Source organism: Methylocaldum sp. MU1018 (genome assembly GCF_053646775.1).
Genome location: NZ_CM132195.1, coordinates 3,481,254 through 3,538,793, shown reverse-complemented (window position 1 = coordinate 3,538,793; position 57,540 = coordinate 3,481,254). Strand labels below are relative to the sequence as shown.

Here is a 57,540-nt window from a genome sequence, read left to right as displayed (position 1 = left end):
GATGGGCGTCGAGTTTACCCATTTTTTCAATCTAGCCAGAATGGATGGGAGCGAGTTTCATCTGGATCACGATTTCGGAATAGGGTCGAAATATCCCGGTGCGGAGGGATTCGAACTTTTATACCGGCTGCTGCGCGCCGGAAACAAAGCTTTTTACGACCCCGCCATAAAGATTCATCATGCCGATAAGGACAACTATAAAGTCGGCGCAGACAGGATGCTTTTATATTCCGCGGGCGTCGGCGCCTATATTCGAAAATTCACCAACGAATACGATTTATCGATGCTGTATTACATTGTCAGAAAGATGTTTGTCGCGCCTTTGCTGAAAATGACCGTGGCCGCCGTACTGCTGAACCCGAAGAGATTGGTTTATTCGTATAACAATCTGGTCGGCATCTGGCGCGGCTTTTGCGCGTATGGGAGATAAGTCCGTGGGCCATACGATGGATGCCGGCGTCGTGTCGACGCACATACCTCCGGCCAAGGGTTACGGCGGAGTTTCGGTAACGGCCGGGATTTTGACCGAAGCATGGTCGGAATTGGGCCACAGGATTTCGCTGGTGGCCTCCAGCGAATCGATCGATCGCCGTTTGCAGCCGTCGGATGTCCGGCTGGGCGATACGATCGAGGTCGCTCTTTATCGTTCGTACGGGTTCAGGCGCTGGGGCTTCGGGCTCGGCGCCATTCCCAGGCTGTTCGGCTTGTGCCTCAAGGCGCCGGTGGTCTATATCCACGGCATCGCCACCTGGCCGTCCACCCTGGCGGCCATTTTTTGCGTGCTGCTCGGGCGCCGCTTCATGGTGGCGGCGCACGGCGGCCTGATGCCCGAGCATGTCGCCCTGATCCGCCGGCGAAAGCCGCACAAATGGCTGTTCTATCGATGGCTGACCTTCCCGACGCTGCGGCGTGCGGTCGCCGTTCATTGCACCAGCGACACCGAGGCGGAAGGGGCGAGAAACGTGCTCGGCGGGGATGCCCGCATCCTGCTGGTTCCGAACGGCATCGACAGCCGCGCCGTGGCGGTCGCGGACTATCCGGAAGGAGACGGCGTCCGGATTTGCTTCCTCGGCCACATCCAAGAGGAGAAGGGCATCAACGCCTTCATCCGCGCCTGGCTCGAGACTCGGCGGGCGTCCGACCGACTGGTGGTTGCCGGGCGCAGCGTGGACGGAGCCTATTTCCGGGAGTTCCAGTCGCTGGTCGAGCAAGCCGGCGGAGCGATCAGCTACCGGGGCTATCTGGGACGGGCCGAGGTCGCGGCGCTTCTGGCGGAGAGTCACTATCTCGCGCTTCCGTCCGGTCTCGAGGAAACCGGCGGCATGCGCGAAAACTTCGGCAACGTGGTGGCCGAGGCGATGGCCGCGGGACGCCCGGTCCTGGTCGCCAGAGGTTTGGCCTGGGATCACGTCGAACCGATGGCTGCGGGCTTCGTCTTCGAGCGCCGCGAGGAATCGGTGCGCGAAGTCCTGCGCCGGACGCAGTCGCTGAGCCGGACCGATTGGCAGCGGATGTCGGAAAACGCTCGCCGGTACGTCGAAACGCATCTCGATCCGGTCAAACTGGGCGAACAGGTCTGGGAGGTACTGGTGGGGGCGAGATCCGGTGTCTCGCCCGAGCGGGCGCTTTTTTGCAGGCCGGATTAAACGAAGCGTATCCGGCAGAAAACCAGATTCATCCTAAAAACCGCCGTCGAATCGCCGAAATGACCGCCAGGCCGCGCCGGCCGCCGCAGAGGGGCCAAACGCCTCGCCCGGCCTTCAAAACGCCCGCTCCCTTTGGGCGAGGGGCGGGTGAGGGTCTTGGGGGAAGGGCCGGGGATGAGGGCTTAGGGTTTTTCAGGTCGTTTCCGACGGCCGGATTTAGATTCATTCGTACCCACCGGAGTTCTTCCATGACCCAAATCGGCCTGATCGTTCCCACCCTGAATGCGGGCAGCCTCTGGCAATCCTGGCTCGACGCGTTCGAGCAACAAACCCGAAAGCCCGATTGCCGCCTGGTCATCGACTCTTCGTCCAGCGACGACACGGCTGCCCTGGCGCGCTTCCGCGGTTTCGACGTGCAGGTCATCGCCAAGACCGATTTCAACCACGGCGGAACCCGCCAGTTCGGGGTCGGCCTTATGCCCGAAGCCGAGATCATCGTATTTCTGACCCAGGATGCTTTGCTCGCCGGTCCCGACGCCATCGAGCGTCTCCTGCAAGCGTTTGCCGACGAGCGGGTCGGGGCGGCTTACGGCCGCCAGCTTCCCCACCGGGACGCCAAACCGATCGGAGCGCATGCGCGTCTTTTCAATTACCCGCCCGAGAGCCGGGTGCGAAGTCTGGACGATCGCCGCGAACTGGGCATCAAGACCGTCTTCATCTCCAATTCGTTTGCCGCCTACCGGCGCAGCGCTCTGTTGGAGGTGGGCGGTTTCCCCGTCGACACCGTCATGAACGAAGACACCTTCGTCGCCGGCAAGATGCTGCTGTCGGGCTGGAAAATCGCCTACCGCGCGGATGCCGAGGTTCACCACTCGCACGATTATCCGTACGCGGACGAATTCAAGCGCTATTTCGACATCGGCGTGTTTCACGCCCGCACCCCCTGGCTCCAGCAGATTTTCGGAAAAGCGGCCGGCGAAGGTCGGCGCTACGTCCTGTCGGAACTTCGCTATCTCGCGAAAAACGCGCCGTGGCTGATGCCGTCGGCCCTGCTCCGCACCGGTCTCAAGTGGCTGGGCTTCAAAATCGGAAGCTCGCTGCACCGGAGGCTGCCCCTGTTTCTCAACAGGCGGCTCAGCCTGCACAGGGCTTACTGGCGTCGGGCTTTGCCCTGAGGCCATCTTCCGCTGGAGGCGTCCGGCATGAGCAAGGCGCAAGGAAAAGTTCGGCTGGCGTTGTTTTTCGGATGGCTCTCGTCCGGCGCGGTCGCGGCCGGGGATTCTGGGTCGGTGGGTCCTTTGATCGATGCGGCGAAGCAAGGTAACTCGGTCGTCCGCCGCGAGGCGGTGGAGAAATTGGGCGAAACCGGCGATCCGAAGGCGTTCGATTCCCTCGTCGGCGCCTTGCGCGACGATGATCCCGAGGTTCGGCGGAAAGCCGCGGAAGCGTTGGGCGAGCTCAAGGACGCGCGGGCCGTCGAGCCGCTGATCGGCGGATTGAAGGACGGCGATTCGGCAGTGCAATGGGCGGCCGCCGCGGCATTGGGGGAAATGGACCGCGCCGCCGTGGCCCGGCTCGTCGACGCGCTCGAGGATGCCGAACCCGGCGTCCGCTGGGGCGCGGCGAAAGCGCTGGGGGACATCGAGGACCCCGCGGCGGCGGCGCCGCTGATCGGTGCCTTGCAGGACATCGACGCCCAGGTCCGCCGGCAGGCCGCGGAATCGCTCGGAAATCTGCGGGACCCTCGGGCGCTGGCGGCGCTGGCCGAGACCCTGAAGGACGACGACCCCGCAGTGCAATGGGACGCTGCGGTGGCGTTGGGACGCCTGAATGATCCCCGGGCCGCCGGCCCCTTGATCGCGGCGCTCAGGGACAGCGAAGTGGGATTTCGCGCCAAGCTCACGGAAGCGCTGGCGGCGCTCGGCCCGCCCGCCGCGGGACCTCTGGCGGAGGCGCTGCGGTACGACGATCCGGAGATTCGGGCCGGAGCGACGGAAGCTCTGGCGGGCATCGGCGGTGCGGCCGCCGAATCCTTGATCGCAGGGTTTAGGGACGACGATGCCGAGTTCCGGAAAGCGGCGACGGGCGCGCTGCTGGCGATGGAACCGGCGGCGCTCGGCCGCTTGACCGCCGCGTTGCAGGATGCGGATTGGCGGATTCGCTCCGCCGCCGCATCGGCGCTGAGAAAGGCCAAGGATTCGCGCGCGGCGGATGCCGTCGCCGCCAAAACCCGGGATGCCGCCCGAACGGCCGAAACCTATGGCGAACTGATCGAAAAGGGAGAGCCCGGAACCGAGGACCGGCTCATCGATGCCTTGAGTCTGCTGGGAAATCCGCAGATGGCCGTGGATTTCATCAACAGCGGAAACTCGGCGCTGGAAGCGGCCGCGCGCCGATGGCTGGAAGACCGCGGCCGCGCGGCGGCAACTTTTCCGGTCAAAGGGCAAGGGCCTCATTGGGGCGGATCTCGCGCCCTGCCGTAACCCTTTTTATCAACCCGCGGATCGCCGATCCCGACGAACCCCCTTCCATTCGGGAGAGGGGGTTCGAGAGGACGCTCGGAGGAAAGATCGGCCGTTCCCGGCGCTTGCCGCCAATATCGTTCGAGCGCCTAATCGTGCGCTGCCAGCGGGTGGTGCGCCACTTCCTCCTGTGCGATGACTTCGGCCGGCGTGGGCGATCCTTCGACCGCGCGCTTGATCGCCAGTTTGGTCGCCTCGTAATTCCAATCTTGGATCTTGCCGTCGTCGTCCGCTTCCCAGTGGATGAACACGCCCACGCAGATGAAAATATTTTCGGCCTCGTGCGCCGGGATGACGCCTTCCTTGACGCTGTCCGCCACGGCCTTGGCTACGCCGCGCTGAGCCGGCCCGAACATCTGGGTGGCCTGCTTCTCGTTCTTGATCTCGACTTTGTTGAACAACACCGTGGGCGGCTTAGTCATGAGATTGGGTGCGACCAGCGCCAGCAGAGCGTTGTCGCCCCGCTTTTGATTCGTCAACGCGATGCAGAATGCGGTTTCTGCGTTACTGCCCCGCGGCCCCATGATCAAATCGATATGAGCGACCTCCTTGCCTTCTCCCACCAAGGCTTCACCTATCAGCACCCGATCGATCTTTTGCGTTTGCATTTGCATGGTATTTCCCTCCTTTGGATGCGCTTATTGAGTGAGACGAACCATTCGTTCCGATTGCAAAGCCGGCTCTGCGTCCGGAATATCAACCTTAGAGCAGGAGTCGAGCGAAATCGTTGCAGGCTCTTGTTCGAATGGCTTGCTCCGTCCGCACCGATCCCGGTCAAGGTTTCCCGGCCGGCTTTTTCAAAAAGTTAAATAGGCCGAAACCGCCGGGCGTGTCATTTAATCAATGGCTTGGAGCCGAGACGACCTGGGATTGATGGTTGCCGATAACAAAAAATTAAAACCGGATCGGTACCGATAATATCGCGCACTGGATATGGCGATCGGCCCGGGCGACGAGGGGCAAGGCTGTAAAACTTGTTAATATAACAGGCATGAGACGATCGAATGCCGCTTGTGTTATGTCAATATGATTATGATCGTCGCGTCGGATTCGGTGAGTAAAACTACATTATTACAGGAATGCAACATTCTCTGACGTCGTACTCCGTTTCATTGCTCTCATTGGCTGAAATGAGCCTGTTTTAGCGGGAATATTGGCAAGATCGTTTCAATTCGATGACATGATTCATAAAGTATATAAATCATGTCATCGCATAAGTGAATAAAGGGTTTTATACTTTTTCAGAAAGTTAAAGTTTTAGCTCCTAAAATCGGCAGCCGGGGCGCTTAAAACCGAGTCATGAGCCATGAAAATCGTGCTCTCTCAAATAAAAATATAGCTAAGGAAGTTCTGAAAAAGCCCTCTCCCTCTGGGAGAGGGGTGGGTGAGGGGCTGTTAGATCAATCGGTTGCCCCGGCAGTACCCCAAATTGGAGGTTTGATCAGAGTTCCCTGAACGACCGGATATGGTTTGTCTCGGATTTGCTTATCCGGGATGGCACGAGGTCTGCAATACCAATATCGGCCGTAAGGATACGGCCCGAGCCAAATGGAGTTTGGCAGACGTGATCCTGCTTCGCACCGTCTTGACAAGGCGATGCGGCAGTAAGGGAAGAGTTCATCATGCAAGACAAGGAGTTCGATTATGAAATCTTATGCATTGGCTGCTGTATTGTCTTCCGTTATGGTTGCCGGTTCTGCGTTGGCAGATAACGACTTCCGCGCTCTGGGAAAGGTTTCTAGCCTTGCCCCGATGACCGAAGGACAACTCGCCTCCGTCGAAGGCGGCTTTGCGGATAATATTCTCAATCTTAACGCAGCCATACCCACGATAACCGCAGTCAATGCGGCCGTATTATTAGGTAATGCCAGAAGCCACATTGACCAGGACACGAATCAGTCCATCGTTAATCAGGCTCGCAATATTCGTGTGCGCCAGTAATTAGGCAAGGCCGAAGAATAAGGCGGAGCCCACCGTTCGGCTCCGCTTTTTCTGTCGAAGAAACAAAAATCCCGAAAATCGGCTCATTCGAATGGGTCGATCGTAGTAAAATCCATCGCTTGGAAGTCCGATCGAAATCCCAATCGCCCATATCATATCGGCCCTGATTTTAAATTGAATACCCGTCAAGATGCCTCGACGGCATGAAAAATAAAGCCAGTTATAACCGGCCTGTACATATTCACGTTTTACCGGGTTGTAGTGAATGTGATCGACATGCCGAGCGAAATCTCGTTCGCCGAGGGAATGTCTTTCGGAAACTCATTTACCCTTTTCCGCTACTCTGGAAAAGGCTGATTTCACTTGCCGCCAGCGAAGGCCGAAATCCTTTTCACCAGTCGGCGGAGTCCGAATCGTATGACGGTGGTCCGGCAAAATCGCTAACGCGTCGATGGCGGACGGATGCGCGTTTTGACCACGCGAAAAGTTTCCCCCGGATGACCGATGTGTTCCGTCTCCGACGGCAGTCTGTGCTCGGAAAACGGCCGTTTCGCGGAGATGGAAAGTTGTGTCATTATCAGTATTCGCTTATTCCCTGAAGTGGGCGATCAAGCCCATTCTTGTTCTTCATCGGCTGTGTTTACCGGAGCGCTTCAATGGCAGGTTATGAAGGTGACGTCGTCACCCCTTACGATCAGGATCTCGGACCCGTGCTTTTCGAGCACTATGGGGCCGACACCGCGCGGCGCGTAGCGGAAAGATCGGTCCGCGACGTGCTCGAAATCGCCGCAGGCACGGGAATCGTTACCCGGCACCTGCGTAATGAGCTGGCCAGGGACGTGCGACTGACCGCGATCGACATCAGCGATTCCATGATGGACGCCGCCCGCAAAAAGTTTCTTCCTCACGAGCAGGTCGCGTTCCAGGTCGCCGACGCCACGGCGCTGCCGTTCGGCGACGAGGCGTTCGATACGGTGGTCTGCCAGTTCGGAGTCATGTTCTTCGATAAAGAGGCGGGATTTCGCGAGGCGCACCGGACACTGAGACGCGGAGGGCGGTACTTGTTCCGCGTCTGGGACTCGGAACACTACAATCCATTCGCCAGCTTGAGCTTTGAGGTGCTGAAGCAATTCTTTCCGTCGGACACGCCCCGGTTCCTCTTCGATCCCGTCGCCTGCCATCAAATCGACCCGATCAAAGAAAAGCTGATTCGTGCCGGCTTTGATCGAATCGTCATCTCGGTCCAGCGAAAGGAATGCGATATTCTGGACGTGGCGGCCTTCGCGCGGGCGCTTGTATTCACTCCGGTCATCACAGAAATAAGAGAGCGCGGCGGCGCGGATCCCGAGGAAATAGCCGCGGCGCTGACGGAGGCGCTGATGAGGGCGTATGGCTCGAATCCCACTCGCTATCCGATGCAAGCCATACTGTTCGAAGCGGAAAAGCCCTGAGTGAGTTCATGAGTAAGTAGCCCGGATGCAACGTAGTGAAATCCGGGGAGATCGGAGCACCGATCATCCCGGATTCCGCAAAGCTTCATTCGGGCTACGCTGGCTTCGCGCAAGTATCGTAGGATGCGGTTCCTTCGTCACCGCATCCTACGAGATCTGCATTAAATAAAACATTAGGTTAGCCTTTGATTCTCTCCTTGTCGCGCTCAGGCAATACATCTTGAACTTCATCTAGTCGCTTCCAGTCGGGAATGGGCGACTCTTTACCGTAGATCGGAGTAAATTCAGAATCCTCAATTTTTTTGAATCTATGAATATACCTTGGGCAGTTGATGAACATTTCCATGATTTTGACCCGGATTATAAGCTGTGCCCCTTCAAATTCGGACAACATCTCATCATCCTCATATACTTCTGCAACACCATGCACTCTCAATCGCTTTAGGTTTTCGAAATCGATAAATAAAATTCCGACCTGATTATTTAAGGTTATATTTCCTATAGATAAAAACATCCCATTTCCATCATAATCAGGGAATACAATAGTGTTATCGTCTACAACACGGACAAACCCTGCAGGCCCGCCTTTATACGAGCAGCTAGGCCTACCGTTACTATCAGCGGTCGCCAGAAAAAACATATCTCGACTTTCAATGAATTCCTTTTCTTCTACAGTTATCTTTCTGTGAAAGATTAGTTCAACTTGGCGGTCTGCCAATTCACGTGTCCCAAATTTTTTTTGCCATTTTTTAGAGCCTGAGTTGTACACATCTGAAAAGTCGTTCATTTTTATCTTCCTTGTCAGGAATATCAAATATGCCTTGCTATATTTTATGGTCTATGGCGTATTTTGTGAAATATCGATAAAGTTTTTATATCAGCCCGGATCGGCTCGAGATAACGGGATTGCGCCCGTTACCTTTGCCACACCACCGGACATGCGATCTTCCGCATCCGGCGGTTGGACTCGGCGACTTTAGAGGGTCGCGAAGTATCGTAGGATGCGGTGAGGTACGAACCGCATCAATCGCGAACGATGCGGTTCCTTCGTCACCGCATCCTACGAGATCTGAAAACCCATATCGCACCGTAGGCTGGAAAGAGCGAAGCGAATCCCGGCCAATCACCTACCGCCCCCGCATCAACCTTTCATAATCCCCTTTGCTCAAAATATACAACGGGCTCGCCGATATTCCGACAATCGCCTTGCCGTCCTTGTCGACCGCAAGTTTCTCCACGTGGCCCACCACATCCACCGCGAGCCAAGTCTTGGCGGGATCGAGCTTTAGCGGCCACTCGCTTACTTCCTCGTCCGTTCGCCAGATCATGAAGGTGTCGCCGAAATAGGCGGCCTGGATGTTGGTATCCCGGGTGTCCACGGCCTTGTAGGGCAGGCCGTCGACCAGGGCGCCGGCGGTGTAGAGGGCGGCTTCGGCGGGTTTGTGGCCCATGGAGTAGTCCCAGACCCGGCCGTAGCCCCAGTCGTATTCGTGGCCGAGGCAGAACGCCAGCCCCAAGTAATCGCTGCGGCTATTGGTCCAGGCGATCATCTTCGCGGCCTGTTCCGCCTGCCAGCGGCGGCCGGTGAAGCCGTGGGCGGTTTTGGCGCCGGCTTCGCCCAGCCAGAAGGGCAGGGTGTTCTTTCGTCCGAGGCTTTCGTAAGCCGAGAGGACGCCGCGCTCGTCCTCGGTGGCGCCGTTGCCTAGAGGGCCTCCGAAGCGGGGCGGGCGTTGCGGATAGGCGTGGACATCCCAGGCGTCCTGATATTGGTCGAGACCGAGCTTGAGCACTTCGGCGAACCACTTCCCGGAACTCAAGCCGCCGGCGTAGTTTCCGCCATCCGTCGTATCGCCGGGGCGCACCAGGCTGCCGCCCACGTAATGGCCGTCCTTCCGCGCCCGGTGCACCGCTTCGTATTCCCAACGAGCCCGCTCGACCCAATGGGCGGGATCGCGCAGCTTTTGCCATTCCCCTTCGCGGCGGATGTCGATTTCGTTGGTCGCCTTGAAGAAGCGAGTATAGGCGGAGGCCTTTTCGACGAAGGCGCGGCCGTCTTCCGGTTTGTCGTTGAGCCAGTGGCTGTCGCCCGATGTGTCGGCGAAGAAGACGAGACCGCGCGACTTGGCGCGTTCCCATTTCGATTGATGCTCCGACGGGAATCCGGGATAGGAGCCGTAGCTCTTGTAGATGCCCATGCGCTCCAGCCAGGCGAAATAGCCGCCCTCCTGCCGGAAGCCCTTGTCGCCGTCGAAGAAGGCGTAATAGTCGTTGTTCCAGAGCTTTTTCTTGTTCAGCCGTTCCTTCTGCGCGGCGTTTTCGCGAACCACGGTGAAGCCGTCGGCGGGATAGGCCATGATGAGCTTGCCCTCGGGGGTGTGCAGGGAAGGGTAGACGGCGTAATAACCCGCTTCCGGCGTTTTTCCGAAATCGAGCTCGGCCTCACCGGGGAAGAGGCCGGCAACCTCTTTCACGGCGACCTCGTTGCCCCGGTAATCCGTCACGCGCAGTCGCAGCTTGGCGCGGAAGCGGGGTAGGGGAGCGGGCAGTTCGGTTTCTTCCAGAATCGGATGCCAGCGGATGTCGGCCCGCAGCGTGAGCGGGTCGCCCGGACGGGGCAGATTGGCCGGCGCGTCGGCGTAGACGAGGGGCCTGAGCTTCGCGGCTATCGTATTGAGCGCCAAGTCGGCGTTCGGATCGGCGGGCTGCGTCTTGATCGAATCGAGCGGACGGCCCGACTCGTCGGTAAAACGGGCGGCGAAGAAGAAGCTCTCGCCTTTATCGTGCTGCATCGCCAGCTTGACCAGCAGGCTGTGCCAGCCGGGTTCGAGCGTCAGGTTTGCCATTTGCGAAGGCTCGGCGCGTTCAGGCAGGGCGGTGACCGCGAGACCTTCCGTGGTGAGACCTTGAAGCGCATTCTTGGCCGGTTCGCCCGGAACCGGGAAATCGGCCGGCGGGTTCGGATCGTCGGCGAAGGCGAGGGGCTGCCCGTCCAGCCAGCCGGCGGTTCTGATCCCGGACTGCCGCAGCTTCAGCACCGCCTTTGTGGGCTGAGCTACGTGAAGATAGAGCTGAGCGTAGCCGGTCCCGCGCGACCAGCCGTAGGCGTGATCGGTGGCGGGCTCGATGACGGTGACGCCGTTGGCGGCGGCCGGGGCTTTTTGCCAGGTCTTGATCTTGCCGCCCATCATGGCGGTGCCGAGGTAAGGCTGGCCGGGATTCGGACGCAGCACGGTTTCGCTGTCGAGTCCGTAGATCGAAACCCCTGCCAGTCCGTCCTGCAATCCGCCCACCAGCCAGGCTTCGGGCACGCCGTTACGGAGCGCGGTAGGCGCGTCTGATGTTACCGCCGGGATTGGGAGCATCGTTCCGGCACGTCCCGGATCGACGAGAAATTTCGCGACGGCCGCTCCGCTTTTCGGCGAGACCAGCGCGCCGAGCACGGTGTAGTTGTTGTCGGTCAAGACCGCGGCGGGCAGCGCGGGGAGATTTAGCCGTTTCGCCAGGGCCTCGGCTTCCGGGCCGATCGAATAGTTCACCCGCAGCTTCTGAATCCGCCGGCGTGCGGCCTCGGCGGCCAATCCCCGGAACAGCGTCTCGCCCTTATCACCCTTGCCGTCCAGCACGTAGAGTTGGCCGCTTGGGTTGGCGCCTGTCTTCGTCTGTGCCAGAAAGCGGTTTCGGGCCTCCGCCGCCGATGCACTCATCCAGTCGCCGAGCGGCGTTTCCCGCTTGAGGAGAAAGGCGTCGAACACCTTCGCGCCGTCGGCTTTGCCCGCGTTGTCGATTTGCAGCACCTTGTCGCCCGGCAAGATGGCGACGGTGGACTCGCCTTTCACCCATTGGTATTCCCAGGGCGATGTATTGGTCACGACGAATTCGCCGCGCGCGGCCAGCGCGTTCGGATCGGCGCCGGCTCTCACCGTGAAGGTCTGAGCGACCTGCGAGACCTCCCCGCCGCTCTTGTACCTTGCGAAAAAGCGATAGAGGCCGGGCGGAACGGCGGGGTCGAGATCGAACCGGAAACTCGCGCCCCAGGCCCCGAAGCCTTGGTGAAGAACCTGCACCTCGTCCTTCTCGGTCACGACCGAATCCGCGCCGTCGCGTCCGGTGGCGGTCCCGGCATGCACCCGGAGCGCGGGCGTCGTGCCGGCAGAGGTCCAAAGCGGCGTTTTGCCCAATTCGAGCAGCACCACGGGGAGTTCGTCGGTGCCTTGTTCCGGCAGTGGCGTCGGCGCGTGCGGGGGCGCCAGCAGAAAGGCGTCGAAAATCTTGGCGTCGTGACCGGCTCCGCTGTCGCGAATCTCGACCACGGCATCGCCGGCTTCGAGCGTCAGCGGGGTTTCCGCGCCGATCCAGGCGTATTCCCAGCCCTTGGGCTTCAGCTTGACGACCGCGCGTTGTTCGAGCTTCGAGGCATCGGGTCCCGCCCAAATCTCGAAGGTCTGCACGCAAACCTCGGGCTCTCCGCCTTGCCGCCAGCGCGCCCGGAAGACGTAGGGGCCGGCTTTCGGCCGGGGTTCCAGTCGGAACCGGAAAGCGACATTCCAGGAGCCGAATCCGGGGTGCAGCGAACTGATGTCATCCGGGCCGGTCTGAATCGAGGCGTCTCCCTCGTGCGTGCCGACGTCTCCCTTGTAAATCCGCACCGTCGCGCCTCCGGTTGCGGCCGACGGCGGCCGGCTGCCGAGTTCGAGCAGAAGGGCGGGAGCCTCGGGGTTGCCTTGAACCGGCAGTTCCGAGGGGGCGCCGCCGTGGGCCAGAGTCAGCCAGGTTGCCGCGATGATCGCGAGCCCGGTTTTCGAGAAATACGTTGCCATTTGAAGTACCTTACGGGATGCGCCGCGCCGAAAATTGTCCGGGAAGCGATCGCGCCATTCAACACGACCGGACGATAAATCCCTATCATAGGGGCGGTCAAAAGAACGTTACAGCATCATCGGGTTCTATTTACAGCGCGTGTAGAACGAAATATCGGTATTACCCGTCATTCCGGCAGGGATTGCTCGCCCCTTCCCTGGGGCTCGTCCTTCGGACCGTGCTCCGCACGTCCAAATTTGCTCCAGGCAAATTTGTGCCGGACAAATCGGCAGGATTGCCGATTTGCACGCGAAGCGCCCGTAGGGTGCCGCATAGGATGGCCCGGCATGACAAATCGGCAGGATTGCCGATTTGCACGCGAAGTGCCCGTAGGGTGCCGCATAGGATGGCCCGGCATGACAAATCGGCAGGATTGCCGATTTGCACGCGAAGTGCCCGTAGGGTGCCGCATAGGATGGCCCGGCATGACAAATCGGCAGGATTGCCGATTTGCACGCGAAGTGCCCGTAGGGTGCCGCATAGGATGGCCCGGCATGACAAATCGGCAGGATTGCCGATTTGCACGCGAAGTGCCCGTAGGGTGCCGCATAGGATGGCCCGGCATGACAAATCGGCAGGATTGCCGATTTGCACGCGAAGCGCCCGTAGGGTGCCGCATAGGATGGCCCGGCATGACAAATCGGCAGGATTGCCGATTTGCACGCGAAGCGCCCGTAGGGTGCCGCATAGGATGGCCCGGCATGACAAATCGGCAGGATTGCCGATTTGCACGCGAAGCGCCCGTAGGGTGCCGCACAGGGACTGTGCGGCATGAATCCAGAAGCCAAGGATGGCAAGGCGTCTACGTCCCTGTAACCTGGACCCCGGCATTCCAATCGCAAACGGTGTCTTCGGGAGCACCGAAACCACCCTTCCCTGCCGGGGTGACGATGTGGTTTGACGTTCGTTACGAACGGTTTGAACACGACGATGCGGCCATGATTGGTTTGAAGCGGATGAAATTCGAAAGGTTGTTCTCGCTGAAGTACCTGATCCCCATCGGGTTCGTGGTGGTACTGGTTCCCCTGCTGTTTGCCGTGATGTATGCGGCTTTCGCCATGCGCGACATCGCCAGGCTGGAGCAGCGGACTTTTTATCAAATCGTCGAGCAGGTGAAAATCGCCCGCTCGACGCTACAGATGGTTTCCGATATCGAGCGAAAAGCCAAGCTGTTCGTCATCCTGGCGCATCCGTCCTTGCGCCAGCCCTATGAGCGGGAGTCTTACGAGAGCGTCCGGAACGCCCTGCGGCAAACCCTGGGCGAGTTGCTGAAGATGGGCGTGGACGAGAAGGTGGCGCTTTCGATCAACCAGTTGTCGGAACAGGAGCGCTCGGTTTACGAGCGTATCATCAGCGCCGAGACCGACGACCGCGTCGCCTTGCCCGACGAAGGCGCGTTTCAGGGATTGCACGCCGCGGCCAATACCTTGTGGCGCGACATTTCCGAACAGGTCGACCGGGAGGCGAAAGAGCTTTATGCGCAGTCGAAAACGGTGCAGCAGGACCTCGTGATCAAGGCGGGATTTCTGTTGCCTATTTCGGTTGCGGTCATCCTGTTTCTGTTGACCTTGCTCACCCGCTCGGTGCGGCAACTGGACGAGGCGATCCGGAGACTGACGGCGCGGGATTTCGGCAAGCCCATCAGCATGACGGGACCGCAGGATCTGCGCTATCTGGGCGATCAACTGGAACTGCTGCGGATGCGTCTGCGCTCGCTCGAAGAGTCGAAACGGCAGTTGATGGATAATGTCTCGATCGAGATCGAGACGCCGCTGGCGCGCATCGTCGAAAGCGCGGCGTTGATCGAAAGCCGGGCGGCCGACGAACCCGATTCGGAGCAGCGCCGCATCGCCGGGACGCTGACGGCCAATATTCAAAGATTGCAGGAATTGCTGGCGGAACTGGCCCGCTACAACCGGCTCCACGAGGAGCCCGAACGGCACGCCGCCGAAAGCGTCAACATGCAGGAGCTGCTAAAGTCTGTGCTCGACGAGCATCGACCTCGCTTGCAAGCGAAGTCCTTGACGGTCAAGGACTTGGTCCAGCCGGTCGAAGCGTCCGGCGACCGCGGCCAGTTGCGAACCATCATCGATAACCTGATTTCCAATGCCGTGAGCTATTCGCCCGTGGGCGGCGAGATTCGAATCATGCTCCGCGCCGTGGGCGACGGCATGGAGCTGGAGGTCGAAGACGACGGTCCCGGCATCGACGAAGAGGAAAGCAAGCATGTATTCGAACCGTTTTACCGGGGCAAGGCCGCATTTGCCCTGGGCACCGAAGGCACTGGAATGGGCTTGGCCATCGCCAGCGAGTGCGTCGCCAATCAGCGCGGAAAGATCGAAGTACTCGAGCCTCGGCAGGACAAACAAGGCGCCCGCATCCGGGTTCGGCTGCCGCTGGTCGAGGCGGCCTGAATGAAAATGCTCGTCCGCAGCACGATTTTAACGGGGCTCTCGGTGCTGGCCGGCTGCGCGGAATTTTCCCCGGACCGGTACAGCGCTTCGTACTACACGCCGTCCTACGATGCCTATTCACGGTCGGACCTCGACGAGCTGCTCGGCTTCGGCGCCGCGTTCGCCAACAAAACCGGCGTGGCGCGCGCCGAGGAATGCCGGCGGATGCTCAGACAGTTCCAGAAGAATCCCGATGTGGGCGTGCGCTTGCACCTGCTTATCGCCCGAACGCTGTCCGACGCCTGCGGCGACGCCACGAAAATATTGGCTTCGGTGGGCGGCATATCGCCCGAAAGTCTCCCGGACGGCCGCGTTCAGAACCTGGTCGCCATTCAAATGGAAACGCTGAAACGGGCGGGAAGCCTTGCGAGAAGATCGGCCGCCGCGGACCGAAGACCGGATCGGAAGCAGGCGGCTTGCGCTCCCGATTCGAAACCGGTTTCCAAAACCGATTCTCCCAAGGACGAGGCGAGGATTCTCCGGGAAAAGCTGGAGGCGATCAGGGCCATCGAAAAAAGCATGGATGCGCCGGAGGCGGACGCCCAACCCGACGGCGGGGGAGAAAAATAGGCGGCCGTTCGACCCAAGTGCGGTAGGCCGGAAAAGCTCTTCGACTTCGCTCGCGAAGCTCGTCCCGGCCTGCGAGCCGTCGTTCGAGCGGCGTAGGCCGACAATCCGATTAACCTAAAAACCGCCGTCGAATCGACGAAACGGCCGCCAGGCCACGCCGGCCGCCGCAGGCCCTCGCCCCAACCCCGCTCCCGGAGGGCGAGGGGCCAAACGCCCTTCGCCCGGCCTTCAAAACGCCCGCTCCCTTTGGGAGCGGGCCGAGGATGAGAGTTTAGGGCTTTTCAGGTCGTTTCCGACGGCCGGATTCAGGATTAACGGAGCCCTTTCTCGCCGACGATCGCATCGATCTTCGTCAGCAGTCTTCCGAGCGGGGTTTGGCTGAGCAGAAAGCCGAGGCAGACGCCGATACCATTGGCGACCATATCGATCGGGTCGAACGTGCGCGCGCCGCCGAGCCCCTGAAGAAATTCGAGCCCGACGCCGAGGGAGACGAGAAACGCCGGCCAGCGCCAACCGGGCAGGAACGCCTGGCGGAACCAATACATCAGCGAGGCATAGGCCAGCGCATGTTGCGCCTTGTCCCAGGCGAGCCACGGCGTGGGCGGCTGAGGCGGGTCCGGCGTCAGGCTCAGCCAGACGACGGTTGCGACCATCAGCCATCCGATGCCTTGCCAAAGCCGGGATAGGCGGAGCGGGCGGGGTGTCCCGCGGCCGGCCGGGAGGCCGGTCCTGCGATGCCGAGCGGTTTTCCGAAATCCGGTTCCCATGCGAGTCGAGCATTCCTGTGGCAAACGGCGGATTGTAGCAATTCTGCGGAGTCGGCACCCGATCGGCCTGTCTATATTTTCGGACGATCGTTTTCCGCGATCGGGGCCGAGGCAGCTTCTCGAAAGCGAGCCGCTCGCCGGCATCGAGCCGGATTTGCGATAGGAGAACTCGTAATGTCTTTCTTGATCAAGCTTGTTTCAACCATCGCGCTCGCGATCTTCGTTTCCCTTCCGGCAAGCGCGAGTTCCACGATCGCCGTTCTGGATTTCGAGTTGAACGATGTCACCTCGAATCCGGGCCTTGCCGAAGAAGCCGAAAGAACGGCTTCTCTGAAACGGATGCTGGAAGAAAGTCTGAGCGCCAAGGGCTATCGGATCGCAGCCATAGCCCCGGCCGCTCAAGCCGACGCCGCCAAGGGATTCGGATACCTTTGGAGCCATCCGGACGAAGCGGCGGCGCTCGGCAGGAACGGCGGAAGCGAATTCGTCGTCGTCGGGCGGCTGCACAAGCCGAGCTTCCTGTTCGTCTATCTCATGGCGCATTTGGTCGATGCGAAGACCGGCAACGTCGTCGGCGATTTCATCGTCGAGGTCAAGGGCCAGCAGCGGAATTTCACCGGCAGAGGCATCGAGGCGCTGGCTCGGCAAATCGACGCGAGACTCAAGAAAATTCGCGGGTCGTAATGCTCTTTCGGCTTGCGAGCGCGCGACGGCCGGTTCGTCTGCGCGATTGCGCGGCCACCCGGGAATGGATCAGAAATATCGCGCAATCCTCAACTGAACGTAATCGTCCCGCCGAAAGCCGTACAGCACGAAATCTTTCTGCGGCGCGTCCATGAAAAAGCGGGCTTTGAGTTCCACTTTCCAGGCTTCTCCGACCCGCCGGCTCGCTTCCAGATTGACGAATTTCGCGCCGGTGCCGAGATCCTGTACCGAGCCGGCCAGGAGCTGAGTGTCCTGCTCGTCGTTGAAACCGAGCCGCAGGCCGAAAAACACGTCGTTGTCGAACGGCGTCGGCGGCGCCACGGTCGGGTTGCGGTCGCGCCCGTCGTAGGAGTATTCGGTCAAAAGGCCCAGATCGACGCCGGAATCGAAGGCGTTGGAAAACGTGTATTCGACGCCCGCCGTGACCGCCGCGAAGCGGCGGCCTTGTCCGCCGCGGGTCAGGGCCTCCAGTTTCCAGAGCCAGGCGTCGTGAGTGAACTGCAAGTCGACGCTGGTCTGGTTGATGATGTCGTATCGGGGAATCAGCCTGGGCGCGTACGGATCGTCGAGCGAAAGATCGAACGTAGGCTCTCGCCCCGTTCCCCAAAATTGCGCGATGCCGATATCCCATTCGCCGAGCGTATGGCTCCAGCGCACGGCGAAGTCCGGATGCCAGACTCCGAGCGACGACTCGTAGTGCGGATGTCGATCGTCTATGGGCAATTCGAACCGCAGCCGGTTCCGGAAATTTTCGAAGGTCCGCTCGCGAAAGCGCGGCATGGCATACACGCTGAAGGTTCCGTAATCGCTGACCAGATTCACGTTGGCCATGGGCTGGCCGAGTTTTTCTTCCTGATCGATGTCTTCCACCAGATCGGTCTGGTTGATGATGTCGACCAGGTGGCGGGATTCGGTAACGCCCCAGAAGACCTTGCCGACTCCGAGCGACATATCCCATCCGTCGCCCACGTGCAGCCACTTCATCTCGCGGATGTCCCAATGGTTGCGGCTGCCGTCTTCCGGATCGACGCGCACGAAAGGTATCAGGCTGAGCCGGTCCCGATCGCCGTTCAAGGCGTGGCGAAGCTCGGGCTGCAACATGAACGACGGATAGTAGGTGTCTTTCTGCTGGCCCGAAAAAGCCGGGCTGTAAAAGAATACCCGGCTGTCGAAGGCGGCCATCCCGGACAGTTCGGCGCCGGCGGCGTTCATGGATGCGACCGCGGCCGCCGAGCAGGCCAGGGCGCGGAATGGCCGCTTTCGCGCGGGCGATTTCGAAGAAAGCATGTTGAACGGTATGTCGAAGGAAAACGATTCGATGCCGGGAGTCGCAGCGCGGCGCCGGTTTCCTGTCGTGGAAAAACCGGCGCCGCACTGGCCTGGGGACGGAAATCAGGGATTTTGCAGCAAGGCGTTCTGGGAGAAGCTGCTTTCCTTCAAGCCGGTGCGGAACCGATAATCGCTCCAGATCATCTCCGTGCTCTTGCCGGTTTGATGGTTCTCCATGAGCATGTCATGGGGTCTCCAGTGCTTGCCCAGATACTGATGGTAATCCTTGAGGGTCAAGGTTTTGAGCAAGGCGTCCTTGCGGTCATAAAACTCGATTTTCTGGAAGCGGTATTCGCTCTGGTCGATCCAGGCCATCTGTTTGGAGTATCCCGAGTTTTCGTAAACCGGATAGCGTTCCACCACGAAGCACTGCAACTCGCCGCAAGCCTCGTCGCGCAGATAGCGGTAGGTGTACTTCGCGACCTCGGGCGAGGTCATGTCCTCGTAGGCGAATTCGCTGCCCACGAAGGGCCCCGACTTGTTCGAGGTGGTGATCCGTTTGACCCGCTTGACCGCCGGCAGATAGAGCCATTGGTCGTCCGCGCCCTTGATGTGGGTATAGGTCAGGAGGGCGGTGTTCTTGATGTCCAGCGGTTTGGAGAAGATCACGAACGACTTGTCGCCGTCGTCGGCCGCGGTGTTTTCCAGCGCCCGGATTTCGAGTTCCCGCTCGGAGCTTTCCCCTTGCCGGTTTCGGAGGATCATTCGGACGCTCGCCGTATTGTCCTGGAATCCCTTGTCCCGGTTATCGGCTTCCTGCGCGATGGCCAAGCCCTTTTCCTCGGGCGTTTCCGCGTAGGCTGCGCAGGCGCACAGAATGCCGATCAGGGCGATGAGATTTTTTTTCATGCTGCTGACTCCACGATGTCGGACGAATTTTGGGATAAGGCATCAAGCGACTTGCTGCTGCCGGTTCAGGATGGATTTCAGGCGATTGATATCGGCCTCCACCTGTTTGACGAATATTTTCTTGACCAGGCCGATCGGCACGATCCCGAAGAATTTGCCGGGATCCGCCTCGAAAGTCCAATCGACCCGGGTGCCTTCGGGCGACGGCTCGAACGTGTAATGGCCGCGAAATTTCATGGGCCCGGTCAGGGTTTCGTAGCCGAAAGACTTATCGAGTTCATAGGCGGTGATCGCGGACTGGAACGGCATGTTTCTGCCGAGAAACCGGAAAACGATTTCATAGGTCGTTCCGGCTTTCAGGGTTTCGCCTTCGGGGAGGATGACGTCCTGGCAGGACGCCTGCCACTCTTTGTCGTTCTTGGGGTTGCTGATATAGGCAAAAACCTTGTCGACGGGCGCGTTCACGGAATATTGCTGGGTTACGGTGATCATGTCGGTCTCCTGAAAAGTTATAGTCGAACGGTCATCAAATGTGGGGAACTGCAATGACTTGGCCCAAGGCCGCGGCCAGGCCCCGGACGTGGGGTTCGTACATCACGGAGTTGTGATTTCCGGCGACGTCCAGGATCTCGGGCGGCCGCTGCAACAACCGGCTCCAGCCGAGATCGGGGCCGTAATCGGCTTCCTCGTCGCGGGCGCGGAACAAGACGACCCGGCCGCCGTAAGCGCTCGCCTGGTAAAGCTGCAGCGCGGCGCCGTTGGCCAGATACACCTCGAAATACCGGCGCAGCGCGTCGCGGTCGGCATCCGCCGGGATGACCCCGGACTCCCGGGCGCGATCGAGCACGTAGTCGAACATCTCGTCGGCATCCAGTTGCCTAAGCTGCTCCGGAGGAATGTGCAGGGTCTTGTTGTACGGGACGGCGAGATCGCGGGCGAACCAGGACAGTAGCATCACGTCGTCGCCGTCGACGGGAGCGTTTTCCGGGATCGGCGCGCGGCTGTCGAACAGGGCGACCAGGGCGACCCGTTCGCCGGCCGCGGTCAGTTGTTGCGCCGCTTCGAAGGCGACCACGCCGCCGAAGCACCACCCGCCCAGATGATACGGTCCGTGCGGTTGCCGCTCCCGGATCAGGCGCACGTAATGGCCGGCCATGTCCTCGATCGACACCGCCGTGTCGTCCGTCTGCGCGAGGCCCGCCGCCTGGATGGCGTGGATCGGGCGATCCAGCGCGGCATGGCGCGACAGGGCCAGATAACAAAAGACCGTGCCGCCGATGGGGTGCAGCAGGAACAGGGGAGGTTGGGCTCCGTCGCGGCGCAGCGTGACCATCGGAGACTGTTCTCCCGCCGGGATGCCCTCCCGTATGAGATTCGCCAGGGCTTCCACCGTGGGTTCCTGGAAGAAGGCGGCGAGCGGGAGTTCCACGTCGAATCGGCGCTTGATCTCGGCGATCAACTGCACCGCCAGCAGGGAGTGACCGCCCAGGTCGAAGAAATTGTCGGCGATGCCGACCGGCTGCACGCCCAGCAGGGTCTCCCAGATCCGGACCAGTTCCATTTCCGCCGCGCTGCGCGGGGCTCGGTAATCCTCCGACGTCGCCACAGTCTCGGGACGCTGCTTCTGCAGCGCCAGGCGGTCGATCTTCCCGTTGGGCGTCATGGGAAAGCTTTCGACCGGGACGAAGAACGCGGGCGTCATGTAGGCCGGTACCCGATCCTGCAAGAACTGGCGCAATTCCCGGGCGCTCGGGGCGGCTCCGCTGCGCGGTTGACAGAACGCGGTGAGGAATTTTTCCGAGCCGTTCTCGTGCACGACCACGATCGCATCGTTGATCTCGGGATGTCGGCGCAGATTGGCCTCGATGTCGCCCAGATCGATGCGGAATCCCCGCAACTTGATCTGGTTGCCGAAGCGGCCGAGATAGTCCAGTTCGCCGTTCGGCCGGTACTTGACCCGGTCGCCGGTGCGGTACAAGGGGCGGCCGCCGGGTTCCAGTTCCGGGATGCGCACGAATTGCTCCGCGGTCAGGTCGGGCCGCCCGAAGTAGCCGAGAGACACTCCGTCGCCCGCGATATAGAGTTCTCCGGCGATGCCCGCCGGCACCGGCTGCCGTTCGCCGTCCAGCACATACAGCCGGGTATTGGCGATGGGTCGGCCGAGGCTCGGCTCGTCCTCGCCGGGGGCGACCCGGTGTAGCGTCGACCAGACCGTGGTCTCGGTCGGGCCGTACAGGTTCCAGAGCGCATTCCCGCGAGCCAGCAGCGCGTTCGCCAGTCCGCGCGGCAAGGCCTCGCCGCCCGTCAGCATGGTGAGCCCCGCATCCGGTTCGAATCCTGCCGACACCAGCATCTTCCAGGTGGCCGGCGTCGCCTGCATGATCGTCGCCCGGTAACGGCGCAGCGCGTCTTGCAACCGCGCCGGATCGGCCGCGGTCTCGCGGTCCGCCAGAACCGTGCGCGCCCCGGTCACGAGCGGCAGGAAGATTTCCAGGACGGCGATGTCGAACGACAGGGTGGTCACCGACAGCAACACGTCGTCGGGGCCGATGCCGGGTTCCCGCGCCATCGATTTGAGGAAGTTCACCACCGCCCGGTGGGGAATCTGTACGCCCTTGGGTTTTCCGGTCGAGCCGGAGGTATAGATGACGTAGGCCACATCTTCGCCGGCTATCGGCATCTCCGGGTTGCGGTCGTTTCCGCCTTCGCCGTCCGGCCAGTCCTTATCCAGATCGACGCAGGGCGCCCGATCGGTCGGCGCCTGTCCGGGGACGCTGCTTTTGGTCAGAATCAGCTTGGGCCGGGCGTCTTCCAGCACCGCTTCGATCCGCTTGCGGGGATAGGCCGGGTCCAGCGGCAGGTAGCAGGCGCCGGATTTCAAGACGCCGAGCAGGACGGCCGGCAGGTCCAGGTCCCGTTCCATGTAGATGCCCACGCGATCGCCCGGCCCGACGCCGCGGGCGGTGAGGTCATGAGCCAGGCGGTTGGCGCGGCGGTTGAGTTCGTCGTAACTCAGCGATCGCTCGCCGACGGTGACCGCGGTCGAAGCAGGCGTCCGCGCCGCCTGCGCCTCGAACAGAGCGGGCAGGGAGGGCGGCGCTTCGAAGTCGATCTCGGTCCGGTTCCATTCCACCAGCAGCCGGTGCCGTTCCGCGGCGGTCAACAGGGGCAAGCGGGCCAAGGTCTGGTTTGGATCTTCGGCCAGACCTTCCACCAGAGTCGTGAAATGCTCGGCCATGGCGGCGATGGTCGCGGCGTCGAACAAATCGGTGTTGTACTTGAGCACGCCGGTCAGTTCCCCTTCGCTTTCGTCTCCCATTTCGAGGGCGATGTCGAACTGGCCCTCCTGCTGGGGCAGAACGTAGGGTTCCAGCTCGAACCGGCCGTACTGGATGCGGACCGGTTCGCCTCCGCTGCTGAAGAACTGCGCCAGGTCGTGCATCTGGGGCAGTCTTTCCCAGGCGAAGCAAGCCTGGACCAAGGGCGAACGGCTCGGGTCCCGGACCGGCGCCAGGGTCTCGACCAGGCGCGCGAAGGGATAGTCCTGGTGGCGGATGGCGCCCACCACCGTGTCGCGCATTTCCCGCAGCAGGACCCGGAACGGCTTGTCGCCGCGGAGCGCGGCCCGCATCGGCAGGAGATTGGTGAAATTGCCGACCACCGGCCGCCATTCCGGCCGCGCTCGCACCGAAACCGGGCTGCCGACCAGGATGTCCTCCTGGCCGGTATAACGGAACAGCAAGGTTTGGTAGGCCGCCAGCAGCAGCATGTAGAGCGTGGCTCCCTCGGTTCTGGCCAGTTCCTTGAGCTTTTGGGTCGATCCCGGTTTCAGCCGGAAGTTGTGGCTGGCGCCGCGGTAAGTCTGGAAGGGTGGGCGTGGCCGGGCGTTCGGGAAGTGAAGCGCGGGCAGTTCGCCCGCCAGCTTTTCCAGCCAGTAACGGGACAGGCGCAGCCCTTCGGGGCCGTCGAGCTGAGACCGCTGGCGGTCGACGAAATCGGCGTAATCTGCGGAGATCTTGGGCAGATCGGCCGTCTCGCCCCGGCTCAGCGACGCATACAGCGAGCGCAGTTCGTTCAGGATGATCGCGAGCGACCAGAAGTCGACCGCGATGTGGTGGGCGACCAGCAGCAGAATGTGCTCGTTCGGGCCGCGCCGGTAAAGACGGGTCCTCAGCAGGGGGAATCGGTCCAGCACGAACGGGCGGCGGCTTTCTTCCAGAATCTCCCGATGGGTCCGGTCATCCGACCAGGTTTCCGCCGCGATCAGGGCAAAGTCCGCCGACACCGACCGATGGAAATATTGCCGCGGCTCGCCGCCGGATTCCGTAAATCCGGCCCGCAAGGCGGAGTGGCGGTCCATGAGCAGTTGCAGGCAATGCCGGAGCAGTTCCGCGTCGAGCTCGGAAACGATGCGGGCGGAAAACACGAGGTTGTAGGCGGAAGTTTCCGCCGCCAGACGCTGGACGAAATACAAGCCTTTCTGGAAATCCGACAACTCCGTTTCCCACCCCGGGACGTAGCGCTCTTTCCGGCTGTCGCGAAAAGGAACGGCGGTGTGGGGAGGCGCCGCTCTCGCGCTTGATTCGGTTATTCTCATGTCGGGTGCCTTGAATGTTTAAGCGTCGGCGGTTGACGGGGCGAAACTCAGTCCGGCCGTCGCCCGCGCCTTTTCCGTGAAAAGATCCTCGCCGGAATCCGGATTTTCCCGCGCGTCGGGATTGGCGACCGCTTCCGCGAGATAATTCGCCAGGGCTTCCCCGGTCGGGTAATCCCAGAGCAGGGTCGACGGCAGTTGGAATCCGAGCCAATCCTCGAGGTCTCCGGCCAGGTTGATGGCGTTGATCGAATCCAGCCCGTATTCGCCGAGCGGTCGTGCCAGCTCGATCTCCTCCGGCTTCATGCGCAGTTGCTCGGCCAGCATCGCGGTCAGGCGTTCGCCGATTTCGGCGTGAGACGGGACGGATTGCAGGGTTGGGGTTTTATCGTTGTGTGGCATGGCGAATGTCCTCTTCATGTTGTTGAACGGATGGAGCGAGCGGGAACGGAATCAGTGAAAACAGGCGGTTTTCCTCGAACAGCCGGCTCAGTTGAGCGGCCATGTCGGCTTCGATCCGCGGCGGTTCGTCGGGCACCTGGAGTTCCAATTGCCGCAATACGCGGGACAGACAGAACACCAGCCACCCCCCGTGATTGAAGAACGAATCCAGCGCCCCCTGGTTGTAGAGCCAGAATTGCAGACAGGACGCCCCGGCGTGCAGCAGACAATAGCGGCGCGACAATTCGAAGCTTTCCGCGCTCAGGGTTTCCCGCTCCCGGGAGAACGCGGCCTTGACCTCTTCGGCAAAGGCGTGCGCGGCGTTCGCCAGGGTTTCGGCCAGGACCAGGAGACGGTCGAGTACGGACGCCTCGTGAGCGGCGCTCGAGCGGAGCGCCCGCAATTTGGACAGAGCCACTTCGATGCCCTGGAGCACGTCGTCCTGGCCGCGGCTGAACAGATCGAGTCGCTTGCCGTCGAACGGCGGCAGCGGATGGTTCAACGAAAAGATAGCCGTCAACCGCGAACGCAGCCGGACGTCGTCGCGGCGCTGGTCCGACTGCGCCAGGTTCCGCGCGAGATACGGCAGTTGCAGCGTCAGCGCCTTCAGGTTCACCACCGTGCTGCCGTCGAACAGGCTGACCACGGCATTGTCCCGCAGCATTTTCTGGAAGATGCCGTGATGGTGCTTTTCGCGGAGGTAAAAGCGGGCGCCGAGCACCACGGCGAGCCGCTGCACGGTGTGCTCCAGGGTGGTGGGCACGAAGTATTTGACGACCGCCGACCAGACGCTGAACTGCTCGGTGACGACGTGCAGCCCGCGCGCGGAGGCGATCGCCATGCACTCGGAGATCAGCATGTCGGCGAAGGCTTCGACCAGCGTGGTGCGGGCATGCGGGATGTCGAACACGCTGCCGCCGTACAGCCGGCGTTGCAGCGCGAAATCCAGGGTCGTCCGCAAGGCGGTGTCGGTGGCGCCCAGGGAGAGCCCGGCGCACAAGGTGCGGGTCACCTGGAAAGCTTTCAGGGCCAGATCCAGGCCGTGTCCTTCCTCGCCGATCCGGGCATCTTCGGGCACCGGGCAGCGATCGAAGCGCAGGCCGCTGATTTCGCATCCCCGAAGGCCGAGGGTTTTGACCCTGGGCAAATGGCTGAAGCGGGCCGGATCCAGATCCGATTTGTACAACAGGAAGACGGACAGGCTGCGGGAATTCTTGCCGTCGTCGGTTTTCGCCAAAAGAACCGTGGCGCCGGAGCGGGTGGCGCGGTTGATCGGCCATTTTTCGCCGCTGAGCAGATAGCGGTCGCCGGCGCGGACTGCGCGCATGTCGTTGGCCAGGAGGTCGCTGCCGTGGTGTTCCTCGGAATAGGCGAGACAGAAGGCTTCGCTGTTGTCGCGGATGTACTCGGCCTGGCGGATTTTCTGCGCCTCGCTGCCGCCGATCCAGACCACCGTCGACCACACGAAGGTGCTGTAGGTGATGGCGGCGGTCAGGTCGCGGCGCGCGACGATTCGGCCCAGGGCGAGGAATTCCTCGTACGAATCCAGCTTGCCGCCGTAGGCGACCGGGATGTAATGGGCGTTGATGCCGAACGCCCGCAGCTTGTCGATCGCCGGCTGCGGAAATTCCTCGCGTTCGTCCCATTCCATGGAGGTCTTGAACGACCAGGTATTGTCCGGGTCCGACGGATCGCCCAGAAACGACTCCAGTTCGCGGGCGGCGCGGTATTGGTTTAAAGCTTCGCTCATGATTCGTGCTCTCAGGTTGGCTTAGCGCTGATCGAGAAACAGCGGGTTGAGATCGTCGGCCAGGAACCGGGCCTTGGTCGCCCGGCGCTGGATTTTTCCGCTCGACGTTTTGGGAATCGCTCCGGCCTTGAGCAGGGCGATCGCGAAAACCTGCAACTGATGCCCGGCGGAAACGGCCTTGCGTATGGCCAGGGTCATTTCCCGGAAATCGGCGCCGGAACGGCGGGGATTGAGTTCCTGGACCACCACCAGTTGCTCTTCGCCCTCGCGCTCCACCGAGAACACCGCGCCGCCGCCCTTGCGCAAGTCGGCGTGGCACTCGGCCGCGGTGAACTCGATGTCCTGCGGATAATGGTTGCGGCCGCGGATGATGATCAGATCCTTGATGCGTCCGGTGACGTACACTTCGCCCTCGTCCACGAAGCCCAGGTCGCCCGTGCGCAGGAACGTGTCCCGTGAATGCGCCGGAAGCCGAGCCCTGAAAGTCGCATCGCTTTCTTCCGAACGATTCCAGTAGCCGGACGCGATGCTCGGTCCGGCCACCCAGATTTCGCCCACCCGTCCGGGTTGCAGGAGTTCATGGGTTTCCGGATCGACGATCGCGAGCTTTTGGCTCGGGTCGACCACGCCGCAACTGATCAGGGTCCGGGCCTGTTCCGAACCGGCGTCGACCGGCACCGCCCGGCCCTGTTCCAGAGCCTCCTTGGAAAAGCTTTTCGCGTGGCTCGGGCGCTTGCCGGGGGCTCCGGTGACGTACAGGGTGGCTTCGGCCAGGCCGTAGCAGGGAAAGAAGGCTTCCTTGCGAAAACCGCAAGGCGCGAAATACTCCGCGAAGCGGTCCAGGGTTTCCGCGCAGATCGGCTCGGCGCCGGAGAAAGCCACTTCCCATCCGCTCAGGTCCAGGGCATCCCGCTGTTCCGGCTTGATCTTCTGAACGCAGAGCTGATAGGCGAAATTCGGCCCGCCGCTGATCACCGAACGGCGGCCGGAGATGGCCGAGAGCCAGGCGAACGGCCGCTGGATGGCGGCGGCCGGAGTCATCAGGGTGACCGGAATGCCGCTGTAGATGGGCTCCAGAATGCCTGCGATCAATCCCATGTCGTGATAGGGCGGCAGCCAGATCACCGCGTGCGACTCGGTGTGTATGCCCACGTTGCGGCGGATTTGTTCGAGGTTGTGGATCAGGGAGCCGTGGTTGAGCATCACGCCGCGGGGCGCCGCGGTCGAACCCGAGGTGTATTGCAGGAACGCCAGGTCGTCCGGTTCCAGCGAAGGCCGGCGCCAGGATGCGGCCGATTCCGCGGGGATCGCGTCCGTCGCCAGCCAGGCCGCGCCGCCGCCCACTTCGCGGGCGCCCTCGGGACCGAGGCCGGCGAGCGCCGCTTGCGTGGTCAGCATCAGGGCGGCCTGTGCATCGGCGGCGATGCCCCGGATGCGGGCGTAACCGGCGTCTCCGCGCGGGGCGTTGGGGCGCGGCGTGAAGGCCGGCACCGCGGCGACCCCGGCATAGAGACAGGCGAAAAACGCGGTGATGTACTCGGAACCCGGCTGGTACAGCAGCACCGCGCGCTGTCTTTCCATTCCTTCGGCCTGCAAATGGGCCGCGATCGCGCGGGCGCGCCCGGCCAACTGCGCGTAGCCGATCTCGGCGATACTGCCGTCGTCGCGCAGGAAGGCGTAGGCCGTCCGGTCGGGGGAAGCGTCGGCGCGCATTTCCAGCCAATCCACCAGGTTTTCGGTCGGGCCGTTCCGATTCACAGCCAGTGCGGCAGAGCTTCTCATCAGTTCGCCTCCTTGGTCCGGGGCACGAGTTTCGGCCGAGCCGCCTTGCGGGCGCGCCCTTCCACCGCCATCAGGAGCGGCGGCAGCATCAGGCCTTCCATCAACAAACCGATCAGGATGGTCAGCATCGACATCAGCCCCATGATGGAGTTGATCTGGAAGGTCGAGAACGCGAGCAGCCCGAAGCCGGCCATCAGGACCAGCGACATGATCAGGGAGGCTTCGCCGACCTCGACGATTGCGTAACGGGCGGCCTCTTCGGGGCTCAATCCCTTGTCCCGGCGCGCATGTAGATACTTGGCGGTGAAATGGATCGTGTCGTCGACGATGATGCCCAGGGTGATCGAGACGATGATCGAGGCCGCCAAACCGATCCGTCCGACCGCGATGCCCCAGATGCCGAACGCCAGGAGGCCCGGCAGAACGTTGGGGATCAGCGTCAGAAGGCCGAGCTTGACCGAGCGCAGGGGAACGATCAGGAACAGCGCGATACAAACCATTTCCAGCGCGATGCCGACCACCATGCTGTCGATGTTGCGTTCGGCGATGTGCCCGAACATCATCGACCAGCCGATTCCCGGCGCCTGCATGGTGGCCGGGAGGTTCGCGGCCATCCAGTCGCGGGCCCGCTTTTCCAGCGCCAGCAGATCGTTGTTGGTGAGGTTCTTCAGGGTGACGGTGACGCGGGTCGCCGACTTGTCCAGATTGACCTGATTGTTCATGTCCAGGCCGAAGGGCAGCGACATTTCGTACATCAGGAGGTATTGCGCGCTCAGTGCGCGATCGTCCGGCAGGCGGTACCAGGCCGGATCGTCGCCGTGCATGTTCCGGTTCAGCCGCTTCATGGTATCGGTGAGCACGTTGACGTGAAGCACCTCGGGCTGGGACCGGTACCACTCGGCGAATTTCTCCAGGTTACGCAGAAAATCCGGGGCGTTGATGCCGCCGGTTTCGCCCGCGTTCACCGAGTACTCGATGAGGTAGACGCCGGTCAGATTGTCGGTCACGAATTCGGTGGCCTGGCGGACCGGGATGCTGCGGTCGAAATACTTGACGAACTCGTCGTTCAGCTCGTTCCGGGTCACGAAGCCGCCCAGCACCAGCGCGACCAGCATGGAACCCCACAGCAAGGGCGTGCGGCGGGCGATCACGAAATCCGCGAAGCGCTCCAGCCAGATCCGGCGATGCGCCTTGGCCGGCCGCTTCGGGTTGCCCGCCGGAAACAGGGTGACCAGCGCCGGCATGAAGGTCAGCGACATCAGGGCCGCGATCACCACGCCGGCGGCGGTGATGTTGCCGAGATCGTGAAACGGCGGGGAATCGGCGAAATTCAGGGTGAGAAAGCCGGTCGCGGTGGTCGCCGAGGTCAGCAGCAGGGGTTTGCCGTTGATCGCGATGGCCCGCGTCATCGCCTCGGCTTTCGGGAGATTTTGCCGGCGGATCAGGCCCAGGTAAGTCGTCAAGGTGTGGATGCAGTCGGCGATCACCACCGTGAGGATGATGAGCGGAGCCGCCGAGGCCGCCGGGGACAGCTTGAGTCCGGCATAGGCGGCGAGGCCCATGGTGGAGACGATGGTGAACAGCAGCGTCAGCACGATGGCGAAGGTGCTGGCGGCAGACCGCGTCATCCACCAGAGTCCCAGGATCACCAGGCCGAACATCGCCGGGATCAGGGTGGCGGTATCCTTTTCGGACGCCTCGGGAAAGGCGTTGTTCATCATGACGATGCCGGTCAGATGAACGTCGATGTTCGGGTAGGCCCGGCGCATCTCGTCGACGATGCCGCGCGCGTAAGCGACGACCTCCTTGGTTTCCTGGTCGGGATTGACATTGGGCAACTGGATCGTCGCGTTGACCCCGGTGACATGGGCCGACGGGGAAATCAGGCGATTGCGCAGTAAGGGCTCGTGGATCGCGATCTCGCGCAACTCGGCCAGCCGCTCGTCGCTCAACCGGTCCGGATGGGCGACCAGATCGTGCACATCGATGGTGTCGCCGCTCGCCGTGCTGTACTGAAAGTTGGTGACCGAATCCACCCGGAGCGAATAAGGAATCTTCCAGGCCGCCGCCGTCAGCTCGGATACCGCTTCGAGGGTCTCGCGGGAAAATGCGTTGCCGTCTTTCGGCGCCAATGCGAACAGAACGTTGTCGCTGTGGGTGTAAATTTCCTGCAAGGCCTCGGACGCTTTGAATTCGGGGTCGTCGTCGGCAAAGTAAATCCGGTAATCGTAGGTTTGCTGCAGGAAGCGCAAACCGCTGCCGCAAAGTCCGACGAAAACCAGAGTCAGCAGGATCGTCAGCCAGCGGCGCTTTATCAGGAATTCCAATTTGGCCATAAGTTTTCGCTTTTGTTATGTGAACGGAACAGGTATTCAGGCATCGGTCTGAATCTTAGGCGGCAAGCCTAAAGACAGCCCGAAGCGAAATCTGTGAATTAATTACAATTCGGGCATTTTTGTCACAGAAGTGTGACGGCATGATGATGCTGCGTGGATTGGGCGGCGGCACGGACGCGGGCGACTCGAGTCGTCCCACATACGGCACGCGCGTTCCGTACGAAATATCGTTAAGGAAGCTCTGAAAAAGCCCCTTCCCGGACGGCCGTTTGCGATTGGAGAGGCGTTTTGAAGGTCGGGAGCAGGGGGCGTCTGGCCCTCTCCCTTTGGGAGCGGGGTTGGGGCGAGGGCCTGCGGCGGCCGGCGTGGCCTGGCGGCCGTTTCGTCGATTCGACGGCGGTTTTTAGGGCAAAGCGTCCCAGCCGGATGCGGTCGGCGTGGAGCGGGTGATTGAGCGTGCCGTGAATCGAACCGCAAAAGGCATCATTCGTTCACCGCGACCGCCGCTGCCTTGCGGGCTTTCGAACGGCCCGCGCCGTTGATGAAGACGATCGATCCGATGATGATCGTCGACGCCGCCAAAATCCGCGGGGTCAGCGGTTCCTGCGCGAACCAGTTTCCCAGGAACACCGCCACCAGCGGATTGACGTAGGCGTAGGTCGCGACCAGCGGAATCGGCGCGTTTTGCAAGAGCCAGGCGTAGGCGACGAAGCCGATCATCGAACCGAACGCGATGAGATAGGCCAATCCAAGCCAGGAGTCGGCGGACACCAGGGAAAAGTCGAATCCCTTCAATTCGCCGCTGACGGCGCTCGCGGCCATCAGCGCGAGGCCGCCGGCCAGCATTTCCGCGCCCGTGGTCATCAAGGCGGACTTCGGCAGGTCGGCGGTCTTGCCGTACACCGAGCCGATCGCCCAGAGCAGGCCAGCGATCAGGAGCGCCGTCACGCCGAACGGGTCGAGATGCCTGTCGCCCGAAAATTCGGAAGGGCCGACGAGCAGATAAATCCCGGTGAAGCCGATGGCCAGGCCGGCGATCACGCGGCCGGCCGGTTTGACGCCGTTCGGCCTGATCGCATCGGCGATCACCATGAACATCGGTACTGCGCCGATGATCAGCGCCGCCACGCCCGAAGGGACGGTCTGCTCGGCCCACGAAACCAGTCCGTTGCCGCCGAGTAGGAGCAGGATGCCGACGATGGCGGCCGAGCGCCATTGGCGGCGGGTCGGCAGGGCATCGCCGGCCGCGCGTCGCCAGACCAAAAGGATCGCGCCCGAAACCAGAAAGCGGAGCCCGGCCGACAGAAACGGCGGAAGGGTTTCCACCGTGAAGCGGATCACCAGGTAGGTCGAGCCCCAGACGAGATAAACCGCCAGTAACGCGATCCACATTTTCGTTTTCATTCGGGACGCTCGCCCAAAATCTCCGCCAGCCGGGCGATGCCCTTCTCGATGTTTTCCGGAGCCGCGTGGCTGAAGTTCAAGCGCAAGGCCGGGTAGCGGAGATCTTTAGCGGGAAAGAACGGATCTCCCGGCATGAACGCCACGTCGCGCGTGAGGGACGCCTGGAGCGCCGCCAGGGTATCGCGCTCCTCGGTCAGGCGCAGCCAGAAGAACAGCCCGCCGGCCGGCGCCCGCCACTCGGCGAGCCCCTCGAAATGACGCAGCAGGGCGGTTTGCATCGCATCGCGCCGTTCGCCATAGACCCGAATCATCCGCGCCCGATGCTCGTCGAACTCGGCCGAGGCCAGAAATCGTGTCAGCCAGGCTTGGCCGATCCGGTTGGTGTGCAGGTCGCCGGACTGTTTCAACCGAATCAGTCCGGAGAGGAGTTCCGGCGACGAGGCGAGATAGCCCACCCTGAGGCCCGGCGCGGTGATCTTGGAAAAACTCCCGAGATAAACCCAGGGCGCCCGTTCCAGATAGGCGCCTCAGGTCGTCCCACTCTTCCTGCTTTTTCTCCAGCCCGAGATAAACCCAGGGCGCCCGTTCCAGATAGGCGCAGATCGGGGTCCGGTCGACCGGCCGATAGACCAGGTCCCGGTACGGGTCGTCCTCGATCAGGGGTATGCCGGTGTCGTCCAGGACCTTGGCGACGGCGCGCCGGGTTTCGTCGGTGTAGCAATATCCGGACGGATTTTGGAAAGTCGGGATCAAATAGACGAAAGCCGGCCGGCGACGGTCTATGGTCCAGCGCAGCGCATCCGGATCGATGCCGTCGGCGGACAGCGGGAGGCCCTCGAATTCCGCGCCGTACACGCCGAGCGCCTGGATCGTGGCCAGATAGGTGGGCGCCTCCAGCACGACCGGCGATCCTTCGTCGATAAAGAGCTTTCCGACCAGGTCGATGCCCTGTTGCGAGCCGGACGTGACCAGCACCCGCTCGGCGCTGCAATCCATGCCCAGCGCGGACAGATTTTGCGCGATCAGGTTGCGCAGGGCGGGCTCGCCTTCGCTGGGGCCGTACTGGCGGTAGTCGTCGGCGAGGCCTTCGAAATCCAGGGGCGGCATCAGTTCGTCCGCGGGCAATCCGCCGGCGAAGGAAATCACGCCGGGCCGCTGGGTGACTTGCAGGATGTCGCGGATCAGGGAACTGGTGAGCCGTCCGGCACGGCGCGAAAGTCGAAGGTTCATCGTCATCTTAGAGTCCAGGCATACTCACATAACCGGGCAAGGACTGGATACGTGCGATCCATTGACCGATGTGGGGAAAATCGTCCAATGCGACGCCGCCTTCCGGAGCAAGCGCGACGTACGGATAACAGGCGACATCGGCAATGGTGGGCCAGTCGGCGGCGAGCCATCGGTTGCGTTCGAGATGATTTTCCATGACGCTCAATCCGGATCTTCCCAGTTCCTGACATGGTGCCAGATCCCAGGGGCGGTTGAATCGGATTATCGCCCGCGCCCGCGCAAGTCCGTACAGGATTTCGTTTTCCGACAACGCGAGCCATTGCACGACCCGCGCCATCGGTTCGGCTTCGGCGGGGAGCCACCGGTCATCCCCGTCGTATTTTCTGGCCAAGTACACCAGAATCGCCATCGAATCCCACACGACGGTGCCGGCATCGTCCAACGCCGGAACCTGGCCGCGCGGATTCAAGGCCAGGAAGGCGGCCTGCTTGTGTTCCCCCTTCATCAGGTCGACAGGGACGGATTCGCAATGCAGGCCCAACAACGAGCAAAGCAGTCTTACTTTGTAGCAGTTCCCCGATAATTCCATGTCATAAAGCTTCATGATCGTTTCTCATTAAGATTGGATTTTTCCCGGTCTGTAACGTCATCGAATCTCGAATTTGGCGGCTTTGCGCTTCATTTCCGCCGACCCGCGCCGGTGTCCGCTGACTGACCCAAAGACTCGATACCACGACGGCCGCCACGCCGAGCAGCGAGCCGCTCATCGGCTCGCCCAGCCACAACGCGGAAGCGCCCAGAGTCAGGAACGGCTGCAACAGTTGTATCTGGCCGATCCGCGCGATGCCGCCCAAGGCCAGGCCGCGATACCACGATATGAACGCCAGGAACTGGCTGACCACGGCGACATACGCGAACCCGGCCCAGGCGTCGGACGGCGCCGACAGATCGGTATGCGCCATGATCCAGCACAAAGGTCCCAGTAACCAGGGCGCCGCCAGCACCAGCGCCCAGCTGATGACTTGCCAGCCGCCCAGAATCCGGGTCAGCCGGGCTCCCTCGGCATAACCCAGCGCGGCCAGCAAGGATGCCGCGAACAGCCAGAGATCGCCCAAGCGAAGGCTGCCGCCGCCCGCTTCGAGGGCAAACGCGAACACCGCGCCGGCGCCGATCAGCGACGCGATCCAGAAGCGCCCGGACAGGCGCTCGCCCGCCAGCCAGGCGCCCAAACAGGCCGTTGCGAGGGGCGTGACCGAAAGCGCGATGCCGCCGTGGGAAGCCGGCAGTTCCCGCATGGCCCAGGCGGAAAGCAGCGGGAAACCGATGATGACCCCTAATGCGACTAATGCCAAGCTTCGGAGTTGATGGCGCTGCGGCCAAGGCTGCCGAGTGATCAGCAGCGCGATCGCCGCGAGTCCCGCTGCGAGTACGCCGCGTCCCAGCGCCACGAACCAGGGATCGAGATGCAGGACGGCGATGCGCGTCGCGGGCAAGGTCAGGCTGAAACCGGCGATCCCTAAAACAGCGAAAAGCCAACCCTGACGTATCTTCGACCTGTTCGACGGCATGAGGCGCGATTCCTTGAGTGTGTGTTCAGACCTTATGGCCGTACAATAAATCGCCGGGTGAGGACAATACAGGTACAGTTGTCGATCGATCCGGCCAACCTGTACCGGTCCCGGAGCCATAACAGTCATGAATTCCCTCAATCTCGACCCCCACGACAGCCGTCCTTTGATCGAGCAGATCGTGGCCGGCATCAAGCAGCGCGTCGACGAGCGCGCCTTGCGGCCCGGTACGCGGCTGCCGTCGATCCGGCATTTCGCGGAAGACCATCGGATCAGCAAGTTCACTGTAGTGCAGGCGTTCGACCGGCTGGTGGCGATGGGTTATCTGAAATCCCGGCAGGGGTCGGGGTTTTACGTGGCCCATCGCTCGGAGTCCGGCGATGCGGCGAATCAGTCCTGCCAGCTCGATCGGGCCATGGATGTGCTCTGGCTGCTCCGCAACGCCTTGCAGGAGCAATCCCATATCGCCATGCCCGGCGCCGGCTGGCTGCCCGGCGAGTGGATGGACGGCGAAGGGATTCAGCGGAGTCTCCGCACGCTCGCCCGCAAGAGCGGCGCCTATTTGACCGGCTACGGCCTGCCGGCCGGCTACGAACCGCTGCGGTCGCTGCTGGCGCGGCGACTCGAGGATCAGGGCATCGGCTGTTCTCCCCGGCAGATCGTCGCCACCCGCGGCGCTACCCACGCCCTGGACCTGATCAGCCGGCTGTTCGTCAAGCCGGGCGATGCCGTGCTGGTGGACGATCCCGGCTATTACACCCTGTTCGGTTATCTGAAGCTCTCGGGAGCCAGACTGGTCGGCGTGCCCTGGACTACCCAGGGGCCGGATACCGCCGCGATGGAAAACCTGATCCGGGAGCACCGGCCCAAGGTGTTCTTCACCAATACGGTGCTGCACAACCCGACCGGGGTCAGCATCACCCAGCCGGTCGCCCACCGGGTTTTGCAACTGGCCGAGCGCTACGATTTGATGATCGTAGAGGACGATATCTACGGCGATTTGCTGACCGCGCACGCCACGTGTCTCGCGACGCTCGATCAGTTGGAGCGGGTGCTGTTCGTCAGCAGTTTTTCGAAAACCGTTTCCGCAAGCCTACGGGTCGGCTTCCTCGCCTGCAAGTACGAAATCGCCGAGAGCCTGACCGATCTCAAGCTCCTGACCAGCCTGACCACCTCGGAAATCGACGAGCGCCTGGTCTACGAACTCCTCACCGACGGCTATTACCGCAAGCACCTGGAAAAACTGCGCTTTCGCCTCCGCAAGGCGCGCGGCGAAGCGGTCAGAAACCTCGAAGCCAGCGGACTGGAAATCTATCGGGAAGACGAGGACGGATTGTTCATCTGGGCGCGCCGTGAAGCGTCCGAGAACGCCACGCATTTAGCCGCGGCGGCTGCCAGGCAGGGCATCATGCTGGCGCCGGGCGCCCTGTTCAGGCCCCAGCAGGAAGCCTCGCCCTGGCTGCGCTTCAACGCGGCCGGCTGCGGGAATCCCGCCATTTTCCGGTTTCTGGATGAAACTCGCGACGACCGGGCGTGACGGGGTTTCCGAGGCGGACGCCTCAGTAGGTCTTGTAGGGGAGAAATTTCCCGGACAGGGTGATTTTGACGCGATCCCCGTTCGGGTCCGGCTCGCGGCTCAGATCCATCTTGATGTCGATGGCGCTCATGATTCCGTCGCCGAACTCCTCGTGGATCAGTTCCTTGAGGGTGGTTCCGTACACGCTGATCAATTCGTGGAACCGGTAGATCAACGGATCGCTCGGAACGCTCGTGGGCAGCGAGCCCTTGTAGGGCACAACCGTCAGCCAGCGTCTTTCATCCTCGGTCAGGTCGAATATCTCTCCCGCGATGGCGGCTTGCTCTTTCGTGAGCGTCATTTGGCCGAGGCAGGCCGCGGTGACCCATTCCTTGCTCAGTCCGATTCTGGCGGCTACGTCGGCCCACTTCAGCCCTTTGCTGACCTTTACGGCAACGATCTTTTCGGTCACTTCGATTCTGCTCATTCAACTCTCCCGAAACATGAAAAAATGCCGATCGGCGGTACGGACGGAACCTCATGGCGGCTCCTGTCATTGAAACTTTAAGGAAGCTCTGATTAAGAGCCTATCCCGGTAGGCCGTTGGCCCTGAGCTTGTCGAAGGGTTTCTTGAGCCTACTGGGATAGGCTCTAAGTCCTTCGGCAGGCTCAGGACAGGCTTGTCGAATCATGAACGGAATCCACTTGTTCGGAGCTTCCTTAACAAAATCGAGCGGGACGGAAAGGCATCGAAACGCGATGTCTTCCGTCATCGGTCGAGAGAGCGAGCCGATCAGCCCTTCTTGAACCGGGCGGCTTCTTCCGAACCGCCGGTGGCGTTGCCCTCGCTGTAGGAATGGGCGCCGACTCCGGCCAGCTTGCCGCCGTCGACCACCAGGTACTCGTTGCGGATGGGGCGGCCTTCGAACCAGCATTCCAGGACTTCGCGCACGCCGGCGGCGTAGCGCGCCTGGGCCGACAGGCTGGTGCCGGAGATGTGCGGCGTCATGCCGTGATGCGGCATGGTCCGCCAGGGATGGTCCTTCGGCGCCGGCTGCGGGAACCAGACGTCGCCGGCATAACCCGCCAACTGCCCGCTTTCCAGCGCAGCGGCGACGGCGTCGCGGTCGCACAGCTTGCCGCGCGCCGTGTTGATGAGATAGGCGCCGCGCTTGAACTTGGCGAGCATGGCCTCGTCGATCATGTGCTCGGTCTCGGGATGCAGCGGACAGTTCAGGGTGACCACGTCGCAGACCCGGACCAGCGATTCGACATCGGGATGCCAGGTGAGATTCAGCTCTTTCTCGACGTCCGCCGGCAGGCGGTGGCGGTCGGTGTAATGCAGCTTGACGTCGAACGGCTTCAGGCGGCGCAGCACCGCCAGGCCGATGCGGCCGGCGGCGACGGTGCCGACCTCCATGCCTTCCAGGTCGTAGGAGCGGGTCACGCAGTCGGCGATGTTCCAGCCGGTGCAAGGTTTAAGCCCTTGAGTCCAGTAGGGTCGGTAGGAGCGGGTCACGCAGTCGGCGATGTTCCAGCCGCCTTTCACCACCCACTGGTAGGACGGGATGTAATTGCGCACCAGGCCGAGAATCATCATCACCACATGCTCGGCCACGCTGATGCTGTTGCAGTAAGTGATTTCCGCCACGGTGATGTTGCGGGCGATGGCGGCTTGCAGGTCGACGTGATCGGAACCGACGCCGGCCGTCAGCGCCAGTTTCAGCTTTGGCGCCCTGGCGATGCGTTCCGCCGTCAGATAGGCCGGCCAGAACGGCTGCGAGATTACGATCTCGGCGTCGTGCAGTTCCCGATCCAGGCGGGAGTTCGCGCCGTCCTTGTCGGAGGTGACCACCAGGGTGTGGCCCCGGCTTTCCAAAAACTTGCGCAGGCCCAGTTCGCCGGAAACGCTGCCCAGCATCTCGCCGGGGACGAAATCGATCGCTTTCGGATTCGGCGCGGTCTGGCCGTCGGGATAAACCTTGATTGCGGGCACGGAATCGCGGGCATAGGATTTCGGATGACCGTCGACGGGATCGTCATACAGCACGCAAACGACTTTTGCCATTCTCTTCACCTTCTTGAACGTCGTGATGGACGGGTTCGCCGGAATTCCGGCCGAACCCGGCGAGTCCCGGCCAGGCGGAGGTATTGTCGAGCCAGACTCGCGGCAGGGCCAATCGTTTGCGTCGATCGGTCAATTCATGGCGTTTATCAGCGCGTCGAAGCGGGCCTGCAAATCGAGCCGGGCCGCGATGTTCCAGGCCGCTTCCTGCACCGGCGGCGTTTGCTCCCGGCTGCGGGAGATCAGGCCGATCGGGCGGGAAAGTTCCGGATGCAGCGGAATGGCGGTGACTTCCTGGCGCATCTCGAACAGGCTCAACAGGCTGTGGGGCACCACGCTGTAGAGCCCCGCGCAGCGCACGTGGGCATACAGGGCGAACACCGAATCGGTTTCCAGCACCACCCGAGGCGAGACGCCGGCCTCGCGAAAGGCGGCATCGATCAGGCGGCGGTTCTGCATGTTGGGAGTCAGCAGACAGAGCGGCAGTTCGGCCACGTCGGCCCAACCCAGTTCGCCGGCGGTCAACCGCCGGTCCCGCACGCGGGCCAGCAGCACGTGACGTTCCCGGTACAGGGGCAGCACCCGGAATCCCTTGAGGCGCGGGTCTTCCAGATAGGTCAGGCCCAGATCGAGCTCGAACCGGTCGAGCTGGCGGATCAAGTCCTCCGCGCAAAGCGAAGTCAGCTTGATCCCTACGTCCGGCAGTTCCGCCTGATAAGGCTCGGTCAACAGGGAAACCACCGCCAGAGTGGTCGGAATCACTCCCATCCGCAGCGAACCGGTTAGCTGCCGGCTGCACCGGGCCGCTTCCTGGCGCATGCTTTCCCAGTCGCGTGTGAGAATCCGCGCCCATTGCAGCAGACGCTCGCCTTCGGGCGTAAATCCCTGAAAGCGCTGGCCGCGCTGGACGAGGGTCACACCCAGTTCTTCTTCGAGGTTCTGGATGGCCGTGGACAAGGCCGGTTGCGACACGTTGCAGATGTTCGCGGCGCGGCCGAAATGTCCGGTTTTCTCCAGGGCGAGCAGGTAATGGATTTGACGGATGAACATGGCGGATTTTGGAGACGTATGGGGCGAAGGGCGGCCGCGCTCGCGCGAGCGCGGCTTTCGATATTGTTGATGAAACGAGACGGATGATAAATGGTCCGGCGTGTTATGGCACCACCTCGAAGCGGCCGATTTTCCTGAACACCGGCGCGGGGTTCACGCCGAAGGTATCGCGGAAGCTGTGGCTGAAGTGGGTCGCATCGGCGAAGCCCGCGTCCAGCGCGGCGCGGGTCATGCTGTCGCTGGCATGGAGCAGTTCCAGGGCGGACACCATCCGCTTCCACAGCCGGAATCGGCGGTAGGGCAGGCCGGTGCACTGGCGGAACAGATGAAGGAAGCGGGAGGGCGAGAGCCCGATCAGGCGCGCCAACTCCTCCTGCGAGAAATTCCGGTCCGGCTCCCGGCAAATCCGTTCGATGACCTGCCGGATGCGCGCATCGCACTCCGGGGCCGGCCGATCTCGGGAATTCAATAGCCGGTCCAGGCGCTGTTCGACGGCGATGCGGTTCGGGTCTTCCTCGTGGACCCAGCGGAAGCATTCGATCGTCTCGGCATCCTCGAAAAACCTCACGAACGTGTCTGAATAAGGAAAGCGCTTCCGGAACCCGAACGCATCCGGACCGTTCCGCTCCACGAACAGCTTGCCGTGCACGCCGCCGGCCAAATCCAAGGCATGGCGAATCCCCGCGGGCACCAACGCGCAGCGGCAGTTCCGCCATTCGCCGTCGGCCAGCCGGATCCGAAACGGCCGGTAGATGCCCACGTGCAGCACGTCGGCGCCATAGACGTGGGTTTCCAGATGCTGGAGCGGGCCGCAATAAAGCACCCGTCCGCGTTCCATATAAAGCTGCGAATGCCTGGGATAAATCATGTGCATAGCCAGTTTATGCAAGTCCTTCCGGTCAAGCGCGAATACAATCCGAAACGCCGGGCAAAGGCCGCGGCGGTTTATCGCGCGGCCATCATAATGAACCCGGACCGGCGTTTTCCAGAACTTTTCCTGGAGGATTTCCATGAACGACACATTGACACGCACGGACTTTCAAGCGCGCTTCGAGGCTTTGCTGAGCCGGCTCGCGGCGGATGATCTCATGGGTTACGCCGTCATCGACGTTCCCTCGGATCGAAAACCCTGGCTGGATACCGGCATCGATCTGCCCGGCGGCGAGCGGGTGACCACCTTTGCCGTGGGCAAGACTCGCCTCAAGGGCACCGACCTCTGGTTCGGCGCCGATTTTCAGCTTTGGTGCCGAATCGGTCCGGACGGCGAAATCTTCCGCGGCACCCGGGCGAGCAACACGTTCACGGCGCAGAAGCCCGGGCGGCTGTATCTCGCCAGCTATTTTCCCGGCGAATGGGCCACCCGAACCGGCGAGTTGGCGACGCCGGACGAGGTTTACGAGCAGGCGAGCGGAAACTTAACGGCGTTGATCGTGCGCTGGCGGGTCGAGCCTCTTGAAGGGCTGAAAAAACTGGCGGCGCTGGGCGACGTCGATGGCCTGATCGCGTCCGAAATCGACCGCCTGACCGATCCGGTCGTACCGCCGCAAGGCTGGAACTATCTATGGTTCGTGGGGCCGTCGGAAATCTACCGATCCTGCCGGACTCCGGAAAAGGAACCGGCCATCTGCTGCCATACCCATCGCGACGTGGGGCTGTTGCAGAAAGACGTTTCCCTGCCGTTCGAGCCGAACACGCGCCTGCGCTGGGCCTGGCGCATGGATCGGCTGCCCTCGGAGGTGCGCGAGGACACGCTCGCGACTCACGATTACATGAGCATCGCCGTGGAATTCGACAACGGCCAGGACATCACCTATTACTGGAGCGCCGAGTTGCCCGTGGGCACCGCCTACCGCTGCCCGATTCCCACCTGGACGGCGCGCGAAACCCATGTGGTGATCCGTTCCGGCCGCGAGGGGCTGGGCGATTGGTTCAACGAGGAACGGGACGTTCACCGCGATTACCTGGACTTCATCGGCGGCCCGCCGCCGGCCCGCATCGTGCGGGTGTGGCTGATCGCGTTGAGTATGTTCCAGGGCCGGGAGGGAGAATGCCGGTATGCCGGCATGGCGTTCGTGACGGACGAAGGGATGGTGCCGATACAATAAGGCTCTGATCCTTTTCACCAAGCGGCGGCCTGTAATCGAGGATTGACGGAATCGTTCCATGCATTTCGATCTGCGCGATCTCGAACTGTTCGTCGCCGTGGCCGAGGCCGGCAGCATCGCCAAGGCGGCCGAGCACTGTCATACCGTCGCCTCGGCCGTCAGCAAGCGGTTGTCCGATCTCGAAGCCGGATACGGCGCGACGCTGCTGGTGCGGAGCAGCAAGGGCGTCGCGCCGACGGCGGCGGGCTTTGCCCTGCTCGCGCGCGCTCGTGCCGTCCTGCATCAGGCCGGGCAGCTGGATCTTGAGCTGCGCGGCTATTCGGCGGGAATCCGCGGGCAGGTGCGGGTATTCGCTAACATCTCGGCCATCGTGGAATTTTTGCCTTCGGCGCTCGCCTCGTTCCTGTCGGCTCATCCGGAAGTCCAAGTGCACCTGGAAGAGCACGTGAGCGGAGATGTCGCCCGGGCCGTCGCCGACAATCTCGCCGATCTGGGTATCGTGAGCGAGATAAGCACCGAGGACGGGCTCACGATGATCCCGTTCCGCGAGGACGAACTGGTCCTGATCGTCCGGCCGGACCATCCGCTGGCTTCGCGCAGCCGCGTCGATTTTCGCGACGCGCTGGACTCGGATTTCGTCGGACTCCACAGTAATAGCTCCTTGCACTATCGGCTGCTCCGCGCGGCCGCCGACGCGGGACGGCCGCTCAACCTCAAGATACGGGTCACCAGCTTCGACGCCGTCTGCGCGATGGTGGCGGCGGGGCTCGGCATCGGCGTGGTGCCGCGGGCCGCCACGACGCCTTACACCGCATCGCTGGGACTCGTGCCGGTCGTTTTGAACGATGCCTGGGCCAGGCGCCGGCTCCATCTCTGCGTTCGCTCGCTGGAAAGCTTGTCCGGGGCGGCGCGGCGGCTGCTGGATCATCTCGCCGGAGCAAGGGCTTAGCTCGTAGCTCGTAGGGTGCGGTGAGGAACGAACCGCACCGATGTGCTTCGGTCACCACATCCTACGAGCTTACACTTGATTTCCAAGCCGGTATTCACGACGGGATCATCCCGCCAGCGGGACGTTTGATTTGAGCCATCGCGAAACGCGATGGCAGCATCGCCAAACATCGTTTTTCCTCCGTGCGTTCTTTCGGCATGCTTGCTCGCACCTATTCACGACGAGGAGAAAAACGATGTATCGCTGGAACCCGGAAGACTATGCCCGCCATTCCGCCGGTCAGGAAGCTTGGGCGCGCGAGCGCCTGAGCGGCCTGGAGCTGCGTCCGGACGACCGGGTGCTGGACATCGGCTGCGGCGACGGGCGCATCACGGCGGAACTGGCGCAGCGGGTGCCGTTCGGCGGTGCGGTCGGCGTCGATCTGTCGGAAGACATGATCCGCTATGCGGCAAAGCGGTATCCAGCGTCGGATTACCCGAATCTCGCGTTCCGGCAGGCGGACGCCCGGACGTTGCCTTTTCACGAGGAATTCACCGTGGTCTTTTCCAATGCCGCCTTGCACTGGGTCCGGGATCATGGTCCGGTATTGGCCGGCATCGCCTGCGCGCTGAAGCCGGGCGGGCGCTGCCGCATGGAGATGGGCGGCCGGGGCTCTGCCGCCGCGCTGATCGCGGCGTTCGATGCGGTTGCGGACAATCCCGAGTGGCGCGGTGCGTTCGAAGGTTTCGAACTCCCGTTCGGCTTTTACGATGCGGAAAGCTATCGCCGCTGGCTAGTGGAGGTGGGACTAAAACCCGAGCGAGTCCAACTGATCGACAAGGACATGGCGCACGCCGGCCGCGAAGCCTTCATCGGCTGGCTGCGTACCGCTTGGCACCCTTACACGTCGAGAGTCCCGGCGGAGCGGCGGGGGCTTTTCATCGAGACCGTCGCCGAGCGCTACCTGGCGGGGAATCCGCCCGACGCGGCGGGACGGATTCACGTCGTCATGGTGCGGCTCCAGGTGGAGGCGAGGAGGTGAGCGCTTTGTTCGGGCTGTGTTGGCTGCAACAGGTGATGGTAGAACCCGTAGGTCGGGATGGCGTTTCGTGAAATCCCGGCTTGTCCGAGCCCTGCCGGGTTTCCGCCAGCGCTGCAACCTAGCCTACGGCTCTCCACTTACCCGATCGAGCTTGCATCGAATGGCCGTGCTGCGCCAGAATACCGGCTCGATATCTTTGAACCGATTCACTCGACCCAATCCATGAGCCTCCGTCACCTCGCCATTCGCCGCATCGCCGCCTTCGTGGTGGTCGTCGTCGTGCCGGTGGTGGTGACGCGCGCGCCGTCGCGGGTTGGTGATGAGTAAGTAAACGATCTGATTCAACAACCCCCGCCGGCGCAGGCCGACGGGGGTTTCTTTTTTGGGGCCTCCGCCGGACTCCGGCACTACCGAAGGAGAACCCCATGATGATACCGACCGGCGCCCAACTCACCGTCCGTCTTCTCGAACGGCAGGGCGTGCGCGTCGTCGCCGGAATTCCCGGCGGCGCCAACCTGCCGATCTACGACGCTCTTTCGCATTCCGCTCAAATCCGCCACGTCCTCGCCCGACACGAACAGGGCGCGGGTTTCATCGCCCAAGGCATGGCAAGGGTCACCGGCGTTCCCAGCGTGTGCATGGCTTCGTCCGGCCCGGGCGCGACCAATCTGCTGACCGCGATCGCCGACGCCAAGCTCGATTCGATTCCGCTGGTGGCGATCACGGGCCAGGTTCCGCGCGGGATGATCGGCACCGATGCCTTTCAGGAGGTCGACACCTACGGCCTGACCATTCCCATCACCAAGCATAATTTTTTGGTGGACTCGGCCGAGGAACTGCTCGAAGTCGTACCGAGCGCCTTCCGCATCGCGGCTTCCGGACGTCCGGGGCCGGTGTTGATCGATATTCCCAAGGACGTGCAATTGGAATCGCTCGAGGTGAACGTATGGCCCACACCCGGCGCCCCGGACCCGATTCCGCCGGTCGATATCGCGCTCGTCGAGCGGACGGCGGATCTGATCGAGTCGGCGGAGCGGCCGATTCTGTACCTCGGCGGCGGCATCCTGCACGCAGGGGCGTCGGAATTGGCCGGGGCTCTGGCCGAAAAATCGTCGCTGCCGACGGTCATGACCTTGATGGCGCTCGGCTCGCTGCCGGTGGATCATCCTTTGTCGCTGGGCATGCTCGGCATGCACGGGGCGCGCTGTACCAACCTGGCGCTGGACGAATGCGACCTGCTGATCGCCGTCGGCGCCCGCTTCGACGACCGCGCGACCGGCAAGGTCGCAGCGTTCTGTCCGAATGCGAAGGTCATTCACATCGACATCGATTCGGCCGAACTGGACAAGATCAAAACCGCTCACGTCGGCATCCGGGGCGACGCGGCCAGCGTGCTGCGAGAGCTGTTGCCCAGAGTGCGGGCTCAAAACCGGGAATCGTGGCTGGCCCGCATCGCCGAATTGAAGCGGAGGTTCCCCCTGGCCACACCCGGCATCGATGATCCGCGCACCCATTACGGCTTGATACGCGCCGTGGCCGAATGCCTCGACCAAGAGGCGATCATCGCGACCGATGTCGGCCAGCACCAGATGTGGGTGGCGCAAAGCTATCCTCTGCGCCGCCCGCGCCGCTGGCTGACCTCGGGCGGACTCGGCACCATGGGCTTCGGTTTACCGGCCGCGATCGGCGCGGCGCTGGCCGAACCGCAAGCGACCGTGGTCTGCTTCTCGGGCGACGGCAGCATCCTGATGAATGTACAGGAGTTGGCGACCGCCGCCGAAGAGGACGTCAACGTCAAGGTGGTGCTGATGAACAACAACGCGCTCGGCCTAGTACATCAGCAGCAGACCCTGTTTTACGGCAAGCGCATCTATGCATCGAAGTTTCGCGCCGCGCCCGATTTCGTGCGGATCGCCCAAGGCTTCGGCCTTCGCGCCGTCGATCTCGACACGGCGGAGAATCCGAGGGACGCCCTGCGAGATGCGCTGACCACGCGCGGCCCCTGCCTGATCCACGCCGGCATCGACGTCGAGGATCAGGTCTTGCCCATGGTGCCGCCAGGCGCCGCCAACAAAGAGATGATCGGAGGCTGAATCGTGAACCGGCACTCGCTTACCGAAGAAATGACATCGTCCCGCGCCGTTCTGGAGCTCGATGTCGTCAACCATCCCGGCGTCATGTCCCCTGTGGTCGGCCTGTTCTCGCGCCGTGCTTACAACGTCGAAGGCATTCTCTGCATGCCGGTGGGTACGGGCGCGACCAGCCGAATCTGGCTGCTGGTCAATGAAGACGCGCGCCTTGCGCAAATGGTCAAGCAACTCGAAAAGCTGGAAGACGTTTTGAGCGTGCGCCGCCACGGCGCCGATCACGAGGTGTTCGTGCGGCTGGAGGCGTTTTTCCGTTAGCGCGGTTGGCCGCGGCGGCCGTTACAGCCGGGCAACTACTGTCCTGGCGATAAGTCTGATTACTTAGGCAAGTGTGCCAAAAAGCCGTGGCCACGATTCGATCATACAGACAGCGAGGATGTAGTATGAAACGCGATGACGGAAAAAGGACCGATGGGCCTTTTGTCCTGAAGGGCGCTCCCCGGACTGGACTTCAGCCGAATGTGTTCAAAGGCTGTCTAGTCTTCGTGACTGGGTTCTGGGTGGCATCGGCCTACGCCCAGCCTGCCTATGCGCCCCGCAGTGTCAATCATCCCGCGCCTCAGGTCAGCGCGGGCTTCGGTACATCCGTGGCCGGGGTGGGCGATGTGAACGGAGACGGCAAGGCCGACTTCCTGGTCGGGGCTCCGGGGCAAGCTGCGGACGGCAATCCTCGCCAAGGCCAGGCCTTTGTTTTGAGCGGGTCCGATCGAAGTCTTCTCTACCGAGTGAACAACCCGGAGCCCCAAGCCAACGCGCTCTTCGGCCAAGCCGTGGCCGGGGTGGGCGATGTCGACGGCGATAAGATTCCTGACCTCCTCGTGGGGGCCCCCGAGCAGGCCGTAAAGGGTAATGATCGGCAGGGCCGGGCCTTCGTTTTCAGCGGCGCCAACGGGAGGCTCCTTTACAGCCTGGACACTCCGATACCCGAGAAAGGCGCCTCGTTCGGCACCTCGGTGGCCGACACGGGCGATATCAACGACGATGACATTCCCGACCTGTTGATAGGGGCGCCCGGACAAAACGGGCCCGACATTCCCGGGCAGGGCCGGGCTTTTGTCTTCAGCGGGGCCGATGGGCGTCACCTCCTAACGCTTAGCTACCCACGTTCCGAGGGTGGCGATTTGGGCCAAGCCGTGGCCGGGGCGGGCGACGTGACCGGCGACGGCATTCCCGACTTTCTGGTGGGAATGCCTGGCCTGGGCCGCGTGGGCCGAGCCCTGGTTTTCAGCGGGGCCGATGGCGGCCTCGTTCACGTCCTCAATGTGGTAGCGCCGGAGGAGCGGGCCTTCCTGGGCGCAGCAGTGGCAGGAATAGGCGACGTGAGTGGCGACGGCGTTCCCGATCTATTGGTGGGAGCGCCGTTCCTGCCCATAGGCGAATACGGGAATTTTGTATTCAGCGGAGGGGCATTTGTATTCAGTGGCGCCACCGGTGAGCTTTTGTACCAGGTGGAAAGCTCGACGCCGGAGAACCATGCCGATTTCGGCTCCGCCGTAGCCGGATTGGACGATGTGAACGGAGACGGCATTCCCGATCTTCTGGTGGGGGTGCCCGGACGAGAAACTGACGACGCTCCCGAGGGTAAAGTCGTTGTCGCGAGCGGGGCCGACGGCCGTGAGCTCCTGGTTCTCCGTAACCCCGGCCGTCAAGCTCTTGCCCGTTTTGGTCGATCCGTGGCGGGAATCGGGGATGCGAACGACGACGGCGTCCCAGATCTTGTGGTAGGGGCGCCTTTCCAAGATGCTAGCGGCAATCGTGACCAGGGCCGTGCGGTTCTTTTCCTCAGCGGCGCTCCCGCTTCGTTCACGTGCCTCGGCGCGCCGGCCACGATCGTCGGCACGCCGGACAACGATATCTTGCGGGGAATGCCGGGTGACGATGTGATCGTCGGCCTGGCCGGAAACGACGTGATTGACGGCCGAGGAGGGGACGATCGTATCTGTGGCGGCAACGGGAATGACGTCATCCAGGCCGGCGCGGGCAGCGATAGGGTCGACGGCGGCGCTGGAAACGACGTGATCAATATGGTCGACGGCGTCCGCGGCAACGATACGGTCAACGGCGGCAGCCACGTCAGCGGCGACGTCTGTGTGGCCGACCGAGGAGACACGATACGCAACTGTAACCCGTGATCGAGTCGCAGTTCGGCAATTCCCGACGTTCGGGCGCTTCCGTTCGGGCATTCAGCGGGTGCTCGGATAACGTTTTACGAAGTGCTTGGATCGGATTTCGTAGCCGTTGGCCAGGTAAAAGCGGTGAGCTTCAAGGCGTCGGTCGCTGCGGGTCAACTCGACCCGGTCACATCCCCGACCGACGAAGAAATCGTCCGCCGCCTTCAGCAATTCGGTTTCGAGGCTCCGCCGCCTGATGTTTTCGTCGATCACCAGCGCGGAAATGCGCCCCCATTTCCCCCGTTCGTGGAGCGGAGCAACGATGTGCAGAACGATCGTCCCGACCACTGCCGCGCCGATTTCGCCCACCAGCGCCAGATCCGAATCCGATCCGTCGTAGGCAAGGAGTCCGGTGCGAAGTTCGCTCGCGTCGATCGCGTAGCCCAGTTGCCGGAAAAGCGGGACCAGCCGTTCGCAGTCCGAGGATGCCGCAGGACGAACCGTCATGCGCGGTTGGGCGCGAACTTCGGTATTGGTCGCCGGGTGCAAACGATCAATCCTCCCGGCTGAGATGCGCCAATCGGTGCGCATGGGATTCCCAGTTTCGGCCGTCGAACGGTTCGACGACCAATTCCTCGGGCTGCGGCGTCAGACAGCGGACGTTCACGTCGTAGCCGTCCGGGTTGGACCTGGGGCTGTAAAAGGGCTTGATGCCGCAAGTCTTGCAGAACAGGTGCTTGGCGACGCCCGTGTTGAAGGTGTAGACCGCAAGGTTCTCCTCGCCCTTCAGCAGCTTGAACTGCGATTTGGGGACGATGAGGTGCAGGAAGCCGGATTTGGAACAAATCGAGCAATTGCAGTCCTGGCAAACGACCCGCTCGGGAGCCTCGACCTCGAATTGAACCGCTTCGCAATGACAACTACCGCGATAGATCATGGTTTTCCGTCTCATGAAAAAGCCCACAGGCTGGGATGGCCTTTCGCGGAATCCCGGTTTATCCGCGCCCTGGAATGCCGGGTTTCCGCTAGCGTTTCAACCCGGCCTGCGGCCCTGCCGTTTTGAGGAAACTTTCATATTTAAACCTAAATACGGCCGTCGGAAACGACCTGAAAAGCCCTAAGCCCTAAACCCTCATCCCCGGCCCTCTCCTAAAGGGAGCGGGTGTTTGGCCCCTCGACCCTTTGGGCGCGAGGGGTTGGGGAGAGGGCATACAGGGCATGCGGCGGCCGGCGCGGCCTTGCGGCCGTTTCGGCGATTCGACGGCGGTTTTTAGGTTAAAACGAATTTCAAGGCATCGGCCCATCAAAATATGATGTCCGCAAGGAGTTTCCGTCAACCGCACGATTACGCGGGTTCTCGGCTTCGGAACGAATGGTTTGCGCCAAAACCGGTCTAAGGTTCTGTTCTCTTCGATCGATCGCACGCCCGGCTTCAGGAACCGGCGCGGAAATTCGAAGCCGCCTCAAACGCGGCCGCCGCTCGATAATACCTACAGGGATGAAATCATATGAAAAACGACCATGGAAACAGCATATGCGCGTTCGCGGTCCTCAATGGCGCCATTCTTGCCCTGGCCTTGCAGTCGCCCGCGGCGTCCGCAAAAACCCTCGGCCTCGTGGCGGATGACGTCACGCGAACGGTCACGGTATTCGATGCCGACACCGATACGGTACTGGGGTCGGTGATCACCAGCGGCGCAGGCTTCGGCATGGGCGACGTGCAGATTACGCCCGATCAGACCCGTGGCTTCGTGACCAATTTCAACAGCGAAATCTTCGTCATCGATTTGACCGCATCGCCGCCCCGTCTCGCCGAAGGCCCGAACCCGATTCCCATTTCCAACCCCGGCGAGGATCTCGCGATCAGCCCCGACGGCAAGTTCCTGCTGGTGTCCGATGGCGGTGTCAGCGGCCCCATCTCGGTGATCGAGATTGCCAGCCAAACCGAGGTCCACACCTTGTCCGTGGGTTCCGATACCACGTCGATCGAAGTTTGCAGCGACGGTTCGGTGCTGGCGACGTCGATCTACGACCAGACGGTGCGCCGACTCGTCCTCAGCGCCACGGGCGCGTTAACGGACACCGGCGAGCGATTATCTTTCGATGACGGACCGAATAACGTCATCTGCGCGCCTGACGGCACGTCGGGCCTCGCCGTCATTCGCGACTATCCCTCCGGCATTCGTTCGTTCAAAGTTCCGGGGCTACAAGCCGCCGATGCGCGCCCGTTATCCGGGACATCCGGGATTTCCGGCCTGATTAACGCCGCCGGAGACCGGGTTTATGTCAGGAATAATGGCGATTTCGTCAACGACAAAGGTTTTGTCGGGGTCTTTGGAGCCGTCGACGTTTACGGTTACGACGCCGTGGCCGCCACACTGAGCGCCGCACCGCTCTTTTCGATCCCGGTTGCCTACGGTCCTCTATTTTATGGAATGGATCAGATGGCGCTGCATCCCGGCAATGCCAAGCTGTATGTATCCGAGCCCAATGCCCTGAAGGTGTATGACGCGAAGACCGGCGCCCTGCTGAGGTCGATTACCGATCCGAACATCGTGGACCCGACCGGGGTCGTCGTCGCGGCGGCAACCGACTCCTGCGCCGGCCGGCCGCCCGCCGGAGCGATCGTGGGCACCGACGGCCCCGATGCGCTGCGCGGCACGCCGGGCGACGATGTCATCTACGGCCTGGGTGGCGACGATGCGATCGACGGCCGCGGCGGAGACGACCTGATTTGCGGCGGCGACGGCGACGACAGGATCGAGGGCGGGCCGGGCGACGACTTCATCGACGGCGGCGCCGGTCAAGACCGAATCGAAGGCGGTCCGGGCAAAGACACCCTCGACGGCGGCCCCGGCGCCAACCTTTGCGCGGCCGATCCGGAAGATACCGTCCAAAACTGTAACCCGCACTTCCCCGGACACCCGGCTTCGAGCGGTCGACAATCGAAAAAATAACGCCGCGAAAACCCCGCTTTCCGGGAGAGCAGGGCGGTCAAATGGATAAGGCGTTCGAACGCCGCCCCGGACGGGCGGGCTGGTCGAAGCCACAGGGAGGTGTGCTCACGCCGCCATCGAAACGACCGCCCGGTTCATCCCCACGTTCGTGGGGGTGAGCGGCGGGCACAGGAGCCGCGAACGCCGCCCCGGACGGGCGGGCTGGCCGAGGCCACAGGGAGGTGTGCTCACGCCGCCATCGAAACGACCGCCCGGTTCATCCCCACGTTCGTGGGGGTGAGCGGCGGGCACAGGAGCCGCGAACGCTCGCCCCGGACGGGCGGGCTGGTCGAAGCCACAGGGAGGTGTGCTCACGCCGCCATCGAAACGACCGCCCGGTTCATCCCCACGTTCGTGGGGAACGGTACCGCTTCAGACACTCAATCAGACGAGCGGCCGGTTCATCCCCACGTTCGTGGGGAACGGCATTCGCCAGACAGCCACACGGCTACCACCCGCGGTTCATCCCCACGTTCGTGGGGAACGGTCCCATCCATGCTTTTGCATGACCAGCAGGTCCGGTTCATCCCCACGTTCGTGGGGAACGGGACATCCGTTTCCTGCTCGGCAGAGTCCACGTCGGTTCATCCCCACGTTCGTGGGGAACGGGTGAACCGCTGATCTCAGGATATCGATCAAGCCGGTTCATCCCCACGTTCGTGGGGAACGGGGCGCTTTCTTTTTATCTGGGGGAGCAAGAGGGGGTTCATCCCCACGTTCGTGGGGAACGGATATCGGCTCGTGTGACGCGATTTGTACTCGACGGTTCATCCCCACGTTCGTGGGGAACGGGTCTGGTTGACATATACGATTTGTCAATTATTCGGTTCATCCCCACGTTCGTGGGGAACGGCCCGCACCGGACCCCGATGGCGGATATTCGGCCGGTTCATCCCCACGTTCGTGGGGAACGGTGAACGCGGCGGCGGCCTGGCTCGCAAAACAACGGTTCATCCCCACGTTCGTGGGGAACGGTCTGCATAGCGGCTGCGGAAATGCGGATTCTGCGGTTCATCCCCACGTTCGTGGGGAACGGTTGGCATTTCGGAGCGCGCCATGCGCTATTACCGGTTCATCCCCACGTTCGTGGGGAACGGAGGCGCACTCGATCAGTGCCCGCTCAGTTGGGCGGTTCATCCCCACGTTCGTGGGGAACGGTACCCGCTTGGTGGCAGCATGACCCGCCGCCTCGGTTCATCCCCACGTTCGTGGGGAACGGTTCGGCGGCTTCCGCGATGTTCTTGCTCTCGACGGTTCATCCCCACGTTCGTGGGGAACGGTTGTCCTGCCCACCGTTCAGGACGTAAAAAACCGGTTCATCCCCACGTTCGTGGGGAACGGATCGCTTGGGATGATGTCGAATCGTCAGGAGACGGTTCATCCCCACGTTCGTGGGGAACGGACACCCGACTTTGCGCCCTCGGCTTTCATCTTCGGTTCATCCCCACGTTCGTGGGGAACGGTGGCCCCGGCCCCATTGTGGATGTAGAGGTTTAGGTTCATCCCCACGTTCGTGGGGAACGGGTCGATTGTTTTCCTCTTTCATGGATTGCAGTTGGTTCATCCCCACGTTCGTGGGGAACGGGATAGCATGGCACGGCGCGACATCGGCAAACCCGGTTCATCCCCACGTTCGTGGGGAACGGTTCGGGCTTCTCGCCCTCCCTTCCCTGCAGAGCGGTTCATCCCCACGTTCGTGGGGAACGGCCGTTCTTTTCGTGGGCGATTGTCGGGTTGCTCGGTTCATCCCCACGTTCGTGGGGAACGGGGGACCGGAGACACCGCAGACGCCGATACCGGCGGTTCATCCCCACGTTCGTGGGGAACGGGGATGCGCTTCGCCTCCGCTACGCTCCGACCTTGGTTCATCCCCACGTTCGTGGGGAACGGCTAAGCTACGTTGGGTATTCATTGCTATGGGGCGGTTCATCCCCACGTTCGTGGGGAACGGACCATTTCTAACTCGTTGTTAAAAATGGCAAAAAACGCCGGTCGAAATTCTACCGGCGAATTGCCGCTTTGAAAATGAAAAATCCGGGTTGTTAAAGAGCATCTTTTCCCGCCGCGTCGGTCGGTTCGGGAGGATGGAAGGACACCAGTTTCAGGCCGTCCAGTTCGACCGGCATGCGCCGATTCTTGCCGAGGGTTACGAAGTCGAAGCCCGATTCCGTATTGGTGGACCACACCATCACCGCGTTGCCGTCGCCAATGCCGGCCTCGACCTGCGCCCAGAGCATTTCGCGGACTCGTTTCGACAAGTCGCCGACGTAGACGCCGGCGCGCACTTCCACCAGCCACACGCCCAAACGTCCGCGCAGCCTTGGCGGAACGTTTTCAACTACGATGACCAGCATCGCCCAGGCTCTTGGGGTTGGGGATGGCGGGGCCGACGGCGTCTTCCGGGGCTTCCGGCGGCTCCAGGCCGCCCGCGGCGAGCACGTCCTCGATGGTGGGGATGATCTGCTGCAGGAGCTTGGTTTGCCGGAATACGTCCCGGCAGGCGAGGCGGACGGCGCGTTCCGGTTCGCCCGGCTGCTGGGAGGCAATCTTGAAAGCGACCGGCACGACCGTGTCGAATTTGAAGAGGTCGGCGATGTCGTAGACGAATGACAAGGGTTTTCCGGTGTGGATGAAACCCACTGCCGGCGCATAGCCCGCCGCCAGCACCGCCGCTTCGGTGATGCCGTAAAGACAGGCGGTGGCGGAGCTGACGCAGCGGTTGGGCAGGTCGCCGGAGCCCCATTCGTCGGCGTCGTAGTTACGATGCTTCCAGGTGACGCCGTAGCGCTTGGCGAGCAGTTCGTACAGCTTCCGGACCCGCGCGCCCTCGATGCCCCGAAGTTGCTGGACGCTGCGCCGTTCCGGCGGCTTTTCCTTGAATCGGAACTCGTACATCTTGCGCACCACCTTGAGCCGGGCGTCTTCGTCCAGGGCGAGTTTGGCCTGATACAGAAGACGATCCGAGCGCGCGCCGCCCGGCTGTCCCGAGGCGTAGAGCCGAACCCCGGCTTCGCCGACCCAGACCAGCAAGGTGCCGACCCGCGCCGCCAGCGCTGCCGCCCGGTGCGACACTCGCGTGCCGGGTTCCAGCATGATGCAGGCGATCGATCCCACCGGAATGTGGGTCCGCACGCCGGTCTTGTCGATCACCACGAACGAGCCGTCGAGCACGTCGATCTCGCCGTATTCGATGAAAATGAGGGAAACGCGCTCTTTCATGGCGATGGGTTTGAGGGGAGGGAGAAGGTCGCTCATCGCCAGTCCTTCAAGTGCATGGCGTGCTTATCGTCGCTCACGGCCTTGAGGTATTTCTCGTCGACGGTGACAAAGATGCCTTCATTGACGATGGCAAGAGCATGATAGGCCGCGTCGTAGAAGGTGACGCGGTGGCGGGCGGTCAATGCCAGGATTTGGCGTTGGCGGTCGTCGGTCATGGGTTTTTCGAACGAGGCGAGTTGATCGCGCAAATCCGCCAAGTCCTTGTCGGCATGTTCCGGATCAAAATATTGCCGACCTCGAAATACCACAGAGCCGGCAGAGCGACACCCACATTCCCTTCGGTGAGCGGCTCCGCGTCGGGCGGCAACACCCCTTTCCGGATGACCGAGGCATCGATGACGATCAGGCCGCTCATCGATGGCTATTCCGGTCCTCGCGGACCCATTCTTCAGTCGTGCCCGGCAGACGTTCCTTGGTCTTGGCGCGCTCGCGGAGTCGCGCGAACGCTTGCTGCCGCCGTCTTCTCAGCAAGAACTCTTCCGGGGCCTGATTGATCAGGCTGCTACATTCGCCCTTGGGAACCTGCTGTAATTTTTCCCAAACGCGATCGTCAAGTATCACATTGATTCTGCGCGCCATAAGTGTGTGCGATTTTTGTCGATGGATTTGCTCATCGATTATAGGCATCAAATCCGCCGCCGAAGGCTTTGACGGGGCCGATGCCTTCACTTCATCGCTTCTTTAAGGGCAACCCGACGCGGTGCGAACTTCCGGATTCCATCCGGTGCTGCAAAGCACAGCGGTTGATCCGGCAACGAATCAGTGCCTTCATCGAAGCCCTCTACTTCGCGCTGATGAGTAAACGCTTCCAGCGGTTGATCGTCCAACAGAGAAAGTAAGGCATCCGGTTCATTGGCGAAAATGCCGCTGAATATCGGTGCGGTGGGAATGCAAGCTTTCCGCCCAAGCCAAACGCCCCATACAGGATTTTCCAATGCTCGCCCAAAAGAATTAATGAGCGAGATATTGCCTGATAGTACACAGGCAAAAGAGGCATCACATAGATATTGTCTGTAAGTGAGATGAGTATCCTTGGTTTTCCCATCAGCCGTCTTCGTATTCTGCACCGTGTGGTAATCGGTAATACGCCGGACCAGTAATTCTGCGGGTTTTTCCCCGTATTTTATCCAGCGTGGAACGGCTACCGTCAGCAGTCGCAGTCCTGCGCATTGTTCAAGCAACGTTTTCTCCTCTGCGGAACCGCGCGGGATTCCCAAAGCGGCAAGACACATGCCGAGAATGGCGCTTTTGGTGGGAAGCAGGCCGGAGTTACGTCGGTTGTATTGGCTATTGAAACCCCAAGCTTGAAGCGGTCCTTCCAGCCGTAAGGCGAGATGAGCAATTTCAATCGACATGAGCGCACACCTTATCCAGGAATTCAGCAAGGCTTAGGTCGGGAATTGCTCCATTGAAGAGTTCGCTCTTATCCAAACCCCAAGTGCTATTAAGGTTTTCGCGTTCGTTTTTCATCGCATCCAGCGAAGTTTCGAACAAGCCTTTTCCGCCATAAGCCCGTGTCGGTTTCTCGAAGGCATTAACCAGTTGCACGGGGTGGCCGCTACTACGCACCACGCCAAGTACATAGCCCGGCAGGGTGGCAGCATTCATCGAATTTTTGCGAGCGCCTGGAATTGCCTTGAGTGTGGCTTCGATGAAGGCACGGACGACTTCCTGCCGCTCTTCGCGGGACAACGCTTGCAGGTGATTCTTATCAGCCAGCATATCTATATTTAACGCGGTAAAACGATAATAAGTGGCGGAGTTGAATTCCAAAGTACCGGTCATACCCGCGCCGGATTCCTCATTTGGCTGCCAATCGTCCACGGCAGAGAAGAAGTCGATTTCATTATCGACTTTGTGGGTAGACAAGGCATGGCTGAATAAAGCCGCGCCTTCCAACGTGAGCGAATGGTCGTTGGCGACCATGCGCCCGAACAGGGCAATATCGGCGGCATCTTTGAGAATTTCGGATGAAGCGGCTTTTTTGATGGCTTTCTTTGTATCGCCGGTTTCGTGAAAAGCCCTTGCCAACGCTTCAAGTTCGGCCTGTGAAGTGAAGAAAAGGGTTTTTACCTTGAGTTTCCCCGTTTTCTTCTCCGTATCAATATCGAATTTTGATAATGCATCAGCCAGCGCTTTGGCTTTATCGAGTGCGTCCGCTTCGGCTACGCCTTCAGCAATCAATGCATCGCGCAACGGCTCGACGATTAGCCGCGTGCGCTGGCCTTGAAAACGGGGACTGATTTCCGTTGCCAACTCCCGAATTGCTCGTTTCCAAGATTGACTGGATACACGCGCCCGCTGTACTCCACCGAAAATGGCAGTCTTGGGAGAATTGAGATCGTCACGATTAAGGCAAGCGACGGGAAAGGATTGCAGGATATGCAGTTCGAGATGCTTCATGATCGGTTCCTTTGTTATTGCTCTTGATTAAATTCGAACGGGTTGCAGCAGCAACATGCCGAAGCCGAAGCCTTTGGCGCTACCTATGCCCTTATAAAAGGCTTCTTCAAATTGTTGTTGATGGGTGACTTCGAGCACTCCGCGAAAACACACGCCGGTATGGACGCCATGTCCGTTTCTCTTGCGGAAGACCTGATCTTGGCAGAACCCTACTTCTGGAGCTTCGAGTACATTGAAGCCGGATTCCATTGCTTTTCGTCGTAGCCACTCGGATTGCTCATCGATACGAGTGAGTGGTTTGCGACGGCCGTTCTTGGTGCGCTCGCCATTCGCATCGAACTTCAACACCTTGCGAGTGGGATTGGCTCGCAAATCGAAGCGGTATTGACGATGGCCCAGAAATTCCGGAGCAATGGATTTCACTGCCCAGCATTCTTCCGGGCACCAGTCCGGTCGTTCGGGGCGGTGCTCTTTAGAAAGCAGCAGTAAAGTGAACCCACTCGGTCCTGAGTCGAGCCGGGAAAGGAACGGGCGCGGTTGGCCGTCCAGTTTTGGAAATGCCTGCCAAGCTGCTCGATGCCAAGCGTAGCCATCTGTAAGTTCAAGACGCCGATAAGCAGCCAAATCGGGTTCAATCAGAGCCCTTGCCAGCCAACTCATGAGGCTTCCTCCGGTTCCGTCGTCGGCGCCCAGAAACTGCGCGCCCATTCCGTCCGTACTCGCTCGGTACGGTATTGCCAGTTGAGCAGGTCTTCGAACAGTCGTTGATAGTTAACCGGAATGTCTTCCGCCTTGGCCCGAAGCACGAGACGAATGATCCGATCAAAAATTTCCTCGTCTTCCGCCGCCAGCAAATGCTGAAAACGGCGGGAGATAGCACCGACGCCTTCCGCCGTAGCAAGCTGCTTGCGTTCATCCTCTCCCAGCAATGCCCGGCACAGTGTGCCGAAATCGCCTTCGGACGTTTCTTCCGGATGGGTGGCGTACAGACCGGCGACGGTCTGCACGGTCCGGGCAAGATGCGTGTCGCCAATACCCCCGAAACGTCCCAGATACGGCCAAGCACGATGACGTTTGCCGTCTACCAGGACGCAACGCATGTCAGCCATGAGACCCCGATCGTCCCGCCGGCTGCGTAGAAATTCGAACAGCTTTTCCTGTAGCTTTTGTGTCGCGGTTTTTTCAGTTGGTTTTTCCATTGTTGTTTATTCCTCCATCTCCTCGACTTCGGGTTCTTCCGGTTCGGTTTCGTGTTTGGGCTTGGCGAACAGCTTGTCCCAACCTAGCGCGAAAGCTCGCATCTGACGGGGCGTTTCCTGGCCGCAGGCGAGTTTGTAGGCTTCGCGCGCTGCACCATGCACCGCTTTACGCCACACACGGCGGGTTTGTTCGACGGCTTCGGCGGTTGTGCCTATCGCTGCAACATGGTCCATCAAGCTGGGGCGCAGTTTTTCCACAGCGGTCCAATAATGGCGGGTGGCAGTGGCGTGCAACTGACCGCGCAACTGGTTTTTCTTGGGGCCGGCCATCTTGATTCTAGCCTCCCAACCGCCATCAATCTGTTCTCGATAAGTTTCCACCGCCCAGGAAAGCTTGCTTGCAATCCTCTCAGCCCAACGTACTTCCGCGTCATAGGCAGTGCGGACGCTATCAGTACGCATGTTGGCGGGAACATGAAAAACAGATTCGACCGTCTCAAGAAT

The 57,540-nt window shown here is 61.8% G+C and carries 50 protein-coding genes, 1 pseudogene and 1 CRISPR repeat array (2 of these 52 running past the window's edge); of the genes and pseudogenes, 18 read left to right on the top strand and 33 right to left on the bottom strand.

The window, feature by feature from the left end; all coding sequences use genetic code 11:
- The 4 genes from ACWJKU_RS16230 to ACWJKU_RS16215 all read left to right on the top strand — a co-directional run.
- Positions 1–430, top strand: partial view of a glycosyltransferase gene (locus ACWJKU_RS16230; protein WP_454143911.1) — the 3' portion only. 425 nt of this gene lie to the left of the window's left edge; 430 of the gene's 855 nt are visible here — the last part of the coding sequence; its start codon lies off the left edge, out of view; its stop codon occupies positions 428–430.
- A gap of 4 nt (positions 431–434) precedes the next feature.
- Positions 435–1,646, top strand: coding sequence for a glycosyltransferase family 4 protein (locus ACWJKU_RS16225; RefSeq protein ID WP_454143909.1), 1,212 nt, complete (start codon positions 435–437; stop codon positions 1,644–1,646).
- A gap of 248 nt (positions 1,647–1,894) precedes the next feature.
- The gene (locus ACWJKU_RS16220; protein ID WP_454143907.1) at positions 1,895–2,821 is read left to right on the top strand and encodes a glycosyltransferase family 2 protein; all 927 of its coding nucleotides are present in this window, start codon (positions 1,895–1,897) and stop codon (positions 2,819–2,821) included.
- A gap of 27 nt (positions 2,822–2,848) precedes the next feature.
- Positions 2,849–4,129 (top strand): HEAT repeat domain-containing protein, encoded by a 1,281-nt coding sequence (locus ACWJKU_RS16215; protein ID WP_454143905.1) that lies wholly within the window; start codon positions 2,849–2,851, stop codon positions 4,127–4,129.
- Between the two features lie 128 nt (positions 4,130–4,257).
- Here ACWJKU_RS16215 and fae read toward each other — a convergent pair whose 3' ends face one another.
- Positions 4,258–4,776: a formaldehyde-activating enzyme gene (fae, locus tag ACWJKU_RS16210; RefSeq protein WP_454148165.1), complete on the bottom strand. Its 519-nt coding sequence runs from the start codon at positions 4,774–4,776 to the stop codon at positions 4,258–4,260.
- Positions 4,777–5,812: 1,036 nt separating this feature from the next.
- Here fae and ACWJKU_RS16205 point away from each other — a divergent pair.
- Entirely contained in the window at positions 5,813–6,109 is a 297-nt protein-coding gene (locus ACWJKU_RS16205) for a hypothetical protein (protein WP_454143903.1), read from the top strand.
- Between the two features lie 656 nt (positions 6,110–6,765).
- A complete protein-coding gene (locus tag ACWJKU_RS16200) occupies positions 6,766–7,560 on the top strand; it encodes a class I SAM-dependent methyltransferase (RefSeq protein WP_454143901.1) in 795 nt (264 codons plus the stop codon).
- A gap of 178 nt (positions 7,561–7,738) precedes the next feature.
- On the opposite strand, the gene ACWJKU_RS16195 is transcribed toward ACWJKU_RS16200, so the two are convergent.
- Together ACWJKU_RS16195 and ACWJKU_RS16190 are read right to left on the bottom strand one after the other, a co-directional pair.
- Positions 7,739–8,347 carry a pyridoxamine 5'-phosphate oxidase family protein gene (locus tag ACWJKU_RS16195; RefSeq protein WP_454143899.1) on the bottom strand — a complete coding sequence of 203 codons (609 nt, stop codon included), beginning with the start codon at positions 8,345–8,347 and terminating at the stop codon, positions 7,739–7,741.
- Between the two features lie 340 nt (positions 8,348–8,687).
- A complete protein-coding gene (locus tag ACWJKU_RS16190; protein WP_454143897.1) occupies positions 8,688–12,377 on the bottom strand; it encodes a hypothetical protein in 3,690 nt (1,229 codons plus the stop codon).
- A 996-nt stretch (positions 12,378–13,373) separates the two neighbouring features.
- Between ACWJKU_RS16190 and ACWJKU_RS16185 the strand changes: the two genes are divergently transcribed.
- Positions 13,374–14,831: a sensor histidine kinase gene (locus tag ACWJKU_RS16185; RefSeq protein WP_454143895.1), complete on the top strand. Its 1,458-nt coding sequence runs from the start codon at positions 13,374–13,376 to the stop codon at positions 14,829–14,831.
- Positions 14,832–15,440 (top strand): hypothetical protein, encoded by a 609-nt coding sequence (locus ACWJKU_RS16180; RefSeq protein ID WP_454143893.1) that lies wholly within the window; start codon positions 14,832–14,834, stop codon positions 15,438–15,440.
- A gap of 311 nt (positions 15,441–15,751) precedes the next feature.
- On the opposite strand, the gene ACWJKU_RS16175 is transcribed toward ACWJKU_RS16180, so the two are convergent.
- Positions 15,752–16,093, bottom strand: coding sequence for a hypothetical protein (locus ACWJKU_RS16175; RefSeq protein WP_454143891.1), 342 nt, complete (start codon positions 16,091–16,093; stop codon positions 15,752–15,754).
- Positions 16,094–16,381: 288 nt separating this feature from the next.
- On the opposite strand from ACWJKU_RS16175, the gene ACWJKU_RS16170 reads away from it, so the two are divergent.
- Positions 16,382–16,891, top strand: coding sequence for a DUF2380 domain-containing protein (locus ACWJKU_RS16170; RefSeq protein WP_454143889.1), 510 nt, complete (start codon positions 16,382–16,384; stop codon positions 16,889–16,891).
- Between the two features lie 69 nt (positions 16,892–16,960).
- Here the strand turns inward: ACWJKU_RS16170 and ACWJKU_RS16165 are convergent, their stop codons facing one another.
- From ACWJKU_RS16165 to ACWJKU_RS16105, 13 genes and pseudogenes are all read right to left on the bottom strand, one after another.
- Entirely contained in the window at positions 16,961–18,124 is a 1,164-nt protein-coding gene (locus tag ACWJKU_RS16165; protein ID WP_454143887.1) for a hypothetical protein, read from the bottom strand.
- 180 nt (positions 18,125–18,304) lie between these two features.
- A complete protein-coding gene (locus ACWJKU_RS16160; RefSeq protein ID WP_454143885.1) occupies positions 18,305–19,090 on the bottom strand; it encodes an outer membrane lipoprotein-sorting protein in 786 nt (261 codons plus the stop codon).
- A gap of 42 nt (positions 19,091–19,132) precedes the next feature.
- Positions 19,133–19,582: an SRPBCC family protein gene (locus ACWJKU_RS16155; RefSeq protein ID WP_454143883.1), complete on the bottom strand. Its 450-nt coding sequence runs from the start codon at positions 19,580–19,582 to the stop codon at positions 19,133–19,135.
- Positions 19,583–19,616: 34 nt separating this feature from the next.
- The gene (locus tag ACWJKU_RS16150; protein ID WP_454143881.1) at positions 19,617–23,687 is read right to left on the bottom strand and encodes a non-ribosomal peptide synthetase; all 4,071 of its coding nucleotides are present in this window, start codon (positions 23,685–23,687) and stop codon (positions 19,617–19,619) included.
- Between the two features lie 18 nt (positions 23,688–23,705).
- Positions 23,706–24,086 (bottom strand): acyl carrier protein, encoded by a 381-nt coding sequence (locus ACWJKU_RS16145; RefSeq protein WP_454143879.1) that lies wholly within the window; start codon positions 24,084–24,086, stop codon positions 23,706–23,708.
- Positions 24,070–25,875 carry an acyl-CoA dehydrogenase family protein gene (locus tag ACWJKU_RS16140; protein WP_454143877.1) on the bottom strand — a complete coding sequence of 602 codons (1,806 nt, stop codon included), beginning with the start codon at positions 25,873–25,875 and terminating at the stop codon, positions 24,070–24,072. Before ACWJKU_RS16140 ends, ACWJKU_RS16145 begins: the two co-directional genes overlap by 17 nt.
- Before the next feature lie 21 nt (positions 25,876–25,896).
- Entirely contained in the window at positions 25,897–27,657 is a 1,761-nt protein-coding gene (locus tag ACWJKU_RS16135; RefSeq protein ID WP_454143875.1) for a fatty acyl-AMP ligase, read from the bottom strand.
- On the bottom strand, positions 27,657–29,993 hold the full coding sequence (locus ACWJKU_RS16130; protein ID WP_454143873.1) for an efflux RND transporter permease subunit: 2,337 nt from the start codon (positions 29,991–29,993) through the stop codon (positions 27,657–27,659). The genes ACWJKU_RS16135 and ACWJKU_RS16130 overlap by 1 nt, the downstream gene beginning before the upstream one ends.
- Before the next feature lie 483 nt (positions 29,994–30,476).
- A complete protein-coding gene (locus ACWJKU_RS16125; protein ID WP_454143871.1) occupies positions 30,477–31,397 on the bottom strand; it encodes an EamA family transporter in 921 nt (306 codons plus the stop codon).
- Complete coding sequence (locus ACWJKU_RS16120) at positions 31,394–31,873, bottom strand: aminotransferase class I/II-fold pyridoxal phosphate-dependent enzyme (protein WP_454148163.1); 480 nt, start codon at positions 31,871–31,873, stop codon at positions 31,394–31,396. The genes ACWJKU_RS16125 and ACWJKU_RS16120 overlap by 4 nt, the downstream gene beginning before the upstream one ends.
- Positions 31,874–32,048: 175 nt before the next feature.
- Positions 32,049–32,504 (bottom strand): annotated as a pseudogene (locus tag ACWJKU_RS16115) (aminotransferase class I/II-fold pyridoxal phosphate-dependent enzyme); the annotation flags it as partial.
- 130 nt (positions 32,505–32,634) lie between these two features.
- On the bottom strand, positions 32,635–33,231 hold the full coding sequence (locus ACWJKU_RS16110; protein ID WP_454143869.1) for a glutathione S-transferase family protein: 597 nt from the start codon (positions 33,229–33,231) through the stop codon (positions 32,635–32,637).
- Positions 33,218–34,195 carry a DMT family transporter gene (locus ACWJKU_RS16105; RefSeq protein WP_454143867.1) on the bottom strand — a complete coding sequence of 326 codons (978 nt, stop codon included), beginning with the start codon at positions 34,193–34,195 and terminating at the stop codon, positions 33,218–33,220. Before ACWJKU_RS16105 ends, ACWJKU_RS16110 begins: the two co-directional genes overlap by 14 nt.
- Positions 34,196–34,322: 127 nt before the next feature.
- Between ACWJKU_RS16105 and ACWJKU_RS16100 the strand changes: the two genes are divergently transcribed.
- Positions 34,323–35,732: an aminotransferase-like domain-containing protein gene (locus ACWJKU_RS16100; protein ID WP_454143865.1), complete on the top strand. Its 1,410-nt coding sequence runs from the start codon at positions 34,323–34,325 to the stop codon at positions 35,730–35,732.
- A gap of 22 nt (positions 35,733–35,754) precedes the next feature.
- Here ACWJKU_RS16100 and cynS read toward each other — a convergent pair whose 3' ends face one another.
- From cynS to ACWJKU_RS16080, 4 genes are all read right to left on the bottom strand, one after another.
- Positions 35,755–36,198 (bottom strand): cyanase, encoded by a 444-nt coding sequence (cynS, locus tag ACWJKU_RS16095; protein ID WP_454143863.1) that lies wholly within the window; start codon positions 36,196–36,198, stop codon positions 35,755–35,757.
- Between the two features lie 306 nt (positions 36,199–36,504).
- Positions 36,505–37,779 carry an NAD-dependent formate dehydrogenase gene (locus ACWJKU_RS16090; protein ID WP_454143861.1) on the bottom strand — a complete coding sequence of 425 codons (1,275 nt, stop codon included), beginning with the start codon at positions 37,777–37,779 and terminating at the stop codon, positions 36,505–36,507.
- A 129-nt stretch (positions 37,780–37,908) separates the two neighbouring features.
- The gene (locus ACWJKU_RS16085) at positions 37,909–38,826 is read right to left on the bottom strand and encodes a LysR family transcriptional regulator (protein ID WP_454143859.1); all 918 of its coding nucleotides are present in this window, start codon (positions 38,824–38,826) and stop codon (positions 37,909–37,911) included.
- Positions 38,827–38,929: 103 nt separating this feature from the next.
- Positions 38,930–39,700 (bottom strand): helix-turn-helix domain-containing protein, encoded by a 771-nt coding sequence (locus tag ACWJKU_RS16080; RefSeq protein ID WP_454143857.1) that lies wholly within the window; start codon positions 39,698–39,700, stop codon positions 38,930–38,932.
- 136 nt (positions 39,701–39,836) lie between these two features.
- Here ACWJKU_RS16080 and ACWJKU_RS16075 point away from each other — a divergent pair, with 136 nt between their 5' ends.
- The 7 genes from ACWJKU_RS16075 (at position 39,837) to ACWJKU_RS16045 (ending at position 47,180) form a co-directional block, all read left to right on the top strand.
- On the top strand, positions 39,837–40,931 hold the full coding sequence (locus ACWJKU_RS16075; RefSeq protein ID WP_454143855.1) for a DUF3047 domain-containing protein: 1,095 nt from the start codon (positions 39,837–39,839) through the stop codon (positions 40,929–40,931).
- 58 nt (positions 40,932–40,989) lie between these two features.
- Positions 40,990–41,880, top strand: a complete 891-nt coding sequence (locus tag ACWJKU_RS16070) for a LysR substrate-binding domain-containing protein (RefSeq protein ID WP_454143853.1) — start codon at positions 40,990–40,992, stop codon at positions 41,878–41,880.
- 235 nt (positions 41,881–42,115) lie between these two features.
- Positions 42,116–42,901, top strand: a complete 786-nt coding sequence (locus ACWJKU_RS16065; RefSeq protein ID WP_454143852.1) for a class I SAM-dependent methyltransferase — start codon at positions 42,116–42,118, stop codon at positions 42,899–42,901.
- A gap of 57 nt (positions 42,902–42,958) precedes the next feature.
- Positions 42,959–43,228, top strand: a complete 270-nt coding sequence (locus ACWJKU_RS16060) for a hypothetical protein (RefSeq protein WP_454143850.1) — start codon at positions 42,959–42,961, stop codon at positions 43,226–43,228.
- A gap of 98 nt (positions 43,229–43,326) precedes the next feature.
- Entirely contained in the window at positions 43,327–44,994 is a 1,668-nt protein-coding gene (gene ilvB, locus ACWJKU_RS16055) for an acetolactate synthase large subunit (RefSeq protein ID WP_454143848.1), read from the top strand.
- Positions 44,995–44,997: 3 nt separating this feature from the next.
- Positions 44,998–45,306 (top strand): acetolactate synthase small subunit, encoded by a 309-nt coding sequence (ilvN, locus tag ACWJKU_RS16050; protein WP_454143846.1) that lies wholly within the window; start codon positions 44,998–45,000, stop codon positions 45,304–45,306.
- A gap of 125 nt (positions 45,307–45,431) precedes the next feature.
- Entirely contained in the window at positions 45,432–47,180 is a 1,749-nt protein-coding gene (locus tag ACWJKU_RS16045) for a hypothetical protein (protein WP_454143844.1), read from the top strand.
- Positions 47,181–47,231: 51 nt separating this feature from the next.
- Here the strand turns inward: ACWJKU_RS16045 and ACWJKU_RS16040 are convergent, their stop codons facing one another.
- Entirely contained in the window at positions 47,232–47,708 is a 477-nt protein-coding gene (locus ACWJKU_RS16040) for a GNAT family N-acetyltransferase (protein WP_454143842.1), read from the bottom strand.
- A 4-nt stretch (positions 47,709–47,712) separates the two neighbouring features.
- The gene (locus tag ACWJKU_RS16035) at positions 47,713–48,111 is read right to left on the bottom strand and encodes a GFA family protein (RefSeq protein WP_454143840.1); all 399 of its coding nucleotides are present in this window, start codon (positions 48,109–48,111) and stop codon (positions 47,713–47,715) included.
- A gap of 556 nt (positions 48,112–48,667) precedes the next feature.
- On the opposite strand from ACWJKU_RS16035, the gene ACWJKU_RS16030 reads away from it, so the two are divergent.
- A complete protein-coding gene (locus ACWJKU_RS16030) occupies positions 48,668–50,116 on the top strand; it encodes a hypothetical protein (protein ID WP_454143838.1) in 1,449 nt (482 codons plus the stop codon).
- A 375-nt stretch (positions 50,117–50,491) separates the two neighbouring features.
- Positions 50,492–52,106: a CRISPR direct-repeat array (repeat unit 29 nt; unit sequence CGGTTCATCCCCACGTTCGTGGGGAACGG).
- A gap of 91 nt (positions 52,107–52,197) precedes the next feature.
- On the opposite strand, the gene cas2e is transcribed toward ACWJKU_RS16030, so the two are convergent.
- The 10 genes from cas2e to casA all read right to left on the bottom strand — a co-directional run.
- Positions 52,198–52,509, bottom strand: coding sequence for a type I-E CRISPR-associated endoribonuclease Cas2e (cas2e, locus tag ACWJKU_RS16025; protein ID WP_454143836.1), 312 nt, complete (start codon positions 52,507–52,509; stop codon positions 52,198–52,200).
- Positions 52,490–53,410: a type I-E CRISPR-associated endonuclease Cas1e gene (gene cas1e, locus ACWJKU_RS16020; RefSeq protein WP_454143834.1), complete on the bottom strand. Its 921-nt coding sequence runs from the start codon at positions 53,408–53,410 to the stop codon at positions 52,490–52,492. Before cas1e ends, cas2e begins: the two co-directional genes overlap by 20 nt.
- Positions 53,407–53,589, bottom strand: coding sequence for a hypothetical protein (locus ACWJKU_RS16015; protein WP_454143832.1), 183 nt, complete (start codon positions 53,587–53,589; stop codon positions 53,407–53,409). Before ACWJKU_RS16015 ends, cas1e begins: the two co-directional genes overlap by 4 nt.
- A complete protein-coding gene (locus ACWJKU_RS16010) occupies positions 53,586–53,789 on the bottom strand; it encodes a hypothetical protein (RefSeq protein WP_454143830.1) in 204 nt (67 codons plus the stop codon). The genes ACWJKU_RS16015 and ACWJKU_RS16010 overlap by 4 nt, the downstream gene beginning before the upstream one ends.
- Positions 53,786–53,995 carry a hypothetical protein gene (locus tag ACWJKU_RS16005; protein WP_454143828.1) on the bottom strand — a complete coding sequence of 70 codons (210 nt, stop codon included), beginning with the start codon at positions 53,993–53,995 and terminating at the stop codon, positions 53,786–53,788. The genes ACWJKU_RS16010 and ACWJKU_RS16005 overlap by 4 nt, the downstream gene beginning before the upstream one ends.
- Positions 53,996–54,099: 104 nt before the next feature.
- A complete protein-coding gene (gene cas5e, locus ACWJKU_RS16000) occupies positions 54,100–54,789 on the bottom strand; it encodes a type I-E CRISPR-associated protein Cas5/CasD (protein ID WP_454143826.1) in 690 nt (229 codons plus the stop codon).
- Complete coding sequence (gene cas7e, locus ACWJKU_RS15995; protein ID WP_454143824.1) at positions 54,779–55,837, bottom strand: type I-E CRISPR-associated protein Cas7/Cse4/CasC; 1,059 nt, start codon at positions 55,835–55,837, stop codon at positions 54,779–54,781. Before cas7e ends, cas5e begins: the two co-directional genes overlap by 11 nt.
- Positions 55,838–55,864: 27 nt before the next feature.
- Positions 55,865–56,497 carry a type I-E CRISPR-associated protein Cas6/Cse3/CasE gene (cas6e, locus tag ACWJKU_RS15990; protein WP_454143822.1) on the bottom strand — a complete coding sequence of 211 codons (633 nt, stop codon included), beginning with the start codon at positions 56,495–56,497 and terminating at the stop codon, positions 55,865–55,867.
- Positions 56,494–57,036 carry a type I-E CRISPR-associated protein Cse2/CasB gene (casB, locus tag ACWJKU_RS15985; RefSeq protein WP_454143820.1) on the bottom strand — a complete coding sequence of 181 codons (543 nt, stop codon included), beginning with the start codon at positions 57,034–57,036 and terminating at the stop codon, positions 56,494–56,496. Before casB ends, cas6e begins: the two co-directional genes overlap by 4 nt.
- A gap of 6 nt (positions 57,037–57,042) precedes the next feature.
- Positions 57,043–57,540 carry the end of a type I-E CRISPR-associated protein Cse1/CasA gene (gene casA / locus ACWJKU_RS15980; RefSeq protein WP_454143818.1) on the bottom strand. The gene runs 1,092 nt beyond the window's last position, so only the last 498 of its 1,590 coding nucleotides appear in the window; the start codon falls outside the window, past its right edge; its stop codon occupies positions 57,043–57,045.

Coding starts and splice junctions, on each gene's coding strand:
- ACWJKU_RS16010 (WP_454143830.1), bottom strand. CDS start 53,789: ATGAGCGGCCTGATCGTCATCGATGCCTCGGTCATCCGGAAAGGGGTG.
- ACWJKU_RS16125 (WP_454143871.1), bottom strand. CDS start 31,397: ATGAAAACGAAAATGTGGATCGCGTTACTGGCGGTTTATCTCGTCTGG.
- ACWJKU_RS16185 (WP_454143895.1), top strand. CDS start 13,374: ATGAAATTCGAAAGGTTGTTCTCGCTGAAGTACCTGATCCCCATCGGG.
- ACWJKU_RS16130 (WP_454143873.1), bottom strand. CDS start 29,993: ATGGCCAAATTGGAATTCCTGATAAAGCGCCGCTGGCTGACGATCCTG.
- ACWJKU_RS16220 (WP_454143907.1), top strand. CDS start 1,895: ATGACCCAAATCGGCCTGATCGTTCCCACCCTGAATGCGGGCAGCCTC.
- ACWJKU_RS16070 (WP_454143853.1), top strand. CDS start 40,990: ATGCATTTCGATCTGCGCGATCTCGAACTGTTCGTCGCCGTGGCCGAG.
- ACWJKU_RS16215 (WP_454143905.1), top strand. CDS start 2,849: ATGAGCAAGGCGCAAGGAAAAGTTCGGCTGGCGTTGTTTTTCGGATGG.
- ACWJKU_RS16160 (WP_454143885.1), bottom strand. CDS start 19,090: ATGAAAAAAAATCTCATCGCCCTGATCGGCATTCTGTGCGCCTGCGCA.
- ACWJKU_RS16080 (WP_454143857.1), bottom strand. CDS start 39,700: ATGCACATGATTTATCCCAGGCATTCGCAGCTTTATATGGAACGCGGA.
- ACWJKU_RS16170 (WP_454143889.1), top strand. CDS start 16,382: ATGTCTTTCTTGATCAAGCTTGTTTCAACCATCGCGCTCGCGATCTTC.
- ACWJKU_RS16205 (WP_454143903.1), top strand. CDS start 5,813: ATGAAATCTTATGCATTGGCTGCTGTATTGTCTTCCGTTATGGTTGCC.
- casB (WP_454143820.1), bottom strand. CDS start 57,036: ATGGAAAAACCAACTGAAAAAACCGCGACACAAAAGCTACAGGAAAAG.
- ACWJKU_RS16060 (WP_454143850.1), top strand. CDS start 42,959: ATGGCGTTTCGTGAAATCCCGGCTTGTCCGAGCCCTGCCGGGTTTCCG.
- cynS (WP_454143863.1), bottom strand. CDS start 36,198: ATGAGCAGAATCGAAGTGACCGAAAAGATCGTTGCCGTAAAGGTCAGC.
- cas6e (WP_454143822.1), bottom strand. CDS start 56,497: ATGAGTTGGCTGGCAAGGGCTCTGATTGAACCCGATTTGGCTGCTTAT.
- cas7e (WP_454143824.1), bottom strand. CDS start 55,837: ATGAAGCATCTCGAACTGCATATCCTGCAATCCTTTCCCGTCGCTTGC.
- ACWJKU_RS16135 (WP_454143875.1), bottom strand. CDS start 27,657: ATGAGAAGCTCTGCCGCACTGGCTGTGAATCGGAACGGCCCGACCGAA.
- ACWJKU_RS16200 (WP_454143901.1), top strand. CDS start 6,766: ATGGCAGGTTATGAAGGTGACGTCGTCACCCCTTACGATCAGGATCTC.
- ACWJKU_RS16030 (WP_454143838.1), top strand. CDS start 48,668: ATGAAAAACGACCATGGAAACAGCATATGCGCGTTCGCGGTCCTCAAT.
- ilvB (WP_454143848.1), top strand. CDS start 43,327: ATGATGATACCGACCGGCGCCCAACTCACCGTCCGTCTTCTCGAACGG.
- ACWJKU_RS16105 (WP_454143867.1), bottom strand. CDS start 34,195: ATGCCGTCGAACAGGTCGAAGATACGTCAGGGTTGGCTTTTCGCTGTT.
- ACWJKU_RS16155 (WP_454143883.1), bottom strand. CDS start 19,582: ATGATCACCGTAACCCAGCAATATTCCGTGAACGCGCCCGTCGACAAG.
- cas5e (WP_454143826.1), bottom strand. CDS start 54,789: ATGTCGATTGAAATTGCTCATCTCGCCTTACGGCTGGAAGGACCGCTT.
- ACWJKU_RS16100 (WP_454143865.1), top strand. CDS start 34,323: ATGAATTCCCTCAATCTCGACCCCCACGACAGCCGTCCTTTGATCGAG.
- ACWJKU_RS16140 (WP_454143877.1), bottom strand. CDS start 25,875: ATGAGCGAAGCTTTAAACCAATACCGCGCCGCCCGCGAACTGGAGTCG.
- ACWJKU_RS16035 (WP_454143840.1), bottom strand. CDS start 48,111: ATGAGACGGAAAACCATGATCTATCGCGGTAGTTGTCATTGCGAAGCG.
- ACWJKU_RS16145 (WP_454143879.1), bottom strand. CDS start 24,086: ATGCCACACAACGATAAAACCCCAACCCTGCAATCCGTCCCGTCTCAC.
- ACWJKU_RS16065 (WP_454143852.1), top strand. CDS start 42,116: ATGTATCGCTGGAACCCGGAAGACTATGCCCGCCATTCCGCCGGTCAG.
- fae (WP_454148165.1), bottom strand. CDS start 4,776: ATGCAAACGCAAAAGATCGATCGGGTGCTGATAGGTGAAGCCTTGGTG.
- ACWJKU_RS16110 (WP_454143869.1), bottom strand. CDS start 33,231: ATGAAGCTTTATGACATGGAATTATCGGGGAACTGCTACAAAGTAAGA.
- cas1e (WP_454143834.1), bottom strand. CDS start 53,410: ATGAGCGACCTTCTCCCTCCCCTCAAACCCATCGCCATGAAAGAGCGC.
- cas2e (WP_454143836.1), bottom strand. CDS start 52,509: ATGCTGGTCATCGTAGTTGAAAACGTTCCGCCAAGGCTGCGCGGACGT.
- ACWJKU_RS16015 (WP_454143832.1), bottom strand. CDS start 53,589: ATGACCGACGACCGCCAACGCCAAATCCTGGCATTGACCGCCCGCCAC.
- ACWJKU_RS16195 (WP_454143899.1), bottom strand. CDS start 8,347: ATGAACGACTTTTCAGATGTGTACAACTCAGGCTCTAAAAAATGGCAA.
- ACWJKU_RS16090 (WP_454143861.1), bottom strand. CDS start 37,779: ATGGCAAAAGTCGTTTGCGTGCTGTATGACGATCCCGTCGACGGTCAT.
- ACWJKU_RS16045 (WP_454143844.1), top strand. CDS start 45,432: ATGAAACGCGATGACGGAAAAAGGACCGATGGGCCTTTTGTCCTGAAG.
- ACWJKU_RS16150 (WP_454143881.1), bottom strand. CDS start 23,687: ATGAGAATAACCGAATCAAGCGCGAGAGCGGCGCCTCCCCACACCGCC.
- ACWJKU_RS16085 (WP_454143859.1), bottom strand. CDS start 38,826: ATGTTCATCCGTCAAATCCATTACCTGCTCGCCCTGGAGAAAACCGGA.
- ACWJKU_RS16165 (WP_454143887.1), bottom strand. CDS start 18,124: ATGAACGCCGCCGGCGCCGAACTGTCCGGGATGGCCGCCTTCGACAGC.
- ACWJKU_RS16180 (WP_454143893.1), top strand. CDS start 14,832: ATGAAAATGCTCGTCCGCAGCACGATTTTAACGGGGCTCTCGGTGCTG.
- ACWJKU_RS16175 (WP_454143891.1), bottom strand. CDS start 16,093: ATGGTCGCAACCGTCGTCTGGCTGAGCCTGACGCCGGACCCGCCTCAG.
- ACWJKU_RS16075 (WP_454143855.1), top strand. CDS start 39,837: ATGAACGACACATTGACACGCACGGACTTTCAAGCGCGCTTCGAGGCT.
- ACWJKU_RS16190 (WP_454143897.1), bottom strand. CDS start 12,377: ATGGCAACGTATTTCTCGAAAACCGGGCTCGCGATCATCGCGGCAACC.